Origin of the sequence: Variovorax gracilis (genome assembly GCF_030317115.1) — a bacterium.
Lineage (GTDB): Bacteria > Pseudomonadota > Gammaproteobacteria > Burkholderiales > Burkholderiaceae_C > Variovorax > Variovorax gracilis.
This window is the reverse complement of sequence record NZ_JASZYF010000004.1, coordinates 284112-340014: the sequence shown is the minus strand read 5'-3', so window position 1 is coordinate 340014 and position 55903 is coordinate 284112. Positions and strand designations below refer to the sequence as shown.

Sequence of the window (55903 nt, the reverse complement as noted above, 5' to 3'; positions counted from 1 at the left end):
CAGATACCTTTCAAACACCTCGCGCCAGGCCTCGACCTTGCGCTCGAAGCTCCACGACGCGTTGGCCGGGCTCGACGAAGGCAAGCGATGGACCGGCACACCCAGGGTGCGCGTGTGCCGCGCATGCCGGAAACTTTCGCCGCCGTTGTGGGCAACCGCCGCCAGCTTCGGCAGATGAAGACTCGCGATGTCGTTGACCACTGCGTCGCGGATCGCGGAATCGAGACTGCCCTCGCGCTCGCAACTGGCATACACGTCCCACACGCCCACACCGCGGTCCAGCAACCACTTGCTACGCTTTTGATAGCTATCCTGGCCCACTGGAAGCGGGTTTCCGGGCCACAGGGCTTGCAAAATTTTCCAGAAGTGATTCTGCGGGTGCGCATAATACTGCTGCTGCGCGATCGACCGGGCTCCTGGAAAGCTGCCGAGTATCAACAAGGCGGTGTTGCCAGAAACGATCGGCGCAAGCCCCGTGAGCACAGCCTTCGCGTCGCCTGGGCGCAAAGCTGGCTTATCCATAACGCTTGCCGGTTCGAAGAAGTGCCGGCACCTGTGAGGAGAAGATCATGAATACGGAAGCGATCTGGATTTTCCTGACGACGCAAGGGGTGGATTTTGGCCTGAAAGTGATCGGAGCCCTGATCGCCTGGGGCATCGGCCGATGGCTCATCGGCCTCGCGCAGCGGCTCGTGGGCAAGGCGCTCGAACGCGGCAAGCGCATGGACCCGACGCTAAGCAACTACCTCGTTTCGATCCTCGGCGTGGTGCTCAACATCGTCCTGATCCTCGCGATCCTCGACATGTTCGGCGTCCGCACGACGTCCTTCGCGGTCTTGCTTGCTGGCGCAGGCCTGGCGATCGGCACGGCTTGGGGCGGGCTGCTCACGCACTTCGCGGCGGGCGTTTTCCTGCAGGTGCTGCGGCCGTACAAGGTCGGCGACTACGTGACCGTGGGCGGCGGCGTGAATGGCACCGTCAAGGAACTCGGCCTGTTCGGAACGACGCTGGTCACGCCGGACAACGTCATCGCCACGGTCGGCAACAACAAGGTGCTGTCGGAAACGATCCAGAACTTCAGCCATCTGCCATGGCGCCGGGTCGACACCACCGCGAAGGTGGCCAATGGCGTCGACGTGAACCAGGCCATCGAACTGCTCAGGGCCGAGGTGAGCAAGATCCCCAACGTCTCGACCGAGCAGCCTCCCGACATCGAGATTCTCCAGTTCACGCCGGAAGGGCCCCTGCTCGCCGTGCGGCCCTACGCGCACACGGACCACTACTGGCAGGTGTACTTCGACACCCATCGAGCGGTCGTGAAGACCTTCGGCGCGGCGGGCTACCCGACGCCTGAAACGCCGCTCGTCCGCCGGGCCGTCGGGCCGGCAACCGCGTAGGGACCGAAGAGGAAAAGAAAAAACCCGCCGTGGCGGGTTTCCTGTTTCGGCGACGAGCCAGGATCAAGGCTTCGCGCCCTTCTTGACCGCTTCGTTCTGGGCCGTGCCCGGGATCTTCTCGCCGATCTTGTCTCCGACCTTGCGCGTGCCATCGGCCGCGTCCGTCGCCACGTTGTCGACGGCCTTGCCGGTCGCCTTGGCACCGCGCTCGGTGGCCTTCACGGCCTTCTTGGTGCCGCTCTTGGTGGCATCCCAGGCCTTTTCGGTGCCACTCTTGGTGGCATCCCAGGCTTTCTCGCCGGCATTCTCGACCTTCTGGGTGGTGCTTTGCGCAAGTGCCGACCCGCCCAGGCAGGCGAAGGCCAGGGCCACGGCGGCCGGCAGGATGCGAACGTTGGATGAGGTCATGGGAAAGCTCCTTGTATGAGTTGGAGTGACTGGCTCGCCACTGTGATGCAACGACTGCACAAGGTCAAAGGATGACACCAAAAACCGTTTCGGCACAGGCGCGCGCCCAAGTCGGGCGATTCGCCTACGCCGACTGCAGGCTGCCGGCCGACACGCCGATCAGCGCAGACAGACGAGGCAGTGCGGCGACCGCGTTGCGAGTGGTCGCTTCCGCCAATGCCGCGGCGTCGATTCCGCGCAGGCCGGCAACCACATCGGCGATGCGCGGCAGCTCGCCCGGCTCGTTGCGCCCCTGCGGCTCGCCCGCATCGCGCTGGGCCTGCGTCTTGTAGAGCCAGTGCGGCTGGATGTCGGGCGAATCGGTTTCCATCACCATCGCTTCCAGCGGCAGGCTCGCAGCGAGCCGGCGCAACTGCAGCGCCCGCTCGAATGTCACCGCGCCGCCGAAGCCCAGCTTGAGGCCGAGGTCGATGCAGGCCTGCGCCTGCTGCTCGCTGCCGTTGAAGGCATGGGCGATGCCTTGCCACGCCTGTCCCGGCGCCACTTGCCGCAGGTGCTTCAGCACCTTGTCGACCGAACGGCGCACATGGATGATCACCGGCAGGCCGTGCTTGCGGGCAAGTTGCAACTGAGTGTGAAAAAAGCGTTCCTGCTTGTCCGCGTCCAGTCCTTCGACGAAGAAATCCAGGCCGATCTCGCCCACGGCCACCAGGCGAGGGTCGTCGCGCTGGCGGGCAAGTTCGGCATCGAGCAAGTCGAGGTGCTCGTCCAGTGCATCGCCCGTGCACATCGGATGGATCCCGAGCGCATAGGCGTCGCCCTGAAGATGCGCGAGTTCCCGCACCGCCGCAAAGTTGAAGGCGGCCACCGCCGGGATGACGCAAAGCGCCACGCCCCGACTCTGCGCACGGGCCCGTATCCGGGGCATTTCCGCGCCGAATTCGGGCGCATCGAGGTGGCAATGGGTATCGACGAAGACGGCCATCGACCGATGATGCCCGAACGGATGCACAGGCGCGGAAAGCGTGCTACCGTGCCTCCTCAAGCGTTCTCTTTTGCCGGAGGTGCCCGATGCGCAGGCCAGCTTTCTACAGCCGCTCGCCCCGAGGGCCGCAGGGTGCGGCCGAACGCGGCGCGCCCGATGCGCCCGATGCGCCCGGCATTCCAGACACGCCCGCCGCGCCGGCCGCCGTTGCCGCGCCTCGCTGGCAACCCGGCCGCCGCAGCTTCGGGCTTCTGCTCGCACTCGTCCTCGCGATGGGCGCCACCGGCATCGTGATGTGGCCGAAGCAGGGCACGCACACGCTCACCCAGAAGGACATCGATTCGGCCGTCCTGCGCACATTGCAGACCGCCACCCTGCCCTCGCCAGCCGCCAAGGCGGCAGACATCATCCGTCCGTCCGTCGTGCGCGTGGTCGGCTACGGCACCGAGAAGACCACGCCCGAAGCCAAGACCGAGAAGCGCGGGCGCAACCTCGCCAAGGGCAAGCCGCCCGAGGCGCCGCCAGAATCGGTAGCGCCCGGAGGACAGCAGGTGGAGCGCGGCGTCGGAACCGGCGTGGTGATCGTCGACAAGGGCATCATCCTGACCAACCTGCACGTCGTCGCCGGCGCGGAGACGGTCAAGGTCACCTTCGCCGACGGGCTCGAGGCGCCAGCCATCGTCACCGGCGTTCAGCCCGAGAACGATCTCGCCGTGCTCCAGGCCCAGAAGCTTCCCGACGACCTCATCCCCGCGACCATGCGCTCCACGGCCGACCTCCAGCCGGGCGACCAGGTGGTGGCAGTCGGCTTTCCTTTCGGCATCGGGCCCTCGGTGTCGGCCGGCGTGGTGTCGGGCCTCAAGCGCTCCTTCCGCTCGCCGGAGGGCAAGCAGGAGCTCGGCAACCTGATCCAGTTCGATGCCGCCGCCAATCCCGGCAATTCGGGCGGTCCCCTCATCAATATGAATGGCGAAGTGCTCGGCATCGTGACCGCCATCCTCAACCCGACCCAGCAGCGCACGTTCATCGGCATCGGCTTCGCCGTGCCGATCGAGAACGCCGCCACCGCCGCCGGCTCGCCGCCGTTCTGACTTCCACCATTCCCCCGATCCAACCAAGGCACTTCGCATGAGCACAGAGACCGAATCGCCCGCCGCCGCCACAGCCACCGCCGAACTGATGGAGCAGATCCTCTATCAGGTCAAGAGGGTCGTCGTCGGCCAGGACCGCTTCCTCGAAAGAGTCATGGTCGCGATGCTGGCGGGAGGACACCTGCTGGTCGAAGGCGTGCCCGGTCTGGCGAAGACGCTCACGGTGCGAACGCTCGCCGACACAGTGCGCGGGCAGTTCAAGCGCATCCAGTTCACGCCCGACCTGGTGCCGGCGGACCTGGTCGGCACGCGCATCTACAACCAGAAGACAGGCGACTTCAGCACCTCGCTGGGCCCCGTGTTCTGCAACCTGCTGCTGGCCGACGAAATCAACCGCGCCCCGGCCAAGGTGCAGAGCGCCTTGCTGGAAGTGATGCAGGAGCGGCAGGTCACCATCGCCGGCGAGACGCACAAGGTGCCGCGCCCCTTCCTCGTGATGGCGACGCAGAACCCCATCGAGACCGAGGGCACCTACCCGCTGCCCGAGGCGCAGGTGGACCGCTTCATGATGAAGGTGCTGGTCGACTACCCGACCGACGAGGAAGAATTCGTCATCGTCGAACGGGTCATCGGCCCGCCGGTGGAGGCCGCGCCGGTCGCGACCACCGATCAGCTCGCGGCCTTGCAGGCCGAGGCGCGCCGCGTCTATGTCGACCCGTCGCTGATCCAGTACGCGGTGAAGCTCGTCTCCGCCACCCGCACACCCGAGAAGCACGGCCTGAAGGACATGCGCCGCTTCATCACCTTCGGCGCCAGCCCGCGCGCCAGCATCAACCTGACCGAAGGCGCGCGCGCGATGGCGCTGCTGCGGGGCCGCAGTTACGCGCTGCCCGAAGACATGACCGCGCTGGTGCCCGACGTCTTGCGCCACCGCGTGACGCTCTCGTATGAAGGCCTCTCCGAAGGGCTCACGCCCGACAGTCTGGTCGACAGGATCATGCGGGCCGTTCCCGCTCCAGCCAAACCGCTCGAACATGAAAAGCTGGTGGCCTAGACGCGCAAAGGCAGCGAACGACGAACAGCTCGCCGCGGCAGAAGCTGCGGCAAGTGGTGTCGAGCGTGCCTTGCGTCGCCTCGAGTGGACGGTGATCCGCCGCCTCGACGGTCTCCTGCAAGGCGACTACCGGACCCTCATGCGCGGCACCGGCCTCGACCTGGCCGACCTGCGCGAATACCAGCACCATGACGACGTTCGCCACATCGACTGGAACGTCACTGCGCGCCTGCAGACCCCGCACGTGCGCGTGTTCACGGAAGACCGCGAGATGGCCGCGTGGTTCGTGCTCGATCTCAGCCGCTCGGTCGATTTCGGCTCGGGCACCCGGGCCAAGCGGGAGATCTCGGCCGGCTTCGTCGGCGTCATCGCCCGTCTCCTGACGCGGCACGGCAACCGGGTCGGCGCAATGGTCTACGGCAACGACGTGGAAGCCGTGATTCCGCCACGCAGCGGCCGGCGGCATGTGCTGCACCTGTTGCACGCGATGGAGCGCCGCGCGGACAAGGTCGCGCCCAACCAGAAGGGCATGACCCGGCTCGCCGACCTGCTCAAGTCGGCCGCAATGCTGATGCCGCGCCGCTCGACCGTTTTCGTGGTGTCCGACTTCATGAGCGAGCCCGGCTGGGAGCGCCCGCTTGCACACCTCGTGCAGAGACACGACGTGGTGGCGGTCCGCCTCTTCGACCCGCTCGAACTCGAACTCCCCGATCTGGGGCTGGTTCCCCTGCGCGACGCCGAAACCGGCGAGCAGCTCTGGGTCGACACGCATGACGCGGGATTCCGCAAGCGCTTCGCACGCATCGCCGCGGAGCACGAAGCCACTCTGCGCAACACGCTGGCCAAGGTCGGCGTCGACGCACTCGAACTTTCGACAGACGACGACCTGGTGGAGGCCATCGTGCGCTTTGCCGACATGCGCAAGCGCCGCGTGCGCGCCGGGCCGGTCAATCCCAAGGCGGTGGCAGCATGAGCGCCGCGCCGGACCGCTCCAGGCAGGCTCGCGCCGCGGCGCGAAGCGCGGAGGTTTCCGAATGACTTTTCTCTGGCCTCAATTCCTCTGGCTGCTGGCGGCGATACCGCTGCTGGTGTTGCTGTATGTCTGGCTGATGCGCCGCAAGAAGAAGCTGGCGCTGCGCTACGCGAGCCTGTCGATCGTGCGCGAGGCGATGGGCGCCGGCCAGGCCGTGCGTCGGCACATCCCGCCCCTCCTCTTCTTGCTCGCGCTGGTCGCGATGCTGATCGCTGCTGCGCGGCCCATGGCGGTGGTCGTGCTGCCGTCGAACCAGCAGACCATCATCCTGGCGATGGACGTGTCCGGCAGCATGCGCGCGGCCGACGTGTTGCCCAACCGCCTCGTCGCGGCGCAAGAGGCTGCCAAGAGCTTCATCAAGGAACTGCCGCGCACCGTGAAGGTCGGCATCGTCGCGTTCGCGGGCAGCGCGCAGGTCGCGCAGCTGCCGACCACCAACCGCGAGGACCTTGTCACCGCGATCGACTCGTTCCAGTTGCAGCGCGCGACAGCGACCGGCAACGCCATCGTCGTCTCGCTCGCGACGCTGTTCCCCGACGCCGGCATCGACATCTCGGACTTCGGTCCGCAAAGCCGGGAGCGCGGTGTACCCATCGATCGCGCGGGCAAGGCGCCTCCAAAGGAATTCACCCCGGTACCGCCGGGTTCCTACACGTCGGCCGCGATCATCATGCTGACCGACGGCCAGCGCACCACCGGCGTCGATCCGCTCGATGCCGCCAAGGTGGCCGCGGAGCGGGGCGTACGTGTCTACACCGTGGGCATCGGCACGGTCGACGGCGAGACCATCGGCTTCGAGGGCTGGTCGATGCGCGTGCGGCTCGACGAGGAAACGCTCAAGGCCATCGCCAACAAGACGCAGGCGGAATACTTCTATGCAGGCACCGCGAACGACCTGAAGAAGGTCTACAACACGCTGAGCTCGCGCCTGACGGTCGAGAAGAAGGAAACCGAGATCTCCGCCCTCTTCGCCATGGGCGCCGCCGCTCTGGCGCTGCTCTCGGCCGGGCTGTCGCTGCTCTGGTTCAACCGCATCCTCTAGCGATCGCCATTGCACTTTGGTGCAGCGACGGCTGCCCCTTGAGCAGGTAGGCATCGCGCGATCCCCCCGCAATAATTCCATCGCCTCGGCAGTCCATGCCGAGGCAAGGGAGCCATGGCCGCGACACGGCGGCGGAGGCAGGGGAATCAGTATTCGTGTTCAGTGACCTCGTCGACATCCTGCGAACGCATCCGGAAATCGCGCTTTTCGCGGTCCTCGCCCTGGGCTACGCCTTCGGCCAGATCCGATTCGGTCCGATCCAGCTGGGCGGCGTCTGCGGCACGCTGATCGTCGCGCTGCTCGTAGGCCAGTTGGGCATCACGCTGGCGGACAGCGTGAAGAACACCTTCTTCATGCTCTTCATCTTCGCGCTCGGTTATGCGGGCGGCCCGCAGTTCTTCGCCAACCTCGACGCCAAGGGCCTCCGCATGGGCCTGCTCTGCCTCATCGAGGTCGTCGTGGTGATCGGACTCGTGGTCGGGGCGACCATCCTGTTCGGCTTCGACCAGGGCACCGCCGCCGGGCTGATGGCCGGCGCCGCAACCGAATCGGCAGTGGTGGGCACCGCGACCGACGCCATCTCCAAGCTGGCCCTGCCGCCTGACGAGATCCGCCAGTTGCAGGCCAACGTGGTGACGGCCTATTCGATCACCTACGTATTCGGGCTGATCGCGATCGTCGTCGCCACGAGCCAGGTCTTTCCGCTGCTGCTGCGCGTCAACTTGCGCGAGGAGGCCGACAAGCTCTGGCGCGCGATGGGCGGCGGCGACGACGACGGCGCCTTGCCTGCCGCGCCCGACATGGTGGGGCGCGTGTTCGAGGTGACGACAGCCCAGGGGCGCACGGTGGCGGAGCTGATGGACCCGTTCAAGCGCCGTGCCGGCATCGAGCGCGTGAAGCGCGGCGACACGCTACCGGACGTGACCTCGTCGCTGCGCCTCGAAGCCGGGGACCAGGTGCTGGTGATCGGCCAGCGCGGCGCCATGGTCGACATTGCCGGCCTGCTGGGCCGGGAGTTCGCCGACACCACGTCCTTCGACGTGGTGGTCGAGAACGTCGAGGCGATGCTCACCCAGCGCGATTGGATCGGCCGCGAGCTGCGCGACCTGAAGGCGGACCGCACCGGCGCGCTCGGCCCGCTTCCGCGCCTGCCGCAGAACGTGCATGTGGTCGGCGTCGTGCGCGACGGCCACGCGATGCCGCTGCTGCCCGAACTCAAGCTCCAGCGGCGCGACGTGCTCAAGCTCTACGGGCCGGCCGCCGACATGGCGAAGGTGGTGCCTCTCTTCGGCGTGCGCGTCGTCCATTCCGTGCGCAGCAACATCAGCTACATGGCGGCGGGCATCCTGCTCGGCGTGTTCATCGGCGGCTTCAGCATCAAGCTGGGCGGCATTCCCTTCTCGCTCGGGACCGGCGGCGGCGCGCTGCTCACCGGCCTGGCCTTCGGCTGGTACCAGGCCCGCAATCCGCACCGCCTGAGCATTCCGGAAGACGCGCTGGCGCTGATGAAGGACATCGGGCTCGCCACCTTCATTGCCTGCGTGGGACTGGCGTCCGGCCCGCAGGCACTGACGCTGATCCGCAAGTTCGGCGTCGCGTTGCCTCTGCTGGGCATCGCGATCGCGATCGTGCCGGCAACCCTCTCTCTCTTCGTCGGCCGCCGCGTGCTCAAGATCGAGACGCCCGTGCTGCTGGGCGCCATCGCCGGCCAGCAGTGCAGCACGCCGGCGCTGAGCGCCGTGCAGAACGTGGCCGGCAACACGACGCCGCTGCTGGGCTACACGATCACCTATGCGATCTCCAATGTGATCCTGCCCTTGATGGGACCACTGATCGTCGGCATCGTGGGTGCCTTGCAGATGAAGTGAATCGCCACACCCCGACCCGAAAGGAACCGGCATATGGAATGGCTGAATGACCTCTTCAAGCGCTCGCCTGAAATGGCGCTCTTCTTCTCCCTGGCGGTCGGCTACTACATCGGCAAGCTGAAGTTCGGGAAGTTCCAGTTGGGCGGCGTGGCCGGTTCGCTGCTGGTCGCGGTGGTCGTGAGCCAGGTCGGCGTGAAGGTCGACGACGGGGTGAAGGCGGTGCTCTTCGCGCTGTTCATCTATGCAGTCGGCTTCGAGAGCGGCCCGCAGTTCTTCAGTTCGCTGGGCAAGCGCTCGCTCAAGGAGATCGTGCTCGCGGCGGTGCTGGCCATCACCGGCCTTGCGACGGTGATCGTCATGGCCAAGCTGTGCGGCCTGGACAAGGGCCTTGCGGCGGGCGTCGCGGCCGGCGGACTCACGCAATCGGCCATCATCGGCACGGCCGGCGACGCGATCGCGAAGCTGGGCCTCTCCGCGGACGAGACGACGCGGCTGCAGGGCAACGTCGCGATCGGCTACGCGGTGACCTACGTGTTCGGCTCCTTCGGCGCCATCATCGTGTGCGTCAACATCCTGCCGAAGTTCATGGGCCGCTCCATCCGCGACGACGCGATCGCGGCTGAAACCGCAATGCAGGCCGGCGTGGCTGCACTGGGGCCGGACCAGCAGGCGGCGGCGCCCTCGCTGGTGGGGCGCATCTATGAACTCACCGCCGATCCGAAGCGCACGGTGGCGGAGATTGAGTACGCGACGCCGACCACCGCCATCACCATCGAGAGAGTCAAGCGCGCCGGCAAGTTCATCGAGGTCGGCCCCGACCTGCGCCTGCAGAAAGGCGACGTGGTGCTGGTCGTCGGCCGGCGCGAGGCGGTGGTCGCCAGCGCACCGCTGATGGGCAGGGAGCTCTACGACGTCGATGGCATGGAACTCACCATGCAGAAGCGCGAGATCGTGCTGACCAACAAGAGCTTCGACAAGAAGACGGTCGGGCAGATCACCGTGGAGACCGCGGGCGGCGCGCGGCACGGCATCTTCGTGGTCAACATCAGCCGCATGGGCAAGGACTTGCCGATGAAGCCCGACACGGTAGTGCAGGTCGGCGACCTGGTCTCGATCTTCGGCGCCGAGCAGGACGTGAAGCGCGTGTCGGCGCGCATCGGCGAGATCATCGTGCAGGGCACGAAGACCGACTTCGTCTACCTGGGCGCCGGGCTCGTGGTGGGCCTGCTGATCGGCCTGGTGAGCGTGAAGCTCGGCGACATCCCGCTGACGCTCGGCAGCGGCGGCGGCGCGCTGCTCTCGGGCCTGCTGTTCGGCTGGTATCGGGCCAAGCGCCAGACCTTCGGCGCACTGCCGGCGGGCGCGGTGCAACTTCTCAAGGATCTCGGGCTCGCCGGGTTCGTGGTGGTCGTGGGCTTGTCGTCCGGCCTGCAGGCGGTCGAGACGATCAAGCAGCACGGACTGACGATCTTCGGCGTAGGCGTGGTGGTGACCATCGTGCCCATGATCATCACCATGCTGTTCGGCCGCTACGTGCTGCGCTACGACAACGTGGCGACCTTCGCGGGCGCGCTGTCGGGCTCGCGCAGCGCCAACCCGGCCTTCGGCGAGGTGCTCGACAAGGCCGAGAACTCCATGCCGACCGTGCCCTTCGCAATCACCTACGCGCTCGCCAACGTATTCCTGACCCTGCTCGGTCCGTTGATCGTCGCCTTGGCGTGAGCGCACGCACCCCTCTTCTTTCCCGAAACCAGGAGCAAGCCATGGACTTCAGCGACGTCGAGAAACTGGGCAGCCTGAGCCCCTTCGAACTCAAGGATGCATTGATCAAGGTCGCATCGGAAGGCGACCGGCTCATGCTGAACGCCGGCCGCGGCAACCCGAATTTCCTGGCGACCACTCCGCGCCACGGCTTCTTCCAGTTCGGCCTTTTCGCCATGACCGAGTCCGAGCGCTCGTACGTCTACATGGAGGACGTGGGCGGCTTCCCGCAACGCGAGGGCATCGAGGCGCGCTTCGAGATCTTCACTCAGACCCACCGCTCGCGGCCGGGCGTGCGCTTCATCGAGGCCGCGGTCTCCTACGTGCGCGACCAACTCGGGCTGTCGGCCGGCGACTTCATCTACGAGATGTGCGAGGCCATCCTGGGCTGCAACTACCCAGTGCCGGACCGAATGCTGCGCCTGAGCGAAATCATCGTGGGCCAGTACATCCACCGCGAGATGATCGGAACGCACCCCTTCGTGGGCAAGTTCGACATGTATGCGGTCGAAGGCGGCACGGCTGCAATGACCTACCTGTTCAACAGCCTGCGCGAGAACCACTTGATCGAAGCCGGCGACACCATCGCGCTGGGCATGCCGATCTTCACGCCGTACATCGAGATCCCCCATCTCAACGACTACCGGCTCGTCGAGCTGAACATCGAGGCGGAGCCGGAGAACAACTGGCAGTACACCACGAAGGAGTTGCAGAAACTGCTGGATCCGAAGGTCAAGGCCTTCTTCCTGTGCAACCCGAGCAACCCGCCCTCGGTGAAGATGAGCGACGAGGTGCTCGCCAGCATCGTGGAGATCGTCCGGAAGCGCCCGGACCTCATCATCCTCACGGATGACGTGTACGGCACCTTCGCCGACAACTTCATATCGCTGTTCGCCATGTGCCCGCAGAACACGATCCTCGTGTATTCCTTCTCCAAGTACTTCGGCGCGACCGGCTGGCGCATGGGCGTCGTCGCCACGCACGAGAGCAACATCCTCGACCAGAGGATCGCCGCCCTGTCCGAGGCGCAGAAGAAGGAACTCGACGAGCGCTACTGCTCCATCACCACCGAGCCCCGCGCCCTCAAGTTCATCGACCGGCTGGTGGCCGACAGCCGTACCGTCGCGCTGAACCATACGGCGGGTCTGTCGACGCCGGTCCAGGCGCAAATGGTGATGTTCTCGCTCTTCTCGCTGATGGACGAGCCGCAGGCCTACAAGGCGGCGATGAAGCGCATCGTGCTGCGCCGCAAGCAGGCGCTCTATCGGGAGCTGGGCATCCCGATGGTGTTCGATCCCAACTCCGTGCGCTACTACCATCTGCTGGACATGGAGGACATCGCGACGCAGATGCATGGTGCGGACTTCGCGAAATGGCTGCTCACCCAGCTCAGGCCGAACGAGGCACTCTTCCGGCTGGCGCAGGACACCGGCGTCGTGCTGCTGCCCGGCCGGGGCTTCGGCAGCGAGCATGCGTCGGGGCGCGTGTCGCTGGCCAACCTCAACGAGTACGACTACGCCAACATCGGCAAGTCCATCCGCGGCATGGCCTCCGAGTATTTCGAGCGCTTCCAGCAGCAGGGACTGGACAGCCGCGGCGCGTCCGGCAGCGGCAAGCCAAAGTCCGCAAAGAAAGGCAAGAAGTAGAGCCGCGCTTGCGGCTCAGGACTTCAGCGCGTTCTTGTGGATCCTGCCGTCCTTCATGACGATCAGGAGGCTGCTGTCGGGATTCGCAAGCAGCGCGATGTTCTCGAGGGGATTGCCGTCGACCAGCAACAGATCCGCATACGCGCCTTCCTCGATGACGCCGAGTCTGCCCGGATAGGGATTGCGCGGCCCTGAAAGGGCCAGCAGCTCCGCATTGGTCGACGTGGCCATGGTGAGGATCTCGGCGTTCGAGTACCACTTCGTCAGGTGCGTCAGCATCGTGCCCTGGCGGAGGGCCAAGGCCGGGTTGAACAGCATGTCCGATCCCCACGCGGTCCTGATCTTGTATTTCCTGGCCAGCCTGTAGGCGTTGTCGGTTCCCGCGAACACCTGGAGCGCGGCCACGCGGTTCGGGCCGGTCAATTGCCCCGTGTCCTCCTCCGACAGGAAGGGCTGGATGCTCAGCCACACGCCCTTGTCGGCCATCATCTTCGCGGTCGTCTCGTCCATCAGGTGCGCATGCTCGACGCAGCGGGCACCCGCGGCGATGGCACGCTGCACGGTCTGCGGCGCATAGGCATGCACGGTGGCGTAGGTGTTCCAGTCCTTCGCGACCTCCACGCCTGCGCGCAACTCCGCCTCGGAGAGCGTCGTCAGGTCCAGCGGACTGCGCGGCGAGGAGACGCCGCCGCCGCCCACCAGCTTGATCTGCGACGCGCCCTGCGTGAGCTGCTCACGCACGCGCAGCCGGATCTCGTCCGGGCTGTCGACGATGGCCGCGGCGCCGGTCTGCTCCGTGAAGCTCAGGGCGCCGCCCGGGATGCGCGGCACATCGGACAGGGGGCGCAGGTCGCCGTGCCCGCCGCTGCCCGTGATCATCGCGCCCGAAGGATAGATGCGCGGGCCCGGCGTCAGGCCCTGGTCGATCGCGAGCTTGAACGCGAAGGCCGGCCCTCCCAGGTCACGCACCGTCGTGAAGCCCCGCAACAGCGTGCGCTGGGCCTCCCCGCTCGCCGCCACATGGATGAACCCCATGTTTCCTTGCAGGAGCACCTGGAGCGGCAAGGCAGCGAACAGCGAATGCCAGTGGGCGTCGATCATCCCGGGCATGATGACGCGTCCGCCGCAGCTGATCGTCTGGGCGCCTTCAGGCGCTGGCGGCGCGCCGCTTCCCACCGACTTGATCCGGTCGCCCTCGACTACCAGGTGAAGACCGTCGCGCAGCGTCGCACCCTTGCCGTCGAAGAGGCGGAAATTGGTCAGGACGATGGGCCGTGCTTGGGTGGCCTGCGCGGGTTGCGCGCCGGCGCCGAACGGAAGCCCCAGCGCCGCGACCGAGGCAGCCACGCCGGCGACGAAGCCGCGCCTCGACAGGTCCGCGTTGATGAGCCGGGTCAGCCTCCCGACCTCGGGCCGATGACAAAGGCAGATGGCACGGCTGACCGCCGAACCGTCCGCCATGGATTCGCAGGCATACATCGATGACCTCCAGGGCTTGCCAAGGGAAACGCATTTCCGACGTCCCCGAGTCTGCCGTCACCGGCGCTGGATGCCAAGGCGAACGAAAGCGGCTTCCTACTTGCGGACCTTGGCGATCTCGGCCATCAGTTCCTTGACGGTGGCGTCGCCGACGGAAGCCGTGTACTTCTCGATCACCGGCTTCACCTTCTCGCGCAGCTTGGCCATCTCGGCCGGGGGCAGCTCGGTGACGGTCATGCCGGCCGTCTTGAGGGCTTCGAGCGCGCTGTCGGCAGCGCCGCGGGACACCTGGCGCTGGAAGGTCGTCGCTTCGGTCGCGGCGTCGCTGATGATCTTCTTCTCCTCGGCGCTCATGCCGTCCCAGGTCTTCTTGCTGACGATCAGCGCCTGCGGGTTGTAGATGTGGCGCGTCTGCGTGAGGTGCTTCTGCACCTCGGCGAACTTGGAAGACAGGATCACGGTGTTGGGGTTCTCCTGCCCATCCACCGCCTTCTGGTCCAGCGCCGAGTACAGCTCGGGGAAAGGCAGCGGCGTTGCGTTGGCGCCCAGCGTATTGAAGAGGTCGATGTAGATCGGCGACTGGATCACGCGGATCTTCAGCCCGGCGATGTCGTCGGCCTTCGCGATCGGGCGCTTGCTGTTCGTCAGGTTGCGGAAGCCCAGGTCCCAGTAGCCGAGACCGTGCAGGCCCTTCTCCTCGAGCTTCGCCATCAGCTTCTGGCCGAAGGGGCCATCGGTGACCGCATCCGCTTCCTGTCCGTTGTTGAAGAGGAAGGGGAAGTCGTACGCGGCGAACTCCTTCACCTGCGCGGTCAGGATGCCGGCGTTGAGGACCGTCATCTCGACGGTGCCGCCCTGCAGCGCGGAGACCGTCTGCAAGTCCCCGCCCAGCGAGCCGCCGGGGAAGAGCTTGACCGTGATCTTCTTGCCCGACTTCTCGGCCACCAGGTCTGCGAACTTCTGCGCACCTTGCGCCTGGGGATGGCCGGTCTGGTTCTGGAACGCGAACTTCAGCGTGCGCTCCTTGACCTGGGCGCCAGCGGTGGTCATCGCGAGCACGGCGACGGCTGCCAACAGCGTCTTCTGGATGAAACGGGACATGGACGAGTCTCCTCTAGAGTTTTTGGGAAATCAGCTCAACCGCCGAACAGCTTCGCCGGCCATATGACCAACCACGGGAACAGAACCATGATGAACATGATCACGAACTCCGCGATCATGAATGGCACCACACCGCGCGTGACGTCGTCCATCGATATCTTCCCTACGCCGGCCACCACGTTGAGCACGGTGCCCACGGGCGGCGTGACGAGGCCGATGGAGTTGTTGATGATGAACAACACGCCGAAGTACACCGGGTCGATGCCTGCGGCCTTCACGATCGGCATCAGCACGGGCGTGAGGATCAGGATGGTCGGCGTCATGTCCATGGCCGTGCCCACGATCATCACGAGCACCATGATCGCGAACATCAGCAGGATCTTGTTGCCCATGAAGGGCTGCAGCAGCCCGACCACCTTCGACGGCAGGTCGGCCACGGTGATGAGCCAGGCGCTCACCATCGCGGCGGCGATCAGGAACATGACGATGGCGCTGGTCTTCGCCGCGCCGACGAAGATGCTGTGCAGATCCTTCCAGGTCAGCTCACGGTAGATCACGGTCGACACGAACAGCGCGTACACCGCAGCCACCACGGCCGCCTCGGTGGGCGTGAAGACGCCCATGCGCAGGCCCACCAGGATGATCAGCGGCAGCATCAGTGCCCACAGGGCGCGACGGAACGCGGTCAGGATCTCGGCCGGCGACTTGCGCGGCGGCGGAATGATCTTTTCGCGACGAACGAGCCACGCCCAGGTGAGCCACAGCGCGGCACCGATCAGCAGGCCCGGCACGATCGCGGCGAGGAAGAGCTTGGAGATCGAGACGTTGGCCGCGACGCCGAAGATCACGAGGCCGATGCTCGGGGGAATGACGGGGCCGATGACGCCGGTCGCCGCGATCAGCCCGCCGGCACGCGCCTTGTCGTGCCCGGCCTTGACCATCATGGGCAGCAGCAAGGCGGTGAGCGCAGCCGCGTCGGCAACCGCCGAGCCCGACAACGCCGACAGCAGGCATCCGGCCAGGATGGTGACGTAGCCCAGCCCGCCCTTCACGTGGCCGACCAGTGCCAGCGCGAAATCGACGATGCGCTTGGACAGCCCGCCGACGTTCATGATCTCGCCGGCCAGCATGAAGAAGGGAACGGCCAGCAGCGGGAAGCTGTCGGCACCGCCGATGACGTTCTGCGCAAGGATCTGTGCATCGAACAAGTCCAGATGCCACATCAGCGCCACGCCGCTCGCCAGCAGCGAGAAAGCGATCGGAATGCCCATCGCCATGGCGAGGAGCAGGGAGCCCACGAAGACAAGGATGGTCATTTCTTGCTCCCGTGCGCGAATTCAGGGGCGGACGCTTTCTCGGGCTCCGATGCCGAGCCGAGGATCTGCTGCAGTTGCACGGCCTCTTCCGACTCCTGGACCATGACGAGGTCCTTCTCGGCAATCTGCCCGGTCAGCAGCCGGTAGAGGTCGAGCGCCAGGATGAACGCGGCCAGCACCGAGAAGACGATGCCCGACGAATAGACCACCGCCATCGACGCCCCGGTGACGGGCGCCGTGACATCCCAGTTGATGCGGGCCTGGGCCACGCTACCCTGGAAGAGCAGCCAGACGATGTACAGCATGACGAGGTGGCCGAGCGCAAGACAGATCTTCTTGCCCGCGGGAGGCAGCCTCTGCACCACCATGTCGACTCCGAGGTGGCCGTGCTCCTTGAGGGCCACGACGGCGCCAAGGAAGGTCACCCAGATGAAGAGCCAGCGCGAGACTTCCTCGGACACGGTGATGCCCGAGTTGAAGCCGTAGCGCAGCACCACGTTGCCGAACACCAGCACCACCATCACCGCGAGGAAGAAGGCGATCACTGCTTCGATGCCGGTGCAGCATCGGTCAATCCATCGATTCATGTTGTTTGTCTCTCTGTGAATCCCGGGCCACGAGCTCAGACCGCTTGCGGGCGCATCAGGCTCCGGCGTCGCGCTGGATCTCGACCAGCGCGCGGAGCGCAGCCAGGTAGGACTGCGGTCCCAGGCCCTGGATGGTGCCCTTCACGGCCGGCGAGATGATCGAGTGCGCACGCCACGTTTCGCGCGCCGCGATGTTGGACATGTGGACTTCCAGCGTCGGGAAGGGCATGGCCTTGATCGCGTCGTGCAGCGGGACGCCATGTTGCGTCAATCCCGCCGGGTTGACCAGCGCACCCTGCGCCTCGTCGATGTTCTTGTGCAGGAAGTCAATGAGGTCTCCCTCGTGGTTCGACTGGATGATCTCCAGCGTCACGTTGAGGTCAAGCGCCAGCTTTTCGAGGCGCGCGTTGATCTCGGCCAGAGTGGTCTTGCCGTAGATGTGGGGCTCCCGGCGCCCGAACAGGTTCAGGTTGGGGCCGTGCAATACGAGGATCTTCATGGGGTGCTTGCCGGTGCGGCTCTTTACTTGCGGATGCGGGCCAGCTCGTCGTTGTAGAGCTTGACGACCGCCGGGTCGTAGCTGGCCGCGAACTTGTCGATGACGGGCTTCGCGATCTGGCGCATGCGGGCCTGCTCGGCCGGCGTGACTTCGTTGAACTGCATGCCCTTGGCCTGCAGGTCGCCCACGGCACGCTGCGCCGCCGCACGGCTCACCTGGCGCTGGTAGCCACGCGCTTCATCGGCGGCCTCGCGCATCCACTTCTGCTCGGTGGGCGAGAGACCGTCCCAGAACTTCTTGCTGACGAGCACGATGTTGGCCGCATAGACGTGGTTGGTCGCGCTCAGGTACTTCTGCACTTCGAAGAACTTGTTCGACAGGATCACCGAGAACGGGTTTTCCTGGCCGTCCACGGCCTTTGCCTCGAGCGCACCGTAGAGCTCCGCGAAAGGCATCGGCACCGGGTTGGCCTTGAAGGCCTTGAAAGTCTCGAGGAACACAGGGTTCGGGATCACACGGATCTTGAGGCCCTCCAGGTCCTCGGGCTTGCCGATCGGCCGCTTGCTGTTCGTGACGTTGCGGAATCCGAGGTCCCAGTAACCCAGCGCGACCAGGCCCTTTTCAGGCAGCTTGGAGATCAGCGTCTGGCCGAGCGGGCCGTCGAGCAGCGCATCCGCCTGCGCGAAGTTGGCGACGGCAAAGGGGAAGTCGACCAGGCCGAACTCCTTGACGATACCGGCCAGCGAGGTCGTGGCCGGCGCGGACATCTGCTGCACGCCGCCCTGCAGCGCGGACTGCTGCTGCATCTCGTTGCCGAGCTGGGAGGCCGGGAATTCCTGCACCTTCATCTTGCCGCCGCTCTTGGCCGCCAGCAGCTCGGCGAAGCGCTTGACGCCGAAGCTCACCGGGTGGTCGGCGTTGTTGAGGTGGCCGAAACGGATGACGCGCTCGTGCTCCTGTGCGAGGACCGGTGCGGCCATGGCGAGGGTCAGGCCGGCCACTGCGAGGGTGCGGAAAAGAAGTCTCAAGACAGTCTCCATATGTGGAAGGTCGACAAACAGCAGCACGTCCTCGGACGAAGAAGAGAAAGGACGAGCCGCCGGAAAACGGCGCGATGATATTCGTTTAGTGGAAAAACTTTCCATTAGTGAAAACACTTTACAAAATGCCAACGAACCGGATTAGGGTCATGCTCCGATCCGGCAACGTCGTCGCGACGCATGCCGGTCCACCGGTCCCCAAGAGATTCCATGAGCTCAATACTCGAACGCAGCTTCAAACTGATGGAGCACCTGGCACGGCACCCTGGCGGGAGTGCACTGTCGGCCTTGGCCGCCGACCTCGAAATGCCACTGAGCGCCACCCATCGGCTTCTGGCCGAGCTGGTGCGCAACGGCTATGTCCGGCAGGACCAGCGCCACGGCGACTACACCCTGACCATGAAGCTGGTGTCGCTGGGACTCAGCTTCCTGAGCAACAGCGGCATCGTCGATGTCGCGCAGCCGCTGCTCGACCGGCTGGCCGCCGAGTCGGGCGAACTCGTGCGGCTGGCGGTCGTGGACGGCGACGAGCTGACCTTCGTCGCCAAGGCGCAGGGCGCGACGCACGGCTTGCGCTACGACCCGGACATGGGCCTTTCCGTCAACCTGTCATGCAGCTCCGCGGGCCATGCGTGGTTCTCGACCATGACGGACGAACAAGCCCTGGAGCTGGTCGCCAAGCAGGGCTTCGGCAAACCGGAAGACTTCGGCCCCAAGGCGCCGACCACGGTCAAGGCCCTGCTGGCCTACATCCGGGCGGCACGCAAGCGCGGCTTCAGCATGATCAACGAGGTGTTTGCGCCCGCCATGGCGGCGATGGCCGCGCCGGTGCGCAGCGGCAACGGCGCGGCCATCGGCGTGATCACCATTGCAGGTCCATCGGTGCGGCTGACGGAGGAACGCATGCTCGCACTCGCCCCTGCCCTGCTTGCGACCGCCTATGACGTCGCCCTGGCCAGCGGTGGCTCGGCCATGTTCAAGCGAAGGGCCTGAAAGCTCGCCCCCAGGCTCGCCCTGCCTTCGACAGTGCGCTGGGCTTGGCTGCGCGTCAGGCGCCCTGCAGCGAGAGCGGGTCGCCGAAGTTCGCCAGCAGCCGCTCTCGGCCGGCCAGCACATGGCGCTCGGCTGCCGCGCGCGCACGAGCGCGGTTCGATGCCGCGATCGCATCGAAGATCGCACGATGCTCCACGTTCGATCGGCGCATGTTGCCCGGCGCGTTGAAGTACTTGCGCCGCACCAGGTGCAACTCCTTCACGTAATCGTCGTAGGCCTGGTGGGCGCGGCGATTGTTCGAGAGCGTGAGGATCAGGGCGTGGAACTGCAGGTTCAGCTCGTAGTAGAGCGTGCCGTCTTCCGCTTCGCAGGCGGCGTCCATCGCGGACAGCAGGTCTTCCATCTGCTTCTTGGTCTCTTCGGTCAGGTGCTCGCAGGCGCGCTCTGCCGCATAGCCGAACATGAGCGCGCGCAACTCGTAGATCTCGACCATCTCGCGAAGCGACAACTGCCGCACATACACGCCGCGATTGGCGACAGCCGTGACGATGCCGAGCCCCGCCAGCACCTTGATCGCCTCACGGATCGGACCACGGCTGGTGCCCATGCGCAGGGCCAGGGCCGCTTCGTTGAGCCGCTCGCCCGGCTTGAACTCGCCGGTGTAGATGAGTTGCTTGAGCTCGCTGACGATGCCCTCCGACAGGGCGGAACCACGGGTGCTGGAAGAAGGAGGAGGCATGCGCAATCCTAACTTCAGACCCTCACTCGACCTTGACGTTCGCGCTCTTCACCAGCTTGACCCAGAATTTTCCGTCCTCGGCCAGGAAGCTGCTGAACTGCTCGGGCGATGACGAGATGGACACCTCGGTCCCATCGCGCGCCAGCGAGGCCTTGACCGAAGGCTGCTGCATCGCGGCGACCGTCGCGTTGTAGATCTTCTGGACGATGGCCGGCGGCGTGCCGGCGGGCACGAACATGCCGTACCAGAACTCGAGGTTGTAGTCGGGCAGCCCCGCCTCCTTCATGCCCGGCAGGTTGGGCACCAGCGGCGAACGCTCCCGCGTGCTCACGGCCAGCGCGAGCAGGCGCCCGCCGCTGGCCATGGGCAGCACCGAGGGCGAGGTGCCGAAGGTGAGCTGGGTATCGCCCGCCATCACCGACTGGATCGCCAGGCTGCCGCCGCGATAGGGGATGTGCGTCATCTCCGCGCCGGTGACCTGGCTGAACAGCGCGGCACCCAGGTGCGGGGCCGAGCCATTGCCCGAGGTCGAGTAGTTGAGCTTGCCGGGGTCCTTCTTCGCCGCCGCGATGAGGTCGGCGACCGAGCGGATGCCGGTGGAAGGGTTGACTGCCAGCACCAGCGGCGAAGTCGTCATCTTCGTCACGGGCGCGAGGTCGCGCGCCGTGTACGAGAGCTTGGGATTGAGCGCCGGGTTGACGGAGATGCTGCTCGGACTCGCGATCAGCAGCGTGTAGCCATCGGCCGGCGCCTTGGCGACCAGTTCCGCCGCGATGCTCGACCCGTTGCCCGGCTTGTTGTCGACCACTACCGGCTGCCCGAGCGCCTTGCCGAAGGCTTCGCTCATGGCGCGTGCCACGTAGTCGGCCGCGCCACCCGGCGCAAAGCCGATAACGAGGCGAATCGGCTTGCTCGGATAGTCCCCGGGCTGCGACCACGCAACGCTTCCGAGCGCGCACAGGCCCACTGCGAGGACGATCTTGTTGATGTTCATGTCTTGTCTCCTGTTGTTCTTGGGATCAGGCCGCGGCCGGCATGCGCAGCACGATCTTTCCGACATGGCCGCCGCTTTCCATGGTCGCCTTGGCTTCCTTCAGTTGCGCAAAGTCGTAGACCCTGTCGATCTGCGGCCGGATGCGGCCGGCCGCGATGTGCGGCAACACGTCCGCCACGAAACCCGGAATCGCTGCCGCGCGCTGTGCCTTGCTGCGCAGCTTGTTCGACACGCCGAACACGGTGAGCCGCTTGGCGTGCAGGGCCGCGAGGTCCAGCTCGGCATGCACCACGCCGTCGACGTAGCCCACCGTGGCGAGCCGGCCTTCGAAAGCCATCGCACGGATGTCTTCCGCGAACACCGTTCCTCCGACCGTGTTGATGACGAGGTCGGCACCGTGCTGGTCCGTCGCCCGCATCACCGCATCGCCGAAGTCCGCAGCGCGCGTGCAGATGGCGAGATCCAGGCCCAGGGTGTTCAGCCGCGCCAGCTTGTCGGCCGAACCCGAGGTGCCGATCACCTTGGCGCCGAGCACCTTCGCCAACTGGAGCGATGCGACGCCCACGCCGGACGACACGCCGTTGATCAGCACCCACTCGCCGGGCCGGAGCCGCCCCTGCAGCACCAGCATGTCGTACGACACGAGGAAGGTCAGCGCGACGCTGGCGGCCTCTTCCCACGACAGACCGGCGGGCTTGGCCATCGCCTCGATCTCCTCCATCAGCGCGTATTCGGAGAAGGCGCCGGAGCACCGCCCCATGACCAGGTCGCCCGCCTTGAAGCGCGTGACCCCGGCCCCGACTGCAACGACCTCGCCGGCACCCTCTCCGCCAATCGCCTTCCAACTGCCGGGCTGGCCGTGCAGGCCATGCCCCGCCACGAATTCGCCGCGATTGAGCGACGCGGCGTGCATGCGCAACAGCAACTGCTGCGGGCCGGGCTGCGGCGGTGCCGTCTCGCGCATCTCCAGCACGGTCGACTCGTCGGTCATCTGCATCCAGTACGACTGCATCATTCGATCTCCTCGTTGTTCCATCGCTATCGGCCCGTGAAGACCGGCTTGCGCTTCTGCATGAAGGCGGTCCGGCCTTCGGTGTAGTCGGCGCTCTCGAAGCAGCCGCGGATCAGGGACGCGCACAGGGCCTGGTCCAGCTCCGGCGAGGGCTTGAGGATTTCGCGGGTGATGGCCTTGCCCGCCGCCACGGTCAGTGGGGCGTTGTCTGCCAGCGCGTTCGTGTACTCGGCCAGCAGCGCGTCGAGCCCCGCCACCGTGGAGACGCGCGTGACGAGGCCCAGCGCCTTCGCCTCCGCGGCGTCGATGCGGCGGGCGGTGAAGAAGAGGTCCTTGGCTGCGCCGGGCCCGATCAGGTCGACCAGGTTCTTCATCGCGGAATAGCGGTAGCCCAGCCCCAAGCGAGCGGCCGGAATCGAGAACACCGAGTCGTCGGATGCAATGCGGATGTCGCAACTGATCGCCACGTTCACGCCTCCGCCGATGCAGTAGCCGCGAATGCAGGCGAGCGTCGGCTTGGGGAAGTCGTGAATGCTCATCAGCGCTTCCTCGGCCATTGCCTCGTAGCGGGTCACGGCCTCGCGCGCGGCGCGCATGTCCTCGAACTGCGAGATATCGGCGCCCGAGACGAAAGCCTTCTCGCCGGCGCCCGAGAACACGACGAGGCGCACCCGGTCGTCGCCCTGCGCGACGTGCAGCAGCGGCGGCACCGCTTCCCACATGTCGACCGACAGCGCGTTGTGCCTTGCCGGATTGTTGAAACGGATGTGCAGCGTGCTGCCGTCGAGCCAGGTCTGGACCCGCTCCGTGGTGGATTCGTAGGTGGGATTCGACATGTCAAAAAACTCCGGTCGCTTTCATGCGGTCGAGGTCGTCCGCGCCGATGCCCAGTTCGAGCAGGACTTCCTCCGTGTGTTCGCCACGGCGCGGGGCCGCGCGGGCAATGGTGCTGGGCGTGCGCTCCAGTTGCATCGGCTGGCCGACCAGCCGTTGCGGGCCCAGGCGGGCCGACACGACGTCCTTGACCATGCCGAGGTGCTCGATCTGCGGCTCCGCGAAGACTTCGCGCATGTCGCTGATGAGGCCGCAGGCCACGCCGCCGGCGTTGAACTGCTCGATCCAGTGACTGCGGTCGTGCTCGGCGAGACGCCGGTTGATCTCGGCGTTGAGCGCATCGCGGTTGACCGAGCGCGAGGGCTTGTCGTGGTAGCGCTCGTCCGTGATCCATTCTGGCGCGCCGAGGATGTTGCAGAAGCGCTCCCAGATCTTGGAGCCGAATACCGCGATGTTCAGGTAGCCGTCGCGGGCCTTGTAGACACCGGTCGGGATGCTGGTCGGGTGGAAGTTTCCCGCCTGGTGCCCGACTTCGCCGTCGATCAGGTAGCGGGAGGTCTGGAAATCCATCATGTAGACCATCGACTCCAGCAACGACGTGTGCAGCCACTGGCCCTTGCCGGACGCTTCACGCTCCAGGAGGGCGACGAGGATGCCTTGCGCCGCGAAGATGCCGGCGCACAGGTCGGCGATCGGAATGCCGACGCGCACCGGGCCGTCGCCCGGCAGGCCGGTGACGGACATCAGGCCGCCCATGCCCTGCGCGATCTGATCGAAGCCGGGGCGCGTGGCGAGCGGACCGGACTGGCCGAAGCCGGAGATGCTGGCGTAGACCAGCCGCGGGTTGTCCGCTGCCAAGGTCTCGTAGTCGATTCCCAGGCGGAACTTCACGTCCGGCCGGAAGTTCTCGACCACCACGTCGGCGCCGGCGATCAGGCGCTTCAAGGTGGCAATGCCTTCGTCTTCCTTGAGGTTGAGCGTGATCGAGCGCTTGTTGCGATGCGTGTACTGGTAGTCGGAGCCGTCCTGTCCGCCCAGGGTGTCGTCGCCGCGCATGTGTTCGGGCATTTGAACCTGGATGACGTCGGCACCCCAGTCAGCGAGTTGGCGGCAAGCGGTCGGGCCGGCACGGACCTGGGTCAGGTCGACCACGCGGAAGCGTTGCAGGGCGGATGAGGCAGGCAGATGGGGCATTCGGGATGAACTCGGAGGGCCTTTGGATGGGCTAGATTGTTTGCACCCATCAACAAAGTGTCAACACTTTTATGAAAAGCGTGGACATTTTGTGAGCCTGTCGTATACGATATGCCGACCACAACGGACTTCCACATGCTGCCCTGGCTCTCCGACCTCCCCTCCGATCAGCTCTCGACCGTGCGCGACATTCCCCTCGCCAAGCTGGTCCGCGACGACATGCTGGCCATGATCCTGCGCGGCGACCTGCCGACGGGCCAGCGCATCAACGAGCCGGACATCGCCGCGCGCCTGGGGGTCTCACGGGTGCCGGTGCGCGAAGCGCTGCGAGAACTGGAGAGCACGGGCCTGGTCGTGGCCCGCAAGCACGCCGGCGTGTTCGTGCGCGAGCCGGATGCCGAAGAGCTGCGGGACCTCTACGAAATGCGCGGGCTGCTCGACGGCTTTGCCGGCCGCCGCGCGGCACGGTTGGGCGACGAGGCACGCATCGCGCTGGCCGATGCGCTCGATGCCTCCATCGCCGACATGAACGCCGCCTTCGCCGCGCACGACGTGCAGCGCTACTACCGCGAGAACCTGAACTTCCACTGGGCCATCGTCGAAGCCGCCGGCAACCACGCGCTGGCGGACACCTACCGCGGAGTAGTGCAGAAGCTGCACCTCTCGCGACTGAAGAATCTTTCGCAGGACATGGGCATGCGCGCCTCGATCGCCGAGCACGTGGCGATCGCCCGCGCGCTTCGCGACGGCGATGTCGCCCGCTGCGAAAGGCTCATGGCACGCCATGTCGGCGATGCCTACATCCGGCTTTCGGGCCTGACGGGCTGACCACCGGCCCCACCTTCAAGACAACCAGGAGACAAGACCATGAAACGACGCGCCTTCGTCCTCGCGCTGCCCCCGACGCTCGCCGGGCTGCACGGACTGGCCCACGCCCAGGGCTACCCGAACAAGCCCATCCGCTACATCGTGCCGGTATCCGCCGGCGGTGGCAGCGACATGATTGGCCGCACCGTGACCGAGCGCTGGGGCAAGGTGCTGAACCAGACCTTCGTCGTGGACAACCAGGCCGGCGGCGGCGGCGTGATCGCGTCGCAGAACACCGCGCGCGCTCCTGCGGATGGCTACACGCTGATGCAAGGCTACGTCGCCACCCACGGCACCGCCCCGGCCACGCGGCGCCTGCCCTATGACGCGGTCAAGGACTTCACGGCCATCGGCATGATCGGCGGCACGCCCAATGTGCTGGTGGTCAACGCCGATGTGCCGGCCAAGGACTTCAAGCAATTCGTCGCCTACGTGAAGGCCAATCCGAGCAAGGTCAGCTACGGCTCTTCGGGCGCGGGCTCGCTCACGCACCTGACGATGGAACTGTTCAAGCAGCAGGTCGGGGTGTTCATGGTGCATGTGCCCTATCGCGGCATCGCGCCCGCGTTCACCGATCTCGTGGGCGGGCAGACGCAGGTGATGTTCCCGGGCCTTGCCGCAGCGATGCCGCACCTCAAGTCGGGGCGCGTGCGTGCGCTGGCCGTCACGGGCCTCACGCGGCATCCCGCGGCGCCGGACGTGCCGACGCTCGAAGAGCTGGGTCTCAAGGGCTTCGACGCCATGCAGTGGTACGGCGTGGTCGGCCCGGCCAACATGCCCGCCGACGTCGTGCGCCAGCTCAACGAATCGCTGAACACGGTGCTCAAGGCGCCGGACCTGCGCGAGAAGCTGTCGGTCGAGGCCGTCGAGCCCATGCCGATGAGCCCCCAGCAGTTTTCCGACTACATCCGCGCCGACATCGCGCGATGGACCAAGCTCGCACGCGACCGCAAGATCGAACTCGACAGCTAGCCCGCCGCGCCTTCTTTTTCCTTTCAACCTTCCAGCTAGAGCTTTCACATGGCACGCAATACCCAGGTCGCAGCAGACCACAACGCCCCTCCCATCACCCGCATCCTGGCCGAGTACGTGGCCGGCCACGCCTCGCGCGGCTGGAGCGACGCGGTGGACCACGAAGCCCATCGCACCTTCCTCAACTGGCTGGGCTGCGCCGTCGGTGCGGCACGCCACGAAGCCGTGGAAGCCGCGCTGGCCGCCGTTCAGGAGTTGCAGCCCGCGCCGCAGGCTGCCGTGCTCGGCCGCGCCGAGAAGGTCGACATCGCGAACGCGGCAATGCTCAACGGCATCAGCTCGCACACCTTCGACTTCGACGACACGCACCTGAAGACGATCATCCATCCGGCCGGCCCGGTGGCTTCGGCCGTGCTCGCGCTCGCCGAGCACACCGGTGCGAGCGGACGTGCGGTGCTCGACGCGCTGGTGCTCGGCATCGACGTGGCCTGCCGCCTGGGCAACACGGTCTATCCCGACCACTACGACCGCGGCTGGCACATCACGGGCACCACCGGCATGCTCGGCGCAGCCGCGGCCTGCGCGCGCCTGCTGGGCCTGGATGCGGACCGCACCGCCATGGCGCTCGGCATCGCCGCATCGCAGCCGGTCGGATTGCGCGAGCAGTTCGGCACCATGACCAAGCCCTTCCATCCCGGCGGCGCGGCACGTGCAGGCCTGATGGCCGCGCTGATGGCGAAGCACGGCTACACCGCGAGCCCGAAGGCGATCGAGGCGCCACGCGGCTGGGCACAGGTGGTGTCCACCAAGTACGCGTGGAACGAAGTCACCGACGAGCTGGGCGAGCGCTTCGAGATCTCCTTCAACAGCTACAAGCCCTTTGCCTGCGGCATCGTGATTCATCCGAGCATCGACGCCTGCGTGCAACTGCGCGAGCGCGGCGTCAAGCCGGAACAGGTCGAGCGCATCGAACTCAAGGTGCACTCGCTGGTTCTCGAACTCACCGGCAAGAAGGAACCCGCCGACGGCCTGCAAGGCAAGTTCAGCGTGTACCACGGCTGTGCGGCCGGCCTGGTGTTCGGCCGCGCGGCCGAAGAGGAATTCGCCGACGACATCGTGAACCGCCCGGACGTCGTCGCGCTGCGCCGAAAGGTCGTGGCGACCGTGGACGACAGCATCGACGAAGCCAGCGCCGACGTGACCGCGGTGCTCATCGACGGCCGCCGCGAGCACGTGTTCATCGAACACGCGATCGGCTCGCTGCAGCGGCCCATGAGCGACGCCGACCTGGAGCGCAAGTTCCACGGCTTGTCCGACGGCATCCTCGGCGCGCAACGGACCTCCGACCTGCTGGCTGCGTGCTGGTCACTCGGCAAGGCTTCGGACGTTCGCGCGTTGACCAGCCTCGCGCGCCCCTGAGCGGCTCGCGCAGACCGGGCCCGCTCGGCGATTCGCGGCGGCATCACTTCATTCCGGAGACAAGTCGATGAAATCCAGAGCGATGTTCCTTGTTCTGCTTCTCATGGGGTTCGCCGCCTCGGGCGCGTCGGCCCAGACCGCCGACACGATCGTGTCGGTGGAAGGCGGAAGGATCCGGGGTGTGACCACCGACGTCGCGGGGGTCACGCTCTACAAGGCCGTGCCCTTCGCAGCGCCGCCCGTGGGCCCCAGTCGCTGGAAGGCGCCGCAGCCGGTGGTGCCGTGGCCGGGCGTGCGGGACGGCGGAGCGTGGCCCAACCGGGCCTATCAGCTCGCCAGCGCCAATCTGCCCGGCACCTTCTATTTCAACGAGTTCTACTGGGATCCGTCGAAGGATCCGAAGGACAGCGAAGACTGCCTCTACCTGAACGTCTGGGCGCCGCAGAGGCCCGCCAGCGGATCGCTCCCGGTGATGGTGTTCTTCCATGGCGGCGGGAACCGGCACGGCAACATCTCAGAGGTCGAGTTCAACGCCGCCAAGCTGGCGGCCAAGGGCATCATCGTCGTGATGCCGGCCTACCGGCTGAACATCATGGGCTTCCTGGCCCTGCCCGGCGCGAAGGACTACGGCGCGGGCAACTTCGCCATCCTCGACGGCGTGGAGTCGCTGAAATGGGTCCAGAAGAACATCCGCGTCTTCGGCGGCGATCCCGGCAAGGTGACGATCGCCGGCCAGTCGGCCGGCTCGCGCAACGTGCGCACGCTGATGTCGACGCCCCTGTCGAAGGGGCTTTTCCAGCGGGCCATCATGCACAGCAGCCCCACCGTCATGGCGCAGCCGAACAAGGCGAACTTCGTGACGCTCGACGACAAGGCGGCCGCGGCCGCGCCGGTGTTCGAGAAGCTCTATCCGGGCAAGACCCTCGATGACTTGAGAAACGTTCCGGCGGAAGACTTCTACAAGGACGATGCACGGGCGGAGCAGATGTTTGCCGTGACGAGCGGAAAGTACGCCGTCATCGACGGCGCCGTCCTGACGAAAGATTCGGTCGACCTGCTCCGTCCCGGGGCACTCAACGGCGTGGACGTCATGGTCGGCACCGTGGCCGACGAGCGCACGGCGCTGGATGGCGCGCCGGAAAAGCAGATGGAAGTCGCCGATTTCCAGGCGTACTGGAAGAAGCTGCTGGGTGACGAGCTGTACACGAAGTACCGCTTCGAGAAGTTGTACCCGGCATCGACGAAGACCGATGCCTACCGCCAGCATCTCAAGGCCCAGGCCGACATGGCGCTGGAGCAGAACCGGATCGCGGGCACGCTCCTGAAGACGCAGAACCCCGGCAGCAAGGTCTACGTCTTCTACTTCGACCATCCCACGCCCGGGCGCGACCGCGAGTACTACGGCTCCTGGCACTCGTCGGACCTCTGGTACGTGCTCAACTCCCTTCGCAACGAGCCCGGCCAGCGCCCGTGGAGCCCCTCCGACTTCGAGCTCGCGGACCAGGCGTCATCGTTCTGGGCCAATTTCGTCAAGACGGGCGACCCCAATGGAGACGGCCTGCCGACCTGGCCCCAGAGCGATCGGGCGAGCAACGGCAGCTACCTGTGGATCGGCGAGAAGTCGACGGGCTCGACCAACGGCTCGCCGTACCACGGCACGAGCGCCGAGAACCGCAACGCGCTGTTCCACGACTACCAGATCAGGTTCTACGGCTTGGACCGCCAGTGAACTTCCGCCAGTTCATTTTTTCAACAACAAGAGAAAGAAGCGCATGAAGAAAATTGGTTTCCTGCTTTCCACCGCCACCCTCGCCGCTGCCCTCGCCGGGTGCGCCGTCACCGCCGTGCAAGCGCCGGCACTGCAGCCGGCGCAACCCGGGGCCATTGCCACGGGCAAGGCCGAAGTGCTCTGGCTCGGGCAGGCCACCATGCGCATCACCACGCCGGGCGGCAAGGTCATCGTGATCGACCCGTGGCTCACGACCAACCCGAAGACACCGGCCGCCTTCAAGCAGCTCAATGCGCTGGGCAAGGTCGATCTGATCCTGGTGACGCACGCGCACTACGACCACTTCAACGATGCGCCAGCACTCGCGAAGATGAACAATGCGCCGGTCTACAACGGCGGCGGCATGGGCCCTGCCATCGTGAGCCTGGGCATCCTGCCGACGGCGCAAGTGCAGCGCTTCGGCAAGAGCGGCACCGTCGCGCCCTTCGGGGCGGGCGGCGTGAAGATCACGGCTGTCCATGCCGAACACTCTTCCGAACTGGTGTGGAAGAACCCCGGCACCGACAAGGAAGAAACGCACTTCGGCGGCGAGCCGGTGGGCTACATCATCGAGCTGGAGAACGGCTTCAAGATCTGGCACATGGGCGATACCGGCCTGTACGGTGACATGAAGCTGATCGGCGAAACCTACAAGCCCGACCTCGTGCTGATCCCGATCGGCGGCCACTTCACCATGGGCCCGCAGGATGCCGCCACCGCCGTGCGCGACATGATCAAGCCGCGCTACGCGATCCCGATGCACTACGGCACATTCCCGCTGCTGCGCGGCACGCCGGCCGAGTTCACATCGGCGCTCGGCACTTCCACGACGCGGGTGCTGGTGCCCGAGCCGGGCCAGAAGGTCGACTTCTGATGGACGCCGCACGCCGCTCCTTCTGTGCCGCGGGCGGGCTGCTGCTGGCCGGCTGCGCCAGCACCCGGCCGGACGCGCGCGCAGCGGCCAGGGCCGAGCTGGGCGCCACCGGCAAGCTGCGCGCCGCCATCAACTTCGGCAACCCGATCCTCGCGAGCAAGGACGCGTCCGGCGAGGCACGCGGCGTGTCGGTGGACCTCGCACGCGAGGCTGGCCGCCGCCTCGACCTGCCCGTCGAGCTCGTGCTCTTCAACTCCGCCGGCAACGTGGTGGAAGCGGTCAAGGCGCGACAGGTCGACCTCGCGTTCGTCGCGATCGATCCGGTCCGCGCTGCGGACATGGAATACACGGCGCCCTACGTGATCATCGAGGGCGCCTACCTGGTGCGCAACAGCTCGCCGTTGCAGCGCAACGATGAAGTGGACCGCCAGGGCACGCGCATCGCCGTGGGCCGGGGAAGCGCCTACGACCTGTTCCTGACGCGCGAGCTGAAGTCCGCCTCCCTCGTTCGCGCGCCGACCTCGCCCGAAGTGACCAACCTCTTGCTCGCCCAGAACCTCGACGTGGCCGCCGGCGTGAAGCAGCAACTGGAAGCGGATGCGAAGCGGGTGGGCGGCGTGCGCCTGCTGCCCGGGCGCTTCATGGTCATCGAGCAGGCCATGGGCGTGCCCAAGGGCCGCATCGCATCGCAGACATGGCTCAGCGGCTTCATCGAGGAGATGAAGGCCTCGGGCTTTGTGGCGGACTCACTGAAGAAGCACGGCATCGAAGGCGCGGGCGTGGCGCCTGCGGCCCAGCGCACTTAGCGACCGCCTCGGGCGCACCATCGCAGCGGGTAGTCGACCGGCATCGCCGGTGCCGGTCATGCGCATGCGCAAGCGCTCCCACGGTGGTTCAAGCGCCCCGGGCTCATCGCGAGTTGCAGCCGGCGACCGCGAACTGCAACATACGTTGCGATGCATGGAGGCAACCCTATGAACACTTCTTCGACCTTTCTGGCCACGCAAGGCGACGCCTACGAGAAAGTGATGGGCCGCTGGAGCCGGCAACTTGCGCTCCCCTTCCTGGACTTCGTTGGCACGGCGGAGGGGGATCGCGTGCTCGACGTCGGCTGCGGCACCGGCCACCTGGCCTTCGCGGTGGCCCGGCGATCCGGTTCCGGCGAACTGCGGGGCGTCGACCTGGCGCAGCCCTATATCGAGCACGCGAGGCGGCACAACCAGGATGCACGCATCGTCTTCGATGTGGCGGATGCCTGCGCGCTGCCTTTTCCGGACCGGGACTTCGACCGGGTGCTGTCGCTGCTGCTCCTGCACTTCGTGCCGCAGGCGGAGCAGGCCATTGCCGAGATGCGGCGCGTTGCCAAGCCCGGCGGCGTGGTCGGCGCAGCCGTGTGGGACGCGCGCGGCGGCTTTGTCGCGAACCGGATGTTCTTCGACACTGCCGCCGCACTCGATCCCAAGGCCAGGGAACGGCGCGCACGAAATTACACGCGGCCCATGACGCGGCCCGGGGAACTGCAACGTGCATGGCGCAACGCCGGACTGAAGGACGTGGTGGAAACCACCCTGGTCCTCCGCATGGAGTTCGCCTCCTTCTCGGATTACTGGTCGCCGTATGAAGGAAGCGAAGGCCCCGCAGCGGAGTACGTCGCGAGCCTGACCGACGCCGAGCGCGAGCGCCTGCGAGATGCTGTCGAGGCGGCGTATCTCGACGGCGAGGCCGATGGCCCGCGCTCCTATGCTGCACTGGCCTGGGCCGTGAAAGGGACGGCGCCTTCCTGAGCTGGATGGAATCGATGCGTCGAATCCAGTCGCGGCCCTGGACTGTCACGTCCACGTGACACAGGCGGACGAGCCGGATCTCGCCTTCCTCCTCCGCCTCGTTGCGTGCGCCATTGCGATTCACTTTGGTGCGGCGTATCGTGACTGCACCCTGAAGGAGCAGCACATGCCCTCACGAAGAAATCTTGCGGGCGGATCGACGCGGGGCATGCCGTCGATCCCGCCGAGTTCACTCGGCTATCCCATGGACATGACGAAGCCATCGGATGCCGAGCTGTGCGAACGCGCAGTGCAAGCCATCTGGCGCAGCCTGGATGAGCATGACCTCGTGGACGAACATGTGCGACAGGAGTTGGCGGCGGTCCTCGAGCCGCTGACGGGACTTGCCTTGGGAGATCGTCCGCAACGCTTGCTCAACGTCCTGAGGTTGCCCAATCCGATCGACGCCTCCCACCTTTATTGGCTCACCCGCCGCCTTCTGACGCTCGTGCCCGAACTGCAAGCCCTGGCGAGCGCGCGCAAGCTCTAGACGCCCAGCCCTGAGCGCTGAAGCGAGCCCTTCAGTCCACGACCAGCCTGCGATCCCTGATCAGCGCCGACAGCACCTTGGTCTCGTTCGACCGCCGCCGCCAGAACGGCGATTCGAAGCGCTGCTCGATCGCATAGTGCTGCGCGCGCTCGACGAGATAGTCCGTGCACTCGTTGTCGCGAGCGGCGTCGAAGGACGCGATCAACTCGTCCGCGTGCGCCGGCCGTTCGATCGCTTCGCCGATGGCGACAGCCGCTTCGCGCGCCTGGCGAAGTGCCCGCAGCACACCGCTGCCGGACAGCGGGTCCACGGCCAGCGCGGCATCGCCCACGGCGAGCCACGGCCCCGGTGCCGGCGCCTTCGGACGAAGCAGTCGATGGCTGTGGGCAAGATGCACCTGCGGTGCGCCGCAGGCTGCGGCGTCCACGCGACATCGCGTCGCCACGCTGTGCGCCATCGCCCTGCGCCATCCTTGCGGGCGATGCAGGCCCCCGCGGGCACACAGGTCGCCGTCGGTCATCAGCATCGCGATCGTGGCTGGCTGTGGGTCGCCGGGCAGGGGCGCCGAATACCACCACCCCTCTTCCACCGCCTCCACGAGGAGGTGATGGCGTTCGGTGGTGCTCGCGTCAGGGCACACGGCCGCGATGCCCACGAGCGAATCGAATCGCATCCGCCGCGCGCCGATGGCGCGGGCGATGCGCGCACTGCGCCCCGTCGCATCCACGATCCAGCGCGAGCGCCACACATGGCCTCCGGCGTGGACGCACCACGCGCCGCCGTCGTGGCGCACGGCGCCCACCCTGCACGCCTCGATCCATTGCACACCGGCGTCCCTTGCCGCTTCGGCGAGCATCTGATCGAAGGCTGTGCGGTCGACGTGCCATCCACTGCACCATGGGCTGGTCAGGTGCGAGCGCGCCTGCGCGGAGGGCTCGCCCCAGATGCTGCGCGTGCCCCACGATGGCAGCGACCGCAGCGCCAGGAAGCGGCCGCGCACGCCGAGGCCCAGAAGCTCGGGCTGGATGTCGGGCGACAGGCTTTCGCCAATGCGCGGGCGTTCGAAGCGGGATGCCTCGATGAGCACGACCTGGCGGCCGTCGAGTGCCATCCGGCGTGCGACCGCCGCGCCCGCGGGCCCGGCGCCGACGATCACCACGTCCTGCAGATCGGCGGGGTTCATCGGTCAGCGGGCGGCGTCGTGTCGCGGCATGCCTGCGCCATGCACTTGCGGAGCTTGCGCAGATCGACGCCGGCGTCGAGCAGCCGCTTCTCGAGTTCGGGCGAGATCACGCCCCCCTCCTTCAGCACGCACTCCACCCAGTCGCACAAGCCGTGGTGGGTGCCCATGCCGGGTGGCCGGGTACTGTCCTCGGCATCGCGGTCGCCGCCGCGCCAGACTGCCACCGTCAGCGTACGTTCGCGGCTGAAGGCCTGGCCGCTGCGGGTTCGGCCGTGCGCACGCACCCGCAGCCGGTAGACCCCTGCTGAATCCGCGCGGAATTCGGCGGCAAAGCGGCCCGGCTCCGTCATCTGCAACGCCACTTGCGACCGGCTGCCGTCCGGGCGCGTGATCTCGGCCCAGACGCTGCCCGGCGTTTGCAGCGGCACGGCCGATTGCGTCAGCGTGGCGGCAAGCCGCACCGTTGCGCCCGGCTCCCAGTTGCTCTGGTGCGCTTCCGCCCGCAGGGAAATATCGGAGTAGCTGTGCACCACGAGGCTGTACGGCAGCGTGCGGCGCTGCTCCGTGCCGACCGCACCGGCAGCGGCGAGCCCCGGCATGGCACCTCCCGGCGCGTTGCGCTCGTAGTCCCGCGCCACCTCGAAGCTGCGCAACTGCTCGTTGGGCAGCGCCGCAGGCCGAACGGGTCTCGGGCGCTGCCGGGCGTCAGCGTGCAGGCCGCGCAGAGGCGCCAGGTCGATTCCATCCTCGCGGCCTTCGGTCGGCCTGGTGCGCGGCCGGCCGATGGTCAGCAAGGCGTGCCAGGTGCCGGCCTGGTCGAATCGCATCTGCAGCAGTTGCGTGGGGAGCACCAGGCGGTAGTAGGCGACGCCGCGGCCGAGCACCCAGCGCATCGTGGGCTCGCTCATCGCGCGCCACGGCTCGATGATGCGCCCCGACGGCGCCTGCAGCCGGAAGTCGAGCAACTCCGCAAAGGGGCTCAGCAGGATCACGTCCACGCCGGCATCCGCATCGGTCAACTGGAAGGGGATGCGTTGCACCTGCCCTGGCGCGATGTCGCCGTCGGGGTCGAGCACGACCTCGGCGTTGCTGACGCCGGCCAGGATCTGGAGGAAATACTTCTGCAGCAAGAATCGGTTCTGCTGGCCGATCGAACCCGTGATCAACAGGAAGCCGCCGTTGTTGCCCGAGATGTTCTGCAGGGCGGCGGCGCTGGTGTTCTGCGGCGTGCCGAGTCCGATCGCATAGGTGTATTCGTTGATCTGCGGCGCCACGTCCGCGATCCAGCGTGGCTGGTTCTCGATGCCGTCGGTCAGCACGGCGAGCGCCTTGACGTCGAAGCTGCCGGCGCCATCCAGGATCTGGCGGCCCTCGAAGATGCCGTCACCGATGCTCGTCGCGCCGGCCGGATCGAAGCTGTTGCCTCGGATGAGGTCGATGGTGTCGCTGCGGTTCGTATCGCCAATGCCGCCGGCCCCGAGCATCTTGACGGGCTGCACGACCTGCGCATCGCTGTCGTAGCGCACCAGGCCCACGCCGTCGCCCTCGAGCATGACGTCGACGAAGATCTCCGCCGCCTGCTGCAGCGAGGCATGCTTGGTCTGGCCGTCGCCGCGGTCGTCGGCCATGCTGCCGGAGCGGTCCAGCACCAGCGCGACCGCCGCCGTCTTGCGCGCGATGGTATTGGCGTCGATGGTGATCGACCAGGTCTGGCCGCTCGTGGCCTGCACCGTGACGGTCTGCGTGGGAATGGACGAGGGCGCGGCCCCTGTGCGGTAGATGACCCACAGCTGCGCGGTTGCGATGCCGACCCCGCCGGTCGGCCCGACCGTGACGCTGGCATTGCCCGGCAGCAGTTGCGGATGCGACAGGGCGCCGCCGGGCGCGTAGTCGAAGGTGACCGAGGCGCTCGGCGCACTGACCTCGAAGGTGATCGCCAGGGGCTGCTCGCGCACCATGCCCATCGGGCCCTGCGGCACGTCGATGAAGTCGAGGTGCGGGGTCATGAGCGTGATCGACGGCGTGTCGCAGCGCTCGACCTCTACATGCTGGGCGCCCTGCTCCACAACGAAACCCAGCTTGTGCCAGTTGTCGACCATTTCCTCGTAGTTCGTGACGCCACGCGCCCAGTCCTGCGCGGTGCTCGTGCCCTCCGGCGTGACCATCGAGGGTCGCGGCACGGGCCACCAACTCCCTGCGCAGTCCTTGAAGTCCGCCTGCCAGGGCAGCGCCATCGATGCGCTCATCGTGCCCGGCAACACGCTTCCGTGGTCCACACGGAACGCGGCGACGTAGTTGGTCGGGAACAGGATCGGCCGGTTGGCGGGATCACGGCCGCCGGCCTCGATGCCCGGAAAGAACGAGCCTCCGACGCAGGCCTCCAGCGCCGCGCGGTCCAGTCCATCGGGCGTGAGGTTCGGTTCGACGACCGGCGCGACGCCCCAATCGTTGATGAACGTGCCGGCTTCCCAGCGCTCCAGATGCGCCAGCTGGATCTCCGTCGGTCCGGGGTCGGACCCTGCAAGCGCCGGCATGTTGCCGTTGGGCCTCACGCGGCTCAGCACCGCGGTGCGTATCGCCGGGGCGATCACCGGGTCGGCCCAGGCGTGCTTCGACGCGCCGACGGGGTAGACCCACCGGATGTCACGGGCGCGCTGAAGGAAGGGCTGTACGTCGCGCGTGTACGAGGTGGTCGTCGGCTCGGTGACCAGGCCCGCCGTGGCCATGGCCTGGAACAGGCGATCCCACAGCGTCGTTGGTGTGTCCTGGTGCGGCGCGAACTTCGGCGGGGCGGTGATGACCCAGGCGCCGGTGACCGACGGCGTGCTGCCGTCGGCGTTCAGGGTGATCGAGGCCGACACCGGACCGTCCCCGATGTCGTCGAACCAGCCGACGTTGCCCCAGAAGCTGACGATTGCATTCCCACCCGGCGAGGCCGACCTCCCGGAACCGGCCAGCACCAGCAGGCGGTTCTGGGTGTCGCTGCGGATCTCGCCGAGCGCCACTGCCGTCGTGGACTCGCCTGCGAAGCGGATCGTGCCGGTGTCGAAGTGCTGCAGCTGGTTCGGGCCGTGCGTGCTGCGCGGGCCGGGGTCGATCACCAGGTCACCGGACGGGTCGTTGCCGCGCCCGGGGTAGGCCGCCTTGCGGTTGGCGAGGTGCACGGTCCAGGTGATCGCAGCTTCGGCATCCGTCACTTCGCTGAAGCTGCCGTCATCGTGGTGCGCGAAGATGCGGAACCGTGCGGCTTGCCGCTTCACGCGGCACTGGGAGTCCTTGAAGCCACCGCTTGGATCGGGACGCTCGCCAATGCGCTCTGGCCCGATGAAGAACTCGTCGCTGTTGCCCACGCGCGCGATGCCGATCGCGGGATGGATGCGGTAGGTGGTGGCCATGGTCTCTCCCCTGCTCAAGTCCCCCGGCGGATCCGCCCGGGGGGACCCATTAGAGGCATCGTCCGCGCCGAACTGCATCCACCCGATTGGCGTTGTGCAGGCACGAGGCGTGGGCAGCGAGGGCGGCCACGCCACGGCGCCCGGGAGTGGCGCCGTCCCACCTGTTGGGCGCAGAATGATCCGCGCGCGGATTCGGATTCACCTCCCAGAACATTGGAGACAACCATGGCATTCAACGGTTCGGCCATCGCGGCACTACTGGACGGCGCTGTAGCGAAGGGCGCCCTGCATGGCGTTTCGGCGGTGGTGGTCGACCGCAATGGCCAGCTCTTCCACCATGCGGCCGGCGAAGCGAGCGAGCGCACTTTGTTCCGCAACGCGTCGATGACGAAGGCCGTGGCCACGACCGCGGCACTCCAGCTCGTGGAGCAGGGGCGGCTGAGCCTCGATGCCACTGTCGAATCCGTCCTGCCGGAGTTCGGCGAGCTGTCCGTGCTGGACGGCTTCGACGGCGACACGCCGCGCCTCCGGCCGCCTGCCAGCAAGGCCACGGTGCGTCAACTCATGACGCATTCGGCCGGCCTGGGGTACTTCTTCCTCAACGAGAAGCTGCTCCGGTATCACGCGCTGACGGGCGAGCCGAATCCCCTGTCGGGCCTGAAGCGCAGCCTGTCGGTGCCCATGGTCAACGACCCGGGCACCGCGTGGGAGTACGGCGTCAACACCGACTGGCTCGGGCTCGTGGTCGAGAAGCTGTCGGGGCAGAGCCTCGGCAGCTACCTGCGGCAGTTCGTCTACGCGCCGCTGGGCATGGTCGACTCCACCTTCGCGCCCAGCGCCGAGCAGCGCGAGCGGCTGCTGCGCGTGATGCAGCGCCAGGGTGACGGCAAGCTCGCGCCATCGGCACTCGACTTGCCGCCCACCTCGGAGTGGGACGCCGCCGGCCACGGCTCCTACGGAACAGTGCAGGACTACGGCCGCTTCGTGCAGGCCTGGCTGAACGACGGCGCGGGCATCCTCCAGCCTGCCACCGTGCAGATGGCGCTGCAGGACCACCTGAGCCCCATCCAGCTGCCGGCGCTGCTGAAGTCGACGATGCCCGAACTGTCGAACGACGTGCCTTCGCTCCCCGTGCCTCAGTCATGGGGCCTGGGCTTCCATCTCACGCAGGCCGATCTGCCGGGCATGCGCAGCAAGGGCACGGGCGACTGGGCAGGCGTCTTCAATTCGTACTACTGGATCGACCGCTCGAAGGGCATCGGCGGCGTGCTGATGACGCAGGTGCTGCCCTTCTTCGACATGCCCGTCGTCGAGACACTCATCGGTTTCGAGATGGCCGTGTACCAACAGGTGGGCGCGGTGGTGCCCGCGGCCTGAACCGCGGCCGGGCATGTCCATGACGGGACTCCCATCATGTCGGACATCGGCCTGACGCATGTTGCGCTGCCCGCGCACTCCCTCGCAGCCAGCGTGGCGTTCTATGAGAAGTACGCCGGCATGCAAGTTGTGCATTCCCGTCCCGGCGTGGTCTGGGTCAGTGACCGCACGAGGCCTTTTGCCATCGTCCTCATCGAATCCTCGAACGAGATCAAGCCGCTGCTGCCGATGGCGCACCTCGGCGTCGGGGTGCGGTCGCGGGAAGAAGTCGATCGGCTCTGCCGCCTTGCGCGCGCGGACGGATGCCTGGCCCGGGAGCCGGAGGATTCAGGCCCGCCGGTCGGCTACTGGGCACTGATGCGGGATCCGGATGGCCACACGCTCGAGGTGGCGTACGGTCAGGAGCTGGGTCACGCGGTCGAGGGCACGGCCTGAGCCTGCTCCGGCTCGGCATCGAAGAAGGCGAGCTTCCTGGCGCGCGGCAGTGCCTTGAGCCTCAGCTCCGCCCGCAACGCATCCCCCTTGCTTGCATATTCGCGGGCGGCAAGCACCCGCACCGGTGGGCGGGCGCGCGTGAATTTGGCACCCATGCCGAAGACATGTTGATAGAAGCGCTGCTCGACGTCGATCGCGATCCCCGCGTAGTACACGCCGTCCTCGCATTCGAGGAGGTAGAGCCAATAGGGTTGGGACTGCGGGTCGGACAGGGGTCGAGGCACGGTCGGATTGTGCAGCGACAATCCGCCCGCGCCCTGATCGGTTCGCCCGCCCCAACCCTGTCGATCTCTCTTCGTTCAGCGATCCATGTTCACCCTTACCCGCCTGACCATCCAACGCGCCAGGAAAGAGCGCTTGCCCCAGGTCGCCGGGAGCCTGACATTCACGACCTTGCTGTCCATCGTGCCCTTGCTGGCGGCGAGCTTCGCGCTGTTCACGCGCTTCCCGATCTTCAGGCGGTTCAAGGACGCGCTTCAGGAGTTCCTCTTGAGCAGGCTGCTTCCGACGGACATCGCACGGACGGTGCTGAAGTACCTGAACCAGTTCGCCGCCAACGCCAGCGGCCTGACCTGGGTCGGCTCGCTCTTCCTGCTGGGCACGGCCATCGCGATGTTGCTGACGGTGGAAAACGCGCTGAACCAGATGTGGGAGGTCCGGAAGAACCGTCCCTTCTTCAGGAGGGTCGGCCTGTACCTGCTGATGCTGGCGATCGGGCCGCCCGCCCTCGGCCTGAGCCTGTGGGCGACGTCGTACTTGCTGGGCAATTCGGTGGGCCTGATCGGCGCGTTGCCGCGATCGCTCGCGTTCGTGCTCGACCTCGGGCCGCTCCTGCTCGGCGCGATTGCTCTGACGAGCATGTTCTACCTTGTTCCGAACACCAAGGTACGGCTGCGCGACGCGATGGTGGGCGGCCTGATCGCCAGCGTGGCCTTCGAACTCGGCAAGCGCGGCTTCACGAATTACCTGGTCAAGGTGCCGACGTACAAGGCGCTGTACGGGACGTTCGCCGCGCTCCCCATGTTCTTGCTGTGGGTGTATTTCTCGTGGCTGGTCACGCTGGTCGCGGCCATGTTGACGGCCAATCTCGCGCCTGCCCGACGGCGGCCCGGAGGAAAGCCGGCTCGGGCCGGGCAGCAACGCGCCGGCTGAAGGTAACCAGCGGCCGGCGCATGGGAGCGCCGGAATTCATGTCCTGTTCATCTTCGCGGTTCAGCATAAGTTCTCCTCCGGACCCTCTCGAAGGTCCTTGCCCGCTTCGGCGGGCTTTTTCATGCGCGCGCCGAGGACTTCACTTTCTTCGCGGATTTCGACTTGGCCGAAGTGTTGAGGTCGATCGCTTCACGGATCAACGCCTTGAAGGCGGATTCGTCGACCTCTTCGCCTTCGTGGATGTCGATTGCCCGCCGGGTGTTTCCGTCGAGGCTCGAGTTGAAGAGGCGCGCCGGATCCTTCAGCGACGCGCCTTTTGCGAACGTGAGCTTCACGACACTCTTGTACGATTCGCCGGTGCAGATGATGCCGTCGTGCGACCAGACCGGCGTCCCCATCCACTTCCACTCCTCGACGACGTCCGGGTCTGCTTTCTTGACCAGGTTGCGCATCCTGGCAAGGGTTTCGCCGCGCCAATCCCCAAGATCGGCGATTTTCCTGGTGATGAGTTCCGATGCCGAGGGGCCCTCGCTGGTGTCCGACTTTTTCATGTTTTTATCCTAGAAACTGCAGGATATTTCGTTGAAAGACATGGGAGGATAGCCTTGTAGGAAGCGAAATTCGGGGCTCCACCTCGACGCCGGCCGCTTCGGGCATGGCACCGATGGTCCGCCTTTGACAGCCGGGAACCCTTGAAACCGCGCAAAAGGCCCTTATGATTAGCACTCGTCCAAGTTGAGTGCTAACAACACCCCGCTTTTTGACGTTGTGGAGCCGGCAACAACGCCGGCACGCGAACCAACCCCCGTTTCTTATCAGGAGATGCAATGAAACTTCGTCCTTTGCACGATCGCGTGATCGTCAAGCGCATTGAAAGCGAAACCAAGACCGCCTCGGGCATCGTGATCCCCGACAACGCGGCCGAGAAGCCCGATCAGGGCGAAGTGCTGGCCGTCGGCCCTGGCAAGAAGAACGACAAGGGCGAACTCGGCGCGATGAGCGTCAAGGTCGGCGACCGCGTCCTGTTCGGCAAGTACAGCGGCCAGACCGTCAAGGTCGATGGCGACGAACTGCTGGTCATGAAGGAAGACGACCTGTTCGCAGTCGTCGAGAAGTAATTTCTCGCCCGCCCATCCCCCCATCCAACTGAATCTCGGAGAAAACTCATGGCAGCAAAAGACGTAGTCTTCGGCGGCGAAGCCCGCGCGCGCATGGTCGAAGGCGTGAACATCCTCGCCAACGCCGTCAAGGTGACCCTGGGCCCCAAGGGCCGCAACGTGGTGCTCGAGCGCTCCTTCGGCGCCCCCACCGTGACGAAGGACGGCGTGTCGGTCGCCAAGGAAATCGAACTCAAGGACAAGCTCCAGAACATGGGCGCCCAGCTCGTGAAGGAAGTGGCCTCCAAGACCTCGGACAACGCCGGTGACGGCACCACCACCGCGACCGTGCTGGCACAAGCCATCGTTCGCGAAGGTTTCAAGCTGGTGGCTGCCGGCATGAACCCGATGGACCTGAAGCGCGGCATCGACAAGGCGGTCACCGCCCTGGTCGCCGAGCTGAAGAAGGCTTCCAAGGCCACGACCACCTCGAAGGAAATCGCGCAAGTCGGCTCGATCTCGGCCAACAGCGACGAAACCATCGGCAAGCTCATCGCTGACGCGATGGACAAGGTCGGCAAGGAAGGCGTGATCACCGTGGAAGACGGCAAGTCGCTCGACAGCGAACTCGACGTCGTCGAAGGCATGCAGTTCGACCGCGGCTACCTGTCGCCCTACTTCATCAACAACCCGGAAAAGCAAAGCGCGATCCTGGACAACCCGTTCGTGCTGCTGTTCGACAAGAAGATCAGCAACATCCGCGACCTGCTGCCCACGCTGGAGCAAGTGGCGAAGGCCGGCCGTCCGCTGCTGATCATTGCCGAGGAAGTCGAAGGCGAAGCCCTCGCGACCCTGGTCGTGAACACGATCCGCGGCATCCTGAAGGTCGTGGCTGTCAAGGCACCTGGCTTCGGCGACCGCCGCAAGGCCATGCTGGAAGACATCGCCATCCTGACGGGCGGCAAGGTCATCGCCGAAGAAGTGGGCCTGACGCTCGAGAAGGTGACGCTGGCCGACCTGGGCCAAGCCAAGCGCATCGAAGTGGGCAAGGAAAACACCATCATCATCGACGGCTCCGGCGCTGCTGGCGACATCGAAGCCCGCGTGAAGCAAGTGCGCGTGCAGATCGAGGAAGCGACCAGCGACTACGACCGCGAAAAGCTGCAGGAACGCGTGGCCAAGCTGGCCGGCGGCGTGGCAGTGATCAAGGTTGGCGCTGCCACCGAAGTCGAAATGAAGGAAAAGAAGGCCCGCGTCGAAGACGCCCTGCACGCCACCCGCGCTGCAGTGGAAGAAGGCGTGGTTGCCGGTGGTGGCGTGGCCCTGCTGCGCGCCAAGCAAGCCGTGGGCGACAAGCTCAAGGGCGACAACGCCGACCAGGACGCCGGCATCAAGCTGGTGCTCAAGGCCATCGAAGCGCCGCTGCGCGAGATCGTCAACAACGCCGGCGGCGAAGCCTCAGTGGTCGTGAACGCTGTGTTGGCCGGCAAGGGCAACTACGGCTTCAACGCCGCCAACGACACCTACGGCGACATGCTCGAGTTGGGCATCCTGGACCCGACCAAGGTGACCCGCACCGCACTGCAGAACGCCGCTTCGGTGTCCTCGCTGCTGCTCACGACCGAAGCCATGGTCGCTGACGCACCGAAGGAAGAAGCCGGTGCCGGCGGCGGCATGCCCGACATGGGCGGCATGGGCGGCATGGGCGGCATGGGCATGTAATTCACGCCCGGCTTCCAGCCAACAAAGAAACCCCGCGACTCGCGCTGCGGGGTTTTTTTCGTTCTGGGGAAAAAGCGCCACACTTGGAGGACACGAGGAGCCAGTCGGAATGAAATCATCCAACCATTCGAATCCGGGTCAGTCCGCTGCCGCCCTGCCACGACGACCTGTGCTGGCGGCACTCGCCGCGCTGGCGGGACTGGGGCTGTGGCGAGCGACGCCGTCGATGGCGGCCGAGCGCGCGGTGGTCATCCCCCCGCCCAAGGACGACCAGGCCGCGACCGGCGGCTCGACGTCCGAGACGGCCGTCCTCGCGGGCGGCTGTTTCTGGGGCGTCCAGGGCGTGTTCCAGCATGTCAAGGGCGTAAGCAGCGCGGTGTCGGGCTATGCCGGCGGGGACGCCGCCTCCGCCAACTACGACGCCGTCGGGTTGGGCACCACCGGCCACGCGGAATCGGTCCGCATCACCTACGATCCCCGGCAGGTCAGCTACGGCCGGCTGCTGCAGATCTTTTTCTCGGTCGCCCACAATCCGACCGAGTTGAACCGGCAAGGGCCGGACACCGGCACGCAGTACCGCTCGGCGATCTTTCCGGCCAATGCCGAGCAGACGCGCATCGCCAGGAACTACATCGCGCAACTCGACAAGACCAAGGTGTTCGGCAAGCCGATCGCCACCACCATCGAGCCGCTGAAGGCCTTCTATCCGGCGGAGGGCTACCACCAGGATTTCATGACGCGCAACCCGGACCACCCCTACATCGCCTTCAACGATTTGCCGAAGGTCGACAACCTGAAGCGCGTGTTTCCGGAGATCTATCGCGCGAAACCCGTGCTGGTGGGCTCCGGCGCCTGAGCGGCGCCGAAGCGATTCAAGGCAGCAGGGTCTCAGGCACCGGCCGGCACCAGCGCGGGAGGCGGCCCATACTCATTGGACTCGGGCTGGCTCGGCTGCACCGTGAAATAGAGGAGCACCAGCCCACCGAGCACCGGGATCAGCCCGAGAAGCAGCCACCAGCCGCTCTTGCCGATGTCATGCAGGCGGCGTGCGCCGGCTGCCAGCAGCGGCAGCAGAAACGCCAGCACCACGATGAAGTAGAGATATTCGTGGATGAATCCGGTGACGAACGCCAGGACGACGTACGCCAGGATGAACCACCAGTACTCGGGCCGCGAGGCTCGACCCGAAAAGTCCACGTACTTGCGAAAGCAGGTCTGAACGGCCTGTTGGAAATTCATGTGCAAACTCCTCTTGTTGATTCCCACGGGAAAACCCCGCAGCCATCATATCGAGCAGTTCGGCGGCCCTCGAACCCTTCAAACGCTCTGGCGCAAGCGTGCGAGCAGGCCGGCGGTGGAGGCATCCAGCCCCTGGGCATTGCCCGAGGCGAGCCGCGGCTCGATGTCCTTGGCCAGCACCTTGCCGAGTTCGACGCCCCACTGGTCGAAGCTGTTGATGCCCCATAGCGATCCGCTGGTGAACACGCGATGCTCGTAGAGAGCGAGAAAGGCGCCTAGCGACTCGGGCGTCAGCTTCTCCATCACGAAGAAGGTGCTTGGCCTGTTGCCTGGAAAGTTCCGGTGACCGCCCTCGTCGCGCTGGCCGACCATCAGCGCCTGGGCCTGCGCGAGCGCGTTGGCCAGCAGTTTGGAATGATGGCCTTCGAGCTCATGCGCTGCATCGCGCACCGCAATGAACTCCATCGGAACGACGTCCGTGCCCTGGTGCAACATCTGGAAATAGGCGTGCTGGCCATTGGTGCCCGGTTCGCCCCACAACACGGGCGAAGTTCCGAAGGTCAGCATCTTGCCAGCCATGTCCACCTGCTTGCCGTTGCTCTCCATTTCGAGCTGCTGCAGATAGGCGGGGACGCGCTTGAGCGCACTGTGGTACGGGGCAACGCCGCGGCTGGTGAAGCGGTGGAAATTGCGGTACCAGACATCGAGGAGGCCCAGCCGCACCGGCAGGTTCTGCGCGAGCGGCGCCGTCCGGAAGTGCTCGTCCATCGCGTGCGCGCCGGCGAGCAGGCCGCGAAAGCCATCCGCGCCGATCGCCAGCGCGATCGGCAGGCCAATCGCCGACCACAGCGAATAGCGGCCGCCGACCCAGTCCCAGAATCCGAAGGTCGTCTCGATGCCGAAGGCGCGCGCTGCCTCGACATTCGTCGTGAGCGCGGCGAAATGGCGGGCGATATCCACGCTGCCGGACTGCTCGAACCAGCGCTTGGCCGATTGCGCGTTTGCCATCGTCTCGGCCGTGGTGAAGGTCTTCGATGCGACCAGGAAGAGCGTGTGCTCGGGCGCCAGGCCTCGCAGCACCCCGGCCAGTTCGTGACCGTCGACATTCGAGACGAAATGGAACCGCTTGCCGGGCGCGACGTACTGGTCGAGCGCCAGCACCGCCATCTGCGGCCCCAGGTCGGAGCCGCCGATGCCGATGTTGACCACGTCGGTGATCGTATGGTCGGCGCGCACTTCCTCTGCGTACGCAAGCATCGCGTTCAGCGTGGACTGCACGTCGCCGAAGGCGGCGGCGAGGTCCCCGGTGACGGGTGCCGAAGCCGGCCGCCTGAGCAGCGTATGCAGCACCGCCCGGTCTTCGGTCGCGTTGATGTGCTCGCCCGCGAACATCGCGTCGCGATGCGCCTCCAGGCCCGATTCGCGGGCAACGGCCAGCAGGAGTTCCTCGGTCCGGGAATCGAACAGGTTCTTCGAGAGATCGGCGAAAAGATGCGGCGCCGCCTGGCTCAAGGCGCCAAAGCGCTTCGGATCGGCAGCAAAGGCTTTCCGCACATCGAAGCCGAGCCCGACCTTGTCATAGTGCAACTGGAGTTCGGCCCATGCGGCCGTGCGATCGCAACGGGTTCTCGTCATGTGGCCTCCATCAGCTTTTCGAGCTTGACCGCGTCGGCCGCGAAGGCACGGATGCCCTCGGCGAGCTTTTCGGTCGCCATCGCGTCCTCGTTCAGCGCAAAGCGGAAGGACGGTTCATCGAGCACCAACTTCGGAATGTCGAGGCGCTTCGCAGCATCCGCATCGAGCGCGTGGCTCAGGGGCGCTTCGCTGGCAGCCAGTTCGCCCAGGAGCTCGGGGCTGATGGTCAGCAGGTCGCAGCCGGCGAGCGCGGCGATCTGCCCGACGTTTCGGAAGCTCGCGCCCATGACCTCTGTGGCGATTCCGTGCTTCTTGTAGTAGTCGAAGATCTGCCGCACCGACTTCACGCCCGGGTCGTTCGCGCCGGAGCTTTCCGCTTCGTTCCAGTTGCTGCCGGCAGATTTCTTGTACCAGTCGTAGATGCGCCCGACGAAGGGCGAGATCAGCTGCACACCGGCCGCCCCGCAAGCCACCGCCTGCGCAAAGGAGAACAGCAGCGTGAGATTGCAATGGATGCCCTTTTTTTCCAGCTGCCGCGCCGCCTCGATGCCTTCCCACGTCGACGCGATCTTGATCAGCAGGCGCTTCTCGACATCGACGCCTTCCGCGCGATAGAGCCCCACGATGCGCTCCGCGCGGGCGATGGTCGCCTCGGTATCGAAGCTCAATCGCGCGTCGACCTCGGTCGAGACCCGCCCGGGGATGATCGACAGGATCTCGGTGCCGAAGCGCACCAGCAGCCGGTCGATCACTTCGTCGATCGGCTGACCGTCGTGCTTCTTGACGGCTTCGTCCAGCAGGGGACGGTATTCCGGCTTTTGCACGGCCTTCAGGATCAGCGACGGATTGGTCGTGGCGTCCTGCGGCTTGAACTGGGCGAGTTGGCGGAAATCACCGGTGTCGGCCACTACGGTGGTCCATTGACGGAGGGCATCGAGTTGGTTCATGCGGCCATTATCCCGCCGCAAAACTACAGACCGTGTGGTCCCTGGCTGACGCGGCATGGGGTAGGCGGTAACTAATCTTGCGGTTTGACCGTCCTCCGGAGAACGCCATGCCATTTCGCACCCACCGCGCCCCGCCCCCCACCGTCGTCTTCGATGACCGCGTGCACAGCGCGTCGATCGGCACGCTGGCAGCGGCTTTCTGCGTTGGCGGCGCGTTGACCCTCCTGGCACTGACGAGCACCCGCGCCGCGCGCGCGCAAGCGGTCGCCGGCCCGGCCGACGGGGCGCCGCTGATGCGCGCGCCGCTCCAGGTCGTGGCCCCCGTCGACCTGAAGCGCTACGCAGGCCTGTGGCACGAACAGGCGCGCCTGCCGAACCGTTTCCAGAAACAATGCACCGGCCCTGTCACGGCTGAATACACGCTGCTGGACGACGGCAGCGTGGAAGTGCGCAATCGCTGCATCCTGGCGGACGGGAACTTCGATGAATCCGTGGGCTCGGCCCGAGTGGTTCCCGTCGCCGGACAGCCGGGCGCGGGCCGGCTCGAAGTGCGTTTCGCGCCTGAATGGCTGGGCTGGCTGCCTCTGGTGTGGGGCGACTACTGGATCCTGAAGCTGGACCGCGACTACCAGGTCGCGCTGGTCGGCACGCCCAACCGCCAGTACCTGTGGGTGCTGTCTCGCGCGCCGCGGCTCGACGAGGCCGCGCTGCAGGCAGAGCTGGACTACGCCCGCACGCTGGGCTTCGACGTCGACAAGGTCGAACTGACCGGCAGGTAGGCCGCCAGCTGCGCGGGCACGGCGCTCGGCCGCTCGCAATGGATCGCGTGCCAGCCGAGCTCGCGCGCCGTAGCGACGTTGGCGAGCGAATCGTCGATGAACACCGTTTCCGACCCGGTGAGCCGATAGCGCTCGGCGAGCAGTTCGTAGATTTCGCGTTGCGGCTTGATCATGCGCACATCGCCGGAGAAGATGCCACCGTCGAACCACTGGAAGAAGGCGTGGCGATATTCCAGCACGCGCGCGTAGGGCGAAGGCATGTTGGAGAGGTAATAGAGCCGAAGGTCCTCCCCCGCATCGCGACGCGCGCGCAGCGCGGCCAGCAGGTCCACGGTCACGGCGATCGGCTCGAGCCGTTCACCGATCGGCGCCAGCACCTCGCTGAGCCGGTCGGCCGGCAAGGCGAGGCGAAGGGCCATGCGCCCGATCGCATCGTCGAGGCCATGCGTACCGCGATCGAAGCCGAGCCAGTCCTCGTGATGGAACATCTTGCTGGCCAGCGCATGAGCGGCCTCGGCCGTGGGCGCATGAGGCTCGAAATTCGCCTGCACAAGTGCCACCGGCTCCCAGGTCAGGAGCACGGCACCGAGATCGAAGACAACATTCATAAGGCGGCAGGTACGATGGAAACACCGTGGCTGGTGAGGGAAAGGTTTGTTTCCGCACCGGCTGCGAGAGGGTGGGCGAGATCAGTCGACACCACGAACACCGAACCGAGCGCGGTGTCGAAAGCGTACTCGTAAAAGTTGCCCAGGAAAGCCGCCTTGCGCAGGATCGCCGGCAGGCCCACCGCCGCGCCGATGTACCAGGCTTCCGGCCGCACAGCGACCTTGACGATGCCGGGCGCGATCGCGTAGCCGGGCGTCAGCATCAACGGCCCCATCTGCACACGGCCGTCGGGCTGGGCGAGTGCCGGGAACACCATCGCCTCGCCCATGAAACCGGCGACGAATTCGCTTTCGGGGTGGCCGTAGAGCTGCTCGGGCGTTCCGCGTTGCGCGATGACGCCATGGTCCATCACGATGATCTCGTCACTGACCGCGAGCGCTTCGCTCTGGTCGTGCGTGACGTAGGCGACGGTGAGCTGGAGCCTTCTCTGCAGATTGCGGATTTCCTCGCGCATCTCGCGGCGCAGCCGTGCATCGAGGTTGGAAAGCGGCTCGTCGAAGAGCAGCACCGCGGGCTCCAGCACCAGCGCGCGCGCGAGTGCCACCCGCTGCTGCTGGCCGCCCGACAACTCGCTCGGCAGCCGCTCGTCGAAGCCGACCAGCCCCACGCCCTTGAGCGCCTCACGCGCGCGCGCCGTCGCCTCGTTCTTGCGCACGCCGCTCATTCGCAGGCCGTAGCCCACGTTCTCGATCACGTTCATGTGCGGGAACAGCGCATAGCTCTGGAACATCATGCTCACGTTGCGCTCGGCCGGCCCCAGCGTCGTGACGTCGCGGCCGCCCATGAGGATCGACCCCGAGGTCGGCGATTCCAGCCCGGCAATCATGCGCAGGATCGTGGTCTTGCCGCAGCCCGAGGGGCCGAGGATGGTGGTCAGCGTGCCCGCCGGCACCTCGAAGCTGACGCCCTTGACCGCCAGAGGCGCGCGCGCGTCCTTGCCGTAGCGCTTGGTGATGTTGCGAAGTTCGATGCCGTTGCTCATGGATTTTTCCGTCATCAATGCACCGGGGCCGCGATGGCCGAGACGCCGACCTTGCGCCGGCCCAGCTTGCGTTCGCCGACGAGGAGTTGCACGAGCGCGATCGCGGCCGACATCAGGATCATCAGCACCGTGCAGTAGGCGAGCGCCAGGCCGTAGTCGCCGTTGCCGACGCGGCCGATGATGTACGTCGTCGCGAGTTCGTTCTCCGCCGTGACCAGGAAGATCACCGCGCTGACCGTGGTCATGGCGCGCACGAAACTGTAGACCAGCGCCGCCACCAGGGCCGGCTTCAGCAGCGGCAGAACCACTTTGAAGAGCGTCTGCGAGGTCGAGGCGCGCAGCATCAGCGATGCCTCGTCGAGCGAGCGGTCGAGCTGCTTGAATGCCGCCGTGCCTGCGCGCACGCCCACCGGCAGGTTCCGGAAGATGAAGCACAGCACGATGATCAGGCCCGTTCCCGTGAGTTCGAGCGGCGGCACGTTGAACGCCAGGATATAGCTCACGCCGAGCACCGTGCCGGGAATCGCGAAGGCAAGCAATGCCGCGAACTCGAACGCGCCCTGCCCCTTGAACTCGTTGCGCGCCAGCAGCCAGGCGATCAGCAGCCCGAAGCCCGCCGTCAGCGGCGCCGAGATGCCGGCGAGCTTGACGGTCGTGATCAGCGAATTCCACGCCGTGCCCGCCCACACCAGGCCGAACTGCCCCCATTCGAGCGCGAAGGCATTCCTGAAATGGTTGAGCGTGAAGGTGTAGTCGCGCCCCCAGGTCTGCACGAAGCCGCCCGCGAAGGCGAAGAGATAGACGACCACGGTGAATGCGATCCACGGAAGCGCAATGCAGTAGGTGGTGCGGCGCACGCCGTCGGGCAGGGCCATGGGGATGCCCGCGTCGCCCTTCCCTGTCACCGTCGTGAAGCTCTGCTTGCCGAGCACCCAGCGCTGGATCGCGAACACGCCGAGCGCGAAGATCGTCAGCACCCAGGCCAGCGATGCGGCGCGGCCCTGGTCGTACTGCGCACCGACGATCGCAAAGAAGATGTCCGTCGACAGGACCGAGAACTGGCCGCCCACGACGATCGGGTTTCCGAAGTCCGCAATGCTCTCGATGAAGCCCACGAGGAACGCATTGGCGAGCCCTGGCTTGAGCAGGGGCAGCGTGATGGTGAAGAAGGTGCGGCGACGGTCGGCGCGCAGCATCTGCGCGGCCTCTTCCAGGCTCGGCGAAACACCCTGAACGACGCCCCGCATGATCATGAAGGCGATCGGCGTGAAGGCGAACAGTTGCGCGACGAGCACGCCCGGCATGCCGTAGAACCAGCGCGTGGGTTCGATGCCGAAGCTGCTTTCGAGGAACTGGTTGACCACGCCGGCCCGGCCGAACAGCAGGATCAGGCCAAGCCCGACGACGAAGGGCGGCGTGATGATGGGCAGCAGCGCGAGCACACGCAGCGGCCCCTGCCAGCGCCTGCTGCCGCGCTCGGCCATCAGCGCCATCAGCGTGCCGAGGAAGGTAGTGCCCGCAGCGGTCAGCAGTGCCAACACCAGGGTGTTCCATGCCACGCCGCAGCGAACGCCGCCGGCGAGACACCCCAGCCCCCAGATCCGCTCCGTGCCGAGGCGAGCGGTGAAGGCCGTCAGCGACCATGCCCCATCCTCGTTGAGGAAGGCGCCCGCGAGCGCCTTGCTGACGGGGTAGGCGATGAACAGGGCCATCAGCACGCCGCATGCGATCACCGCACCGGACACGAAGAGGTCGCCCTTGAAGAAGCCGAGCCGCGCCAGTCCGAAGGCTGTCAGCAGCACAAGCGAAGCGAGGGCGACAGCACCGCCGGCACCGATGCCGAACTGATTCAACGGCAGCTCGCCCAGGTAGCCGTTGAGAAGGGCAAAGCTCCAGCCGCGCGCGCCGATGAGGAAGCCGCTGAGAGCCAGGCCCACGCTGCCCACCGCCCCACCGACGAGCAGGAGCCGGCCCTGGGCACGGCCAGCCCGCAACAAGCCGCCGAGGGCGCAGATCGCCAGCCCGATCAGGCCGATGCACAGCCAGGTCCGGCCCTGCAGCGCCGCCTGCATCACGCCATTCGCGCCCTCTCCCTCGCTGAGGACTTGCGGAAGCGCCTCGTACCAGGAGGTGTCCTGGATGGCATACCAGGGCAGCGCGACGTAGCCGAGCACGCCGGCCGCGATGCATGCCCAGACGGGTGCGTTGGCGCTGCGGCGCCGAGGGGTTGCGGAAGATACGGACACGCTAGCGCGGCAGCGAGTTGACGTCCTTCTCCCAGCGCGCGATGAGGCGCCGGCGCTCGGCACTCGCTCCGTACTTGGCGTAGTCGTAGTCGATCATCTTGATCTTCTTGAAGTCCGGCACGTTGGGGTCCACCGGCGTCGCCTTGTTCGAAGGCAGTTGGTATTGCTTGGCCGCGGCGCCAAAGGTCTGCGCCTGCGGTGTGAGCGCCCATTCGTAGAACTTCTTGGCCTGCTCGAGGTTGCGCGCGCCCTTGACGATGCTCATGGAGCCGATCTCGGCGCCCGTTCCCTCCGATGGCGTGGTGGTCTCGATCGGGAAGCCCTGCATCTTCTCCTGCGGCGCGTCGTGCACGAAGCTGATCGACACGGCCGTCTCGCCGCGCGCGACTGCCTTGATCGGGCCGGTGCCGGAGCGCGTGTACTGGCCGACATTGCGATGCAGTCCCTTGAGGTATTCGAAGGCCTTGTCCTCGCCCATCAGTTGCACGAGCGTCGCGATCATCGTGTAGGCCGTGCCGCTCGAAGCCGGGTTCGCCACCTGGATGTCGCCCTTGTATTCAGGCTTCAGCAGATCGGCCCAGCTACGCGGCACGGACAGCTTCTTTTTCTGCAGCAACTCGGTGTTGTAGGCGAAGCCCAGTGGGCCCGAGTAGATGCCGACCGTCCTGTAGCCGGATTGCTGGGCCTGCTGCTGCGCCCACGGATAGAGCTGCGGCAAGGTCGGCGACTTGTATTCGAGCGTGAGGCCCGATTCTGCCGCCTGCAAGTGCGGATCGCCCGTGCCGCCGAACCAGACATCGGTCTTGGGATTGTCCTTCTCCGCGATCAGTTGCGCGAGCGCCTCGCCCGAGCCCTTGAGCGCCATGTTGAGCTTGACGCCCGTGGTGCGTGCGTACACCGTCGCGATCATGTTGCACCAGTCGGCCTGGACCGAACAGATGACGTTGACAGTCTGGGCCGAAGCGCCGGCGGACATGCCGAGCAACAGAGCCGTCGCCGTCATGCTGAAAATCTTCTTCATCCAGGACCTTTCCAGAACAATGAGTCCTCCCTGTTGCAGCATTTCAGCTTAGCCGGAGGCGTCGCCCCGCCAGATCGGTACAAGTACCATTCGCTGGCAAGCTTCATGCTCGCTCCACACAACCACACGGATGTATCCATGAGTTTCGACCTCGTCCTCTTTGGCGGTACCGGTGATCTCGCATGGCGGAAGCTGATGCCGGCCCTGTTCCAGGCGTTCCGGCACGGCAGTCTGCCCGAAGACGGGCGCATCATCGGCGTGGCGCGCGATGATCTTTCCGACGACGCCTATCGCGAACTGATCCAGTCCCGCTTCGAGGCGGTCGAGGGCGCCAAACGGCCGACGCCCGAGGAGTTCAAGAAGTTCGCATCGCTGCTCTACTTCCTGCGCATGGACCTGTCGCAGCCCGGCGACTACGACAAGCTCGCCGAGGTGCTGAAGGCACGCAATGCGAGCACGGTGGTCATGTACCTGGCCACGGCGCCCGCCCTCTTCACGCAGGTCGTCGAGCAGATCGCGAAGGCCGGCCTCAATGGGCCGCAGACGCGCGTCGTGCTGGAGAAGCCGCTGGGCCATGACCTTGCCTCGAATCGCGCGATCAACAAGGCCGTGTGCCATGTTCTCGCAGAGCACCAGGTGTTCCGCATCGACCACTACCTCGGCAAGCCGTCGGTTCAGAACCTGTTCGCGATGCGCTTCGGCAACGCGCTGTTCGAGCCGATCTGGCGTCGCGAGCACATCGCCAACATCCAGATCACGATCGCCGAGGACCTGGGCGTGGAGAAGCGCGGTGCCTTCTACGACCAGACCGGCGCGCTGCGCGACATGGTGCAGAACCACGCGCTGCAATTGGTCTGCGCGCTCGGGATGGAGCCGCCGATCAACGCGCACGCCGATGCAATTCGCGACGAAAAACTCAAGGTGCTGCGCGCCCTGAAGCCCTGGACGGCCGAATCCATCGGCCTGCATGCGATCCGCGGGCAGTACACCGCGGGCACGGCGTACGGCCAGCGCGTGCAAGGCTATCGCGACGAACCGGGCGTGGACCCCGAAAGCCGCACCGAAACGTTCGTGGCGCTGCGCACCGAGATCGCCAACTGGCGATGGGCCGGCGTGCCGCTCTACATCCGAACCGGCAAGCGCCTGGCGTCGCGCGATGCGCGCATCGAAGTGAGCTTCAAGCCGACGCCGCATGCGATCTTTCGTGCGCCTGCGAACGCGGTCAACAAGCTGGTGATCAATCTGCAACCCAAGGACGGCCTGGAACTGCACATGCTCGCGCAGGCGCAGGGCGACCGCCAGCGCAACGGCAATCGGCGCGCTGGTCCGCAACTGGCGCCGGTGCAGCTCGATCTCGACTTCGACAAGCGATTCGGCTCGGAACGCGTGGGTGCCTACGAGCGCCTGCTGCTCGACGTGATCGATGGCCGATTGAACCTGTTCGTGCGCAGCGACGAGCAGGAAGAGGCATGGCGCTGGGTCGAGCCGCTGATCGACAGCTGGGCATCGGACGGCGTGCCGCGTCCCTATGCGGCGGGCACCTGGGGCCCGAGCGCGTCAAGCGCGATGATCGCCCGCGACGGCTACGCCTGGGGGGAGGAACAGTAAGCCCGCGGGCTAGGCCCTGCCCTCTTCCACGGCGTGGCAGGCAACCTGCACGCCGCGCAACATCTGCAGTGGCGGTCGCTCCGCCTTGCAGCGCTCGTTGGCCAGCGGGCAGCGCGGATGGAAGGTGCAGCCCGTCGGCGGATTGAGCGGGTTCGGCACCTCGCCCTGCACCGGCGTACGGCGTCGCCCGGTGTGCTTCATCTGCGGAATGGCATCCAGCAGCATGCGTGTGTAGGGATGCTGCGGTGAATCGAACAGGGTGTGCTTCTCGGCCACCTCGACCAAACGCCCCAAATACATTACGCCGACCTGGTCGGCGACATGGCGAACCACCGCAAGGTTGTGCGAGATGAAGAGATAGGTCAGGCCCTGCTCGCGCTGCAGGTCTTTCATGATGTTGAGCACCTGCGCCTGCACGCTCACGTCGAGCGCCGAGGTCGGCTCGTCGCACACGAGAAACTCGGGCTGCGTCGCCAGGGCCCGCGCGATGGAAATGCGCTGGCGCTGCCCGCCGGAAAACTGGTGCGGGTACTTCACCATGTCCAGCGGACTCAGCCCGACCGACTTCAGCAGTTCGCCGACACGCGCCTTGAGCTCGGGGCCCTTGGCGAGAATGCCGTGCTCTCGCAGCGGCTCGCCGACGATGTCCTCGACGATCCAGCGCGGGTTGAGGCTCGCATACGGGTCCTGGAAGATCATCTGGATGCGCCGCCGCAGCGTGCGCCCCTCGGCCGTCTTGAACGCCGCGTGCGCATCCTGTCCATCGAACTGCATGCCGCCCCGCGTGGGGTCGTACAGCCCCACCAGCAGACGCGCGACGGTGCTCTTGCCGCATCCGGACTCACCCACCAGGGCGAGCGTCTTGCCGCGCTCGATCGAGAAGCTCACGCCATCGACGGCCTTGAGCAGCACGCGCGGCTTGCGCTCCAGCACCCGGTTGAGCCAGGGCGGCGAAACGTCGAAGCTCTTGGCGAGATCGTGTGCCTGCACCAGTGCCGTCATGCCACGCCTCCGTAGGCGGGCGAGGCCGTGTGCGCTTCGTGCAGCCAGCATGCGGCGCGGGTGGCACCGGCATTGAGCAGGTCCGGGCGTTCGACCATGCAGTGGTCGAAGACACGCGGACAGCGCGGGTTGTAGGCGCATCCCCTGGGAATGGCGTTGAGCCGCGGCATCGCGCCGTCGATCTGGTTGAGGCGTTCGCGGTCCATCGTCATGTCGGGGATGGAGGCCATCAGGCCCGAGGTGTACGGATGGGCCGGCTGATGGATCACCTCGTGCACCGGCCCGATCTCGGCCACGCGGCCGGCGTACATCACGGCCACGCGGTCGCAGGTTTCGGCAATGACGCCCATGTCATGGGTGATCAGCATCACGGCAGCGCCGCGCTCCTTGCAGATGCCCTTGAGCAACTGGATGATCTGCGCCTGGATCGACACGTCCAGCGCGGTGGTGGGTTCGTCGGCGACGATCAGCTTCGGCTCGGCCGCGAGCGCGAGCGCGATCACGACGCGCTGCCGCATGCCGCCCGAGAACTGGTGTGGAAAGTGGTCGATGCGCTGCGCGGCCGCGGGGATGCCGGTGTCCTGCAACAGCGCGATGGCGCGCCGGCGTGCCTCCGCCTCGGTCACCGGGAGGTGCGTTCGGATGGTTTCGATCAGTTGCCGGCCGATCGTGTAGAGCGGGTTCAGCGAAGTCAGAGGGTCCTGGAAGATCGCGCCGATCTTGCGGCCGCGAATGTGGCGCATGGCCTCGTGGTCGAGGTTGTCGATGCGCTGGCCTTCGAGCAAGATCTGCCCGCCGGCCACACGGCCGGGAGGCTCGAGCAGTCCGATGATGGCGGCGCCGGTCAGCGACTTGCCTGCGCCCGATTCACCGACCACGCCGAGGATTTCGCCCGGGGCGATCTCGAAGGAGATGTCGTCCAGCGCGCGCAGCGTGCCGCGGCGATTCGGAAACTCGACGACCAGGTTCTGGACTTGGAGCAGGCTCATGGGTTCGTTCGCCTTCAGCGCAGTCGCGGATTGAGCGCATCGCGCAGCCAGTCGCCCAGCAGGTTCACGCTCAGTGCGA

The 55903-nt window shown here is 66.4% G+C and carries 53 protein-coding genes (2 of these 53 only partly in view); 25 read left to right on the top strand and 28 right to left on the bottom strand.

Annotated elements, in window-relative coordinates; translation table 11 throughout:
• Positions 1-522, bottom strand: the 5' portion of a protein-coding gene (locus tag QTH97_RS11465; protein WP_286568259.1) for a DNA-deoxyinosine glycosylase. 12 nt of this gene lie to the left of the window's left edge; 522 of the gene's 534 nt are visible here — the first part of the coding sequence; it begins with the start codon at positions 520-522; the stop codon falls past the left edge of the window.
• A gap of 47 nt (positions 523-569) precedes the next feature.
• Here QTH97_RS11465 and QTH97_RS11460 point away from each other — a divergent pair, with 47 nt between their 5' ends.
• Entirely contained in the window at positions 570-1397 is an 828-nt protein-coding gene (locus tag QTH97_RS11460) for a mechanosensitive ion channel family protein (protein WP_286568258.1), read from the top strand.
• Positions 1398-1460: 63 nt separating this feature from the next.
• On the opposite strand, the gene QTH97_RS11455 is transcribed toward QTH97_RS11460, so the two are convergent.
• Positions 1461-1805 (bottom strand): hypothetical protein, encoded by a 345-nt coding sequence (locus tag QTH97_RS11455; protein WP_286568257.1) that lies wholly within the window; start codon positions 1803-1805, stop codon positions 1461-1463.
• A gap of 124 nt (positions 1806-1929) precedes the next feature.
• Positions 1930-2790: a TatD family hydrolase gene (locus QTH97_RS11450; protein ID WP_286568256.1), complete on the bottom strand. Its 861-nt coding sequence runs from the start codon at positions 2788-2790 to the stop codon at positions 1930-1932.
• A gap of 86 nt (positions 2791-2876) precedes the next feature.
• Between QTH97_RS11450 and QTH97_RS11445 the strand changes: the two genes are divergently transcribed.
• From QTH97_RS11445 to QTH97_RS11415, 7 genes are all read left to right on the top strand, one after another.
• Positions 2877-3881: a S1C family serine protease gene (locus QTH97_RS11445; protein WP_286568255.1), complete on the top strand. Its 1005-nt coding sequence runs from the start codon at positions 2877-2879 to the stop codon at positions 3879-3881.
• A 37-nt stretch (positions 3882-3918) separates the two neighbouring features.
• Entirely contained in the window at positions 3919-4935 is a 1017-nt protein-coding gene (locus QTH97_RS11440) for an AAA family ATPase (RefSeq protein WP_286568254.1), read from the top strand.
• Positions 4916-5908, top strand: a complete 993-nt coding sequence (locus QTH97_RS11435) for a DUF58 domain-containing protein (protein WP_286568253.1) — start codon at positions 4916-4918, stop codon at positions 5906-5908. Before QTH97_RS11440 ends, QTH97_RS11435 begins: the two co-directional genes overlap by 20 nt.
• A 61-nt stretch (positions 5909-5969) precedes the next feature.
• Complete coding sequence (locus QTH97_RS11430; protein WP_286568252.1) at positions 5970-7010, top strand: VWA domain-containing protein; 1041 nt, start codon at positions 5970-5972, stop codon at positions 7008-7010.
• A gap of 155 nt (positions 7011-7165) precedes the next feature.
• Positions 7166-8878: an aspartate-alanine antiporter gene (gene aspT / locus QTH97_RS11425; protein ID WP_286568251.1), complete on the top strand. Its 1713-nt coding sequence runs from the start codon at positions 7166-7168 to the stop codon at positions 8876-8878.
• A gap of 33 nt (positions 8879-8911) precedes the next feature.
• Positions 8912-10600 (top strand): aspartate-alanine antiporter, encoded by a 1689-nt coding sequence (gene aspT / locus QTH97_RS11420; protein WP_286568250.1) that lies wholly within the window; start codon positions 8912-8914, stop codon positions 10598-10600.
• 41 nt (positions 10601-10641) lie between these two features.
• Positions 10642-12285 carry a bifunctional aspartate transaminase/aspartate 4-decarboxylase gene (locus tag QTH97_RS11415; protein WP_286568249.1) on the top strand — a complete coding sequence of 548 codons (1644 nt, stop codon included), beginning with the start codon at positions 10642-10644 and terminating at the stop codon, positions 12283-12285.
• A 15-nt stretch (positions 12286-12300) separates the two neighbouring features.
• On the opposite strand, the gene QTH97_RS11410 is transcribed toward QTH97_RS11415, so the two are convergent.
• The 6 genes from QTH97_RS11410 to QTH97_RS11385 all read right to left on the bottom strand — a co-directional run bounded on the left by QTH97_RS11410 (position 12301) and on the right by QTH97_RS11385 (position 18295).
• Positions 12301-13764 (bottom strand): metal-dependent hydrolase family protein, encoded by a 1464-nt coding sequence (locus QTH97_RS11410; protein ID WP_286568248.1) that lies wholly within the window; start codon positions 13762-13764, stop codon positions 12301-12303.
• Positions 13765-13860: 96 nt separating this feature from the next.
• Positions 13861-14865, bottom strand: a complete 1005-nt coding sequence (locus QTH97_RS11405) for a TRAP transporter substrate-binding protein (protein ID WP_444813418.1) — start codon at positions 14863-14865, stop codon at positions 13861-13863.
• A 35-nt stretch (positions 14866-14900) separates the two neighbouring features.
• Positions 14901-16181: a TRAP transporter large permease gene (locus QTH97_RS11400; RefSeq protein ID WP_286568247.1), complete on the bottom strand. Its 1281-nt coding sequence runs from the start codon at positions 16179-16181 to the stop codon at positions 14901-14903.
• The gene (locus QTH97_RS11395; RefSeq protein WP_286568246.1) at positions 16178-16768 is read right to left on the bottom strand and encodes a TRAP transporter small permease; all 591 of its coding nucleotides are present in this window, start codon (positions 16766-16768) and stop codon (positions 16178-16180) included. Before QTH97_RS11395 ends, QTH97_RS11400 begins: the two co-directional genes overlap by 4 nt.
• Before the next feature lie 55 nt (positions 16769-16823).
• On the bottom strand, positions 16824-17267 hold the full coding sequence (locus tag QTH97_RS11390) for a type II 3-dehydroquinate dehydratase (protein WP_286568245.1): 444 nt from the start codon (positions 17265-17267) through the stop codon (positions 16824-16826).
• Between the two features lie 23 nt (positions 17268-17290).
• Positions 17291-18295: a TRAP transporter substrate-binding protein gene (locus tag QTH97_RS11385; RefSeq protein WP_286568244.1), complete on the bottom strand. Its 1005-nt coding sequence runs from the start codon at positions 18293-18295 to the stop codon at positions 17291-17293.
• Between the two features lie 222 nt (positions 18296-18517).
• Between QTH97_RS11385 and QTH97_RS11380 the strand changes: the two genes are divergently transcribed.
• Complete coding sequence (locus QTH97_RS11380; protein ID WP_286568243.1) at positions 18518-19300, top strand: IclR family transcriptional regulator; 783 nt, start codon at positions 18518-18520, stop codon at positions 19298-19300.
• 55 nt (positions 19301-19355) lie between these two features.
• Here QTH97_RS11380 and QTH97_RS11375 read toward each other — a convergent pair whose 3' ends face one another.
• From QTH97_RS11375 to QTH97_RS11355, 5 genes are read right to left on the bottom strand one after another with little or no spacing between them, the layout of a single operon-like run.
• Positions 19356-20039: a GntR family transcriptional regulator gene (locus QTH97_RS11375; protein ID WP_286568242.1), complete on the bottom strand. Its 684-nt coding sequence runs from the start codon at positions 20037-20039 to the stop codon at positions 19356-19358.
• 22 nt (positions 20040-20061) lie between these two features.
• A complete protein-coding gene (locus QTH97_RS11370) occupies positions 20062-21033 on the bottom strand; it encodes a tripartite tricarboxylate transporter substrate binding protein (protein ID WP_286568241.1) in 972 nt (323 codons plus the stop codon).
• Between the two features lie 25 nt (positions 21034-21058).
• Complete coding sequence (locus QTH97_RS11365; RefSeq protein WP_286568240.1) at positions 21059-22048, bottom strand: quinone oxidoreductase family protein; 990 nt, start codon at positions 22046-22048, stop codon at positions 21059-21061.
• Positions 22049-22071: 23 nt separating this feature from the next.
• The gene (locus QTH97_RS11360) at positions 22072-22881 is read right to left on the bottom strand and encodes an enoyl-CoA hydratase (protein WP_286568239.1); all 810 of its coding nucleotides are present in this window, start codon (positions 22879-22881) and stop codon (positions 22072-22074) included.
• A 1-nt stretch (position 22882) separates the two neighbouring features.
• Positions 22883-24073, bottom strand: coding sequence for a CaiB/BaiF CoA transferase family protein (locus tag QTH97_RS11355; protein WP_286568238.1), 1191 nt, complete (start codon positions 24071-24073; stop codon positions 22883-22885).
• A gap of 111 nt (positions 24074-24184) precedes the next feature.
• Between QTH97_RS11355 and QTH97_RS11350 the strand changes: the two genes are divergently transcribed.
• The 8 genes from QTH97_RS11350 (at position 24185) to QTH97_RS11315 (ending at position 32286) form a co-directional block, all read left to right on the top strand.
• Positions 24185-24901: a GntR family transcriptional regulator gene (locus QTH97_RS11350; RefSeq protein WP_286568237.1), complete on the top strand. Its 717-nt coding sequence runs from the start codon at positions 24185-24187 to the stop codon at positions 24899-24901.
• A gap of 39 nt (positions 24902-24940) precedes the next feature.
• On the top strand, positions 24941-25912 hold the full coding sequence (locus QTH97_RS11345) for a Bug family tripartite tricarboxylate transporter substrate binding protein (protein ID WP_286568236.1): 972 nt from the start codon (positions 24941-24943) through the stop codon (positions 25910-25912).
• Between the two features lie 48 nt (positions 25913-25960).
• Positions 25961-27331, top strand: coding sequence for an MmgE/PrpD family protein (locus QTH97_RS11340; protein ID WP_286568235.1), 1371 nt, complete (start codon positions 25961-25963; stop codon positions 27329-27331).
• A gap of 67 nt (positions 27332-27398) precedes the next feature.
• Positions 27399-29060 (top strand): carboxylesterase/lipase family protein, encoded by a 1662-nt coding sequence (locus QTH97_RS11335; protein ID WP_286568234.1) that lies wholly within the window; start codon positions 27399-27401, stop codon positions 29058-29060.
• A gap of 43 nt (positions 29061-29103) precedes the next feature.
• Complete coding sequence (locus QTH97_RS11330; RefSeq protein ID WP_286568233.1) at positions 29104-29973, top strand: metal-dependent hydrolase; 870 nt, start codon at positions 29104-29106, stop codon at positions 29971-29973.
• Positions 29973-30779: an ABC transporter substrate-binding protein gene (locus tag QTH97_RS11325; RefSeq protein WP_286568232.1), complete on the top strand. Its 807-nt coding sequence runs from the start codon at positions 29973-29975 to the stop codon at positions 30777-30779. The genes QTH97_RS11330 and QTH97_RS11325 overlap by 1 nt, the downstream gene beginning before the upstream one ends.
• Positions 30780-30947: 168 nt before the next feature.
• Positions 30948-31757, top strand: a complete 810-nt coding sequence (locus QTH97_RS11320; protein WP_286568231.1) for a class I SAM-dependent methyltransferase — start codon at positions 30948-30950, stop codon at positions 31755-31757.
• Positions 31758-31923: 166 nt separating this feature from the next.
• Positions 31924-32286, top strand: coding sequence for a hypothetical protein (locus QTH97_RS11315; RefSeq protein ID WP_286568230.1), 363 nt, complete (start codon positions 31924-31926; stop codon positions 32284-32286).
• Positions 32287-32317: 31 nt separating this feature from the next.
• On the opposite strand, the gene QTH97_RS11310 is transcribed toward QTH97_RS11315, so the two are convergent.
• Together QTH97_RS11310 and QTH97_RS11305 are read right to left on the bottom strand one after the other, a co-directional pair.
• The gene (locus QTH97_RS11310) at positions 32318-33469 is read right to left on the bottom strand and encodes an NAD(P)/FAD-dependent oxidoreductase (RefSeq protein ID WP_286568229.1); all 1152 of its coding nucleotides are present in this window, start codon (positions 33467-33469) and stop codon (positions 32318-32320) included.
• Positions 33466-36864, bottom strand: a complete 3399-nt coding sequence (locus tag QTH97_RS11305; protein ID WP_286568228.1) for a LodA/GoxA family CTQ-dependent oxidase — start codon at positions 36862-36864, stop codon at positions 33466-33468. Before QTH97_RS11305 ends, QTH97_RS11310 begins: the two co-directional genes overlap by 4 nt.
• A gap of 225 nt (positions 36865-37089) precedes the next feature.
• Between QTH97_RS11305 and QTH97_RS11300 the strand changes: the two genes are divergently transcribed.
• Both QTH97_RS11300 and QTH97_RS11295 read left to right on the top strand, forming a co-directional pair.
• Positions 37090-38241, top strand: coding sequence for a serine hydrolase domain-containing protein (locus QTH97_RS11300; protein WP_286568227.1), 1152 nt, complete (start codon positions 37090-37092; stop codon positions 38239-38241).
• Positions 38242-38277: 36 nt separating this feature from the next.
• Complete coding sequence (locus tag QTH97_RS11295) at positions 38278-38676, top strand: VOC family protein (protein WP_286568226.1); 399 nt, start codon at positions 38278-38280, stop codon at positions 38674-38676.
• Here QTH97_RS11295 and QTH97_RS11290 read toward each other — a convergent pair.
• Positions 38652-38960 carry a GIY-YIG nuclease family protein gene (locus tag QTH97_RS11290; protein WP_286568225.1) on the bottom strand — a complete coding sequence of 103 codons (309 nt, stop codon included), beginning with the start codon at positions 38958-38960 and terminating at the stop codon, positions 38652-38654. The genes QTH97_RS11295 and QTH97_RS11290 overlap by 25 nt on opposite strands.
• Before the next feature lie 85 nt (positions 38961-39045).
• On the opposite strand from QTH97_RS11290, the gene QTH97_RS11285 reads away from it, so the two are divergent.
• Positions 39046-39888 carry a YihY family inner membrane protein gene (locus QTH97_RS11285; RefSeq protein ID WP_286568224.1) on the top strand — a complete coding sequence of 281 codons (843 nt, stop codon included), beginning with the start codon at positions 39046-39048 and terminating at the stop codon, positions 39886-39888.
• Between the two features lie 119 nt (positions 39889-40007).
• Here QTH97_RS11285 and QTH97_RS11280 read toward each other — a convergent pair whose 3' ends face one another.
• Positions 40008-40439 carry a DUF1801 domain-containing protein gene (locus QTH97_RS11280; RefSeq protein ID WP_286568223.1) on the bottom strand — a complete coding sequence of 144 codons (432 nt, stop codon included), beginning with the start codon at positions 40437-40439 and terminating at the stop codon, positions 40008-40010.
• Positions 40440-40715: 276 nt separating this feature from the next.
• On the opposite strand from QTH97_RS11280, the gene groES reads away from it, so the two are divergent.
• The 3 genes from groES to msrA all read left to right on the top strand — a co-directional run bounded on the left by groES (position 40716) and on the right by msrA (position 43563).
• Positions 40716-41006, top strand: a complete 291-nt coding sequence (groES, locus tag QTH97_RS11275) for a co-chaperone GroES (RefSeq protein WP_093109638.1) — start codon at positions 40716-40718, stop codon at positions 41004-41006.
• A 48-nt stretch (positions 41007-41054) separates the two neighbouring features.
• Entirely contained in the window at positions 41055-42707 is a 1653-nt protein-coding gene (groL, locus tag QTH97_RS11270; RefSeq protein ID WP_286369040.1) for a chaperonin GroEL, read from the top strand.
• 109 nt (positions 42708-42816) lie between these two features.
• Positions 42817-43563 carry a peptide-methionine (S)-S-oxide reductase MsrA gene (msrA, locus tag QTH97_RS11265; RefSeq protein WP_286568222.1) on the top strand — a complete coding sequence of 249 codons (747 nt, stop codon included), beginning with the start codon at positions 42817-42819 and terminating at the stop codon, positions 43561-43563.
• Between the two features lie 32 nt (positions 43564-43595).
• Here the strand turns inward: msrA and QTH97_RS11260 are convergent, their stop codons facing one another.
• From QTH97_RS11260 to tal, 3 genes are all read right to left on the bottom strand, one after another.
• Positions 43596-43946: a DUF805 domain-containing protein gene (locus QTH97_RS11260; protein WP_286568221.1), complete on the bottom strand. Its 351-nt coding sequence runs from the start codon at positions 43944-43946 to the stop codon at positions 43596-43598.
• A 78-nt stretch (positions 43947-44024) separates the two neighbouring features.
• Positions 44025-45581, bottom strand: coding sequence for a glucose-6-phosphate isomerase (gene pgi / locus QTH97_RS11255; protein WP_286568220.1), 1557 nt, complete (start codon positions 45579-45581; stop codon positions 44025-44027).
• A complete protein-coding gene (gene tal, locus QTH97_RS11250; RefSeq protein ID WP_286568320.1) occupies positions 45578-46528 on the bottom strand; it encodes a transaldolase in 951 nt (316 codons plus the stop codon). Before tal ends, pgi begins: the two co-directional genes overlap by 4 nt.
• Before the next feature lie 107 nt (positions 46529-46635).
• Between tal and QTH97_RS11245 the strand changes: the two genes are divergently transcribed.
• A complete protein-coding gene (locus tag QTH97_RS11245; RefSeq protein ID WP_286568219.1) occupies positions 46636-47307 on the top strand; it encodes a lipocalin family protein in 672 nt (223 codons plus the stop codon).
• Here the strand turns inward: QTH97_RS11245 and QTH97_RS11240 are convergent.
• The 4 genes from QTH97_RS11240 to QTH97_RS11225 all read right to left on the bottom strand — a co-directional run bounded on the left by QTH97_RS11240 (position 47253) and on the right by QTH97_RS11225 (position 52225).
• Entirely contained in the window at positions 47253-47915 is a 663-nt protein-coding gene (locus QTH97_RS11240; protein WP_286568218.1) for an HAD family hydrolase, read from the bottom strand. The genes QTH97_RS11245 and QTH97_RS11240 overlap by 55 nt on opposite strands.
• A complete protein-coding gene (locus QTH97_RS11235) occupies positions 47912-48958 on the bottom strand; it encodes an ABC transporter ATP-binding protein (RefSeq protein ID WP_286568217.1) in 1047 nt (348 codons plus the stop codon). The genes QTH97_RS11240 and QTH97_RS11235 overlap by 4 nt, the downstream gene beginning before the upstream one ends.
• A gap of 14 nt (positions 48959-48972) precedes the next feature.
• The gene (locus QTH97_RS11230) at positions 48973-51144 is read right to left on the bottom strand and encodes an ABC transporter permease (RefSeq protein ID WP_444813424.1); all 2172 of its coding nucleotides are present in this window, start codon (positions 51142-51144) and stop codon (positions 48973-48975) included.
• Positions 51145-51205: 61 nt separating this feature from the next.
• Positions 51206-52225: an ABC transporter substrate-binding protein gene (locus QTH97_RS11225; protein ID WP_286568216.1), complete on the bottom strand. Its 1020-nt coding sequence runs from the start codon at positions 52223-52225 to the stop codon at positions 51206-51208.
• A 138-nt stretch (positions 52226-52363) separates the two neighbouring features.
• Between QTH97_RS11225 and zwf the strand changes: the two genes are divergently transcribed.
• Positions 52364-53833, top strand: coding sequence for a glucose-6-phosphate dehydrogenase (zwf, locus tag QTH97_RS11220; protein ID WP_286568215.1), 1470 nt, complete (start codon positions 52364-52366; stop codon positions 53831-53833).
• 9 nt (positions 53834-53842) lie between these two features.
• Here zwf and QTH97_RS11215 read toward each other — a convergent pair whose 3' ends face one another.
• The 3 genes in view from QTH97_RS11215 to QTH97_RS11205 are tightly spaced (at most 14 nt apart) and all read right to left on the bottom strand, a layout consistent with a single transcriptional unit that may run on beyond the window.
• Positions 53843-54835 carry an ABC transporter ATP-binding protein gene (locus QTH97_RS11215; RefSeq protein ID WP_286568214.1) on the bottom strand — a complete coding sequence of 331 codons (993 nt, stop codon included), beginning with the start codon at positions 54833-54835 and terminating at the stop codon, positions 53843-53845.
• The gene (locus QTH97_RS11210) at positions 54832-55824 is read right to left on the bottom strand and encodes an ABC transporter ATP-binding protein (RefSeq protein ID WP_286568213.1); all 993 of its coding nucleotides are present in this window, start codon (positions 55822-55824) and stop codon (positions 54832-54834) included. Before QTH97_RS11210 ends, QTH97_RS11215 begins: the two co-directional genes overlap by 4 nt.
• A 14-nt stretch (positions 55825-55838) precedes the next feature.
• On the bottom strand, positions 55839-55903 hold the final stretch of the coding sequence (locus tag QTH97_RS11205; protein WP_286568212.1) for an ABC transporter permease. Its footprint extends 847 nt past the window's final position; 65 of the gene's 912 nt are visible here — the last part of the coding sequence; its start codon lies beyond the right edge, outside the window — the gene reads right to left on this strand; it ends in the stop codon at positions 55839-55841.

What these genes read in the sequence shown, in the direction of transcription:
- groL (WP_286369040.1), top strand. Translation starts at nt 41,055, where the DNA reads ATGGCAGCAAAAGACGTAGTCTTCGGCGGCGAAGCCCGCGCGCGCATG.
- QTH97_RS11350 (WP_286568237.1), top strand. Translation starts at nt 24,185, where the DNA reads ATGCCGACCACAACGGACTTCCACATGCTGCCCTGGCTCTCCGACCTC.
- zwf (WP_286568215.1), top strand. Translation starts at nt 52,364, where the DNA reads ATGAGTTTCGACCTCGTCCTCTTTGGCGGTACCGGTGATCTCGCATGG.
- aspT (WP_286568250.1), top strand. Translation starts at nt 8,912, where the DNA reads ATGGAATGGCTGAATGACCTCTTCAAGCGCTCGCCTGAAATGGCGCTC.
- QTH97_RS11400 (WP_286568247.1), bottom strand. Translation starts at nt 16,181, where the DNA reads ATGACCATCCTTGTCTTCGTGGGCTCCCTGCTCCTCGCCATGGCGATG.
- QTH97_RS11370 (WP_286568241.1), bottom strand. Translation starts at nt 21,033, where the DNA reads ATGAACATCAACAAGATCGTCCTCGCAGTGGGCCTGTGCGCGCTCGGA.
- QTH97_RS11225 (WP_286568216.1), bottom strand. Translation starts at nt 52,225, where the DNA reads ATGAAGAAGATTTTCAGCATGACGGCGACGGCTCTGTTGCTCGGCATG.
- QTH97_RS11325 (WP_286568232.1), top strand. Translation starts at nt 29,973, where the DNA reads ATGGACGCCGCACGCCGCTCCTTCTGTGCCGCGGGCGGGCTGCTGCTG.
- QTH97_RS11335 (WP_286568234.1), top strand. Translation starts at nt 27,399, where the DNA reads ATGAAATCCAGAGCGATGTTCCTTGTTCTGCTTCTCATGGGGTTCGCC.
- QTH97_RS11330 (WP_286568233.1), top strand. Translation starts at nt 29,104, where the DNA reads ATGAAGAAAATTGGTTTCCTGCTTTCCACCGCCACCCTCGCCGCTGCC.
- QTH97_RS11285 (WP_286568224.1), top strand. Translation starts at nt 39,046, where the DNA reads ATGTTCACCCTTACCCGCCTGACCATCCAACGCGCCAGGAAAGAGCGC.
- QTH97_RS11345 (WP_286568236.1), top strand. Translation starts at nt 24,941, where the DNA reads ATGAAACGACGCGCCTTCGTCCTCGCGCTGCCCCCGACGCTCGCCGGG.
- QTH97_RS11390 (WP_286568245.1), bottom strand. Translation starts at nt 17,267, where the DNA reads ATGAAGATCCTCGTATTGCACGGCCCCAACCTGAACCTGTTCGGGCGC.
- QTH97_RS11315 (WP_286568230.1), top strand. Translation starts at nt 31,924, where the DNA reads ATGCCCTCACGAAGAAATCTTGCGGGCGGATCGACGCGGGGCATGCCG.
- QTH97_RS11450 (WP_286568256.1), bottom strand. Translation starts at nt 2,790, where the DNA reads ATGGCCGTCTTCGTCGATACCCATTGCCACCTCGATGCGCCCGAATTC.
- QTH97_RS11340 (WP_286568235.1), top strand. Translation starts at nt 25,961, where the DNA reads ATGGCACGCAATACCCAGGTCGCAGCAGACCACAACGCCCCTCCCATC.
- pgi (WP_286568220.1), bottom strand. Translation starts at nt 45,581, where the DNA reads ATGACGAGAACCCGTTGCGATCGCACGGCCGCATGGGCCGAACTCCAG.
- QTH97_RS11405 (WP_444813418.1), bottom strand. Translation starts at nt 14,865, where the DNA reads ATGTCCCGTTTCATCCAGAAGACGCTGTTGGCAGCCGTCGCCGTGCTC.
- QTH97_RS11375 (WP_286568242.1), bottom strand. Translation starts at nt 20,039, where the DNA reads ATGCCTCCTCCTTCTTCCAGCACCCGTGGTTCCGCCCTGTCGGAGGGC.
- QTH97_RS11240 (WP_286568218.1), bottom strand. Translation starts at nt 47,915, where the DNA reads ATGAATGTTGTCTTCGATCTCGGTGCCGTGCTCCTGACCTGGGAGCCG.
- QTH97_RS11235 (WP_286568217.1), bottom strand. Translation starts at nt 48,958, where the DNA reads ATGAGCAACGGCATCGAACTTCGCAACATCACCAAGCGCTACGGCAAG.
- QTH97_RS11300 (WP_286568227.1), top strand. Translation starts at nt 37,090, where the DNA reads ATGGCATTCAACGGTTCGGCCATCGCGGCACTACTGGACGGCGCTGTA.
- QTH97_RS11380 (WP_286568243.1), top strand. Translation starts at nt 18,518, where the DNA reads ATGAGCTCAATACTCGAACGCAGCTTCAAACTGATGGAGCACCTGGCA.
- tal (WP_286568320.1), bottom strand. Translation starts at nt 46,528, where the DNA reads ATGAACCAACTCGATGCCCTCCGTCAATGGACCACCGTAGTGGCCGAC.
- QTH97_RS11455 (WP_286568257.1), bottom strand. Translation starts at nt 1,805, where the DNA reads ATGACCTCATCCAACGTTCGCATCCTGCCGGCCGCCGTGGCCCTGGCC.
- QTH97_RS11305 (WP_286568228.1), bottom strand. Translation starts at nt 36,864, where the DNA reads ATGGCCACCACCTACCGCATCCATCCCGCGATCGGCATCGCGCGCGTG.
- QTH97_RS11430 (WP_286568252.1), top strand. Translation starts at nt 5,970, where the DNA reads ATGACTTTTCTCTGGCCTCAATTCCTCTGGCTGCTGGCGGCGATACCG.
- QTH97_RS11295 (WP_286568226.1), top strand. Translation starts at nt 38,278, where the DNA reads ATGTCGGACATCGGCCTGACGCATGTTGCGCTGCCCGCGCACTCCCTC.
- QTH97_RS11410 (WP_286568248.1), bottom strand. Translation starts at nt 13,764, where the DNA reads ATGTATGCCTGCGAATCCATGGCGGACGGTTCGGCGGTCAGCCGTGCC.
- QTH97_RS11415 (WP_286568249.1), top strand. Translation starts at nt 10,642, where the DNA reads ATGGACTTCAGCGACGTCGAGAAACTGGGCAGCCTGAGCCCCTTCGAA.
- QTH97_RS11365 (WP_286568240.1), bottom strand. Translation starts at nt 22,048, where the DNA reads ATGATGCAGTCGTACTGGATGCAGATGACCGACGAGTCGACCGTGCTG.
- QTH97_RS11355 (WP_286568238.1), bottom strand. Translation starts at nt 24,073, where the DNA reads ATGCCCCATCTGCCTGCCTCATCCGCCCTGCAACGCTTCCGCGTGGTC.
- QTH97_RS11245 (WP_286568219.1), top strand. Translation starts at nt 46,636, where the DNA reads ATGCCATTTCGCACCCACCGCGCCCCGCCCCCCACCGTCGTCTTCGAT.
- QTH97_RS11360 (WP_286568239.1), bottom strand. Translation starts at nt 22,881, where the DNA reads ATGTCGAATCCCACCTACGAATCCACCACGGAGCGGGTCCAGACCTGG.
- QTH97_RS11260 (WP_286568221.1), bottom strand. Translation starts at nt 43,946, where the DNA reads ATGAATTTCCAACAGGCCGTTCAGACCTGCTTTCGCAAGTACGTGGAC.
- QTH97_RS11440 (WP_286568254.1), top strand. Translation starts at nt 3,919, where the DNA reads ATGAGCACAGAGACCGAATCGCCCGCCGCCGCCACAGCCACCGCCGAA.
- QTH97_RS11310 (WP_286568229.1), bottom strand. Translation starts at nt 33,469, where the DNA reads ATGAACCCCGCCGATCTGCAGGACGTGGTGATCGTCGGCGCCGGGCCC.
- QTH97_RS11320 (WP_286568231.1), top strand. Translation starts at nt 30,948, where the DNA reads ATGAACACTTCTTCGACCTTTCTGGCCACGCAAGGCGACGCCTACGAG.
- QTH97_RS11445 (WP_286568255.1), top strand. Translation starts at nt 2,877, where the DNA reads ATGCGCAGGCCAGCTTTCTACAGCCGCTCGCCCCGAGGGCCGCAGGGT.
- QTH97_RS11215 (WP_286568214.1), bottom strand. Translation starts at nt 54,835, where the DNA reads ATGACGGCACTGGTGCAGGCACACGATCTCGCCAAGAGCTTCGACGTT.
- QTH97_RS11460 (WP_286568258.1), top strand. Translation starts at nt 570, where the DNA reads ATGAATACGGAAGCGATCTGGATTTTCCTGACGACGCAAGGGGTGGAT.
- msrA (WP_286568222.1), top strand. Translation starts at nt 42,817, where the DNA reads ATGAAATCATCCAACCATTCGAATCCGGGTCAGTCCGCTGCCGCCCTG.
- QTH97_RS11395 (WP_286568246.1), bottom strand. Translation starts at nt 16,768, where the DNA reads ATGAATCGATGGATTGACCGATGCTGCACCGGCATCGAAGCAGTGATC.
- groES (WP_093109638.1), top strand. Translation starts at nt 40,716, where the DNA reads ATGAAACTTCGTCCTTTGCACGATCGCGTGATCGTCAAGCGCATTGAA.
- QTH97_RS11280 (WP_286568223.1), bottom strand. Translation starts at nt 40,439, where the DNA reads ATGAAAAAGTCGGACACCAGCGAGGGCCCCTCGGCATCGGAACTCATC.
- QTH97_RS11210 (WP_286568213.1), bottom strand. Translation starts at nt 55,824, where the DNA reads ATGAGCCTGCTCCAAGTCCAGAACCTGGTCGTCGAGTTTCCGAATCGC.
- QTH97_RS11435 (WP_286568253.1), top strand. Translation starts at nt 4,916, where the DNA reads ATGAAAAGCTGGTGGCCTAGACGCGCAAAGGCAGCGAACGACGAACAG.